This is a genomic window from Paenarthrobacter sp. NPDC018779 (assembly GCF_044391085.1).
Taxonomy (GTDB): Bacteria; Actinomycetota; Actinomycetes; order Actinomycetales; family Micrococcaceae; genus Arthrobacter.
The window spans coordinates 1-57,046 of sequence record NZ_JBIRZS010000021.1 but is presented as its reverse complement, the minus strand read 5'-3'; the positions used below and the strand labels follow the sequence as shown (position 1 = coordinate 57,046).

The 57,046-nt window shown below is 65.0% G+C and carries 54 protein-coding genes and 1 riboswitch (1 of these 55 cut by a window edge); of the genes, 41 read left to right on the top strand and 13 right to left on the bottom strand.

What is annotated here, in order from left to right:
- The 5 genes from leuD to ACH488_RS17990 all read left to right on the top strand — a co-directional run.
- Window positions 1–13, top strand: partial view of a 3-isopropylmalate dehydratase small subunit gene (leuD, locus tag ACH488_RS18010; RefSeq protein WP_397325914.1) — the final stretch only. The gene continues 587 nt to the left of window position 1, outside the view; the window shows 13 of its 600 coding nt (coding positions 588–600); its start codon lies beyond the left edge, outside the window; the stop codon is at window positions 11–13.
- 218 nt (window positions 14–231) lie between these two features.
- Window positions 232–1,557, top strand: a complete 1,326-nt coding sequence (murA, locus tag ACH488_RS18005) for a UDP-N-acetylglucosamine 1-carboxyvinyltransferase (RefSeq protein WP_397325913.1) — start codon at window positions 232–234, stop codon at window positions 1,555–1,557.
- Window positions 1,558–1,569: 12 nt separating this feature from the next.
- Window positions 1,570–2,355: a lysophospholipid acyltransferase family protein gene (locus ACH488_RS18000; protein WP_397325912.1), complete on the top strand. Its 786-nt coding sequence runs from the start codon at window positions 1,570–1,572 to the stop codon at window positions 2,353–2,355.
- Entirely contained in the window at window positions 2,352–3,404 is a 1,053-nt protein-coding gene (locus ACH488_RS17995; RefSeq protein WP_397325911.1) for an NAD(P)H-dependent glycerol-3-phosphate dehydrogenase, read from the top strand. Before ACH488_RS18000 ends, ACH488_RS17995 begins: the two co-directional genes overlap by 4 nt.
- Complete coding sequence (locus tag ACH488_RS17990; RefSeq protein ID WP_397325910.1) at window positions 3,404–4,543, top strand: D-alanine--D-alanine ligase family protein; 1,140 nt, start codon at window positions 3,404–3,406, stop codon at window positions 4,541–4,543. Before ACH488_RS17995 ends, ACH488_RS17990 begins: the two co-directional genes overlap by 1 nt.
- 103 nt (window positions 4,544–4,646) lie before the next feature.
- On the opposite strand, the gene ACH488_RS17985 is transcribed toward ACH488_RS17990, so the two are convergent.
- Window positions 4,647–5,141 (bottom strand): DUF3515 family protein, encoded by a 495-nt coding sequence (locus ACH488_RS17985; RefSeq protein WP_397325909.1) that lies wholly within the window; start codon window positions 5,139–5,141, stop codon window positions 4,647–4,649.
- Between the two features lie 83 nt (window positions 5,142–5,224).
- Here ACH488_RS17985 and thiL point away from each other — a divergent pair, with 83 nt between their 5' ends.
- From thiL to rsmD, 4 genes are read left to right on the top strand one after another with little or no spacing between them, the layout of a single operon-like run.
- Window positions 5,225–6,238: a thiamine-phosphate kinase gene (gene thiL / locus ACH488_RS17980; protein ID WP_397325908.1), complete on the top strand. Its 1,014-nt coding sequence runs from the start codon at window positions 5,225–5,227 to the stop codon at window positions 6,236–6,238.
- Window positions 6,239–6,260: 22 nt separating this feature from the next.
- Window positions 6,261–7,259, top strand: a complete 999-nt coding sequence (locus ACH488_RS17975) for a DAK2 domain-containing protein (protein WP_397325929.1) — start codon at window positions 6,261–6,263, stop codon at window positions 7,257–7,259.
- Entirely contained in the window at window positions 7,249–9,504 is a 2,256-nt protein-coding gene (locus tag ACH488_RS17970) for an ATP-dependent DNA helicase RecG (protein ID WP_397325907.1), read from the top strand. The genes ACH488_RS17975 and ACH488_RS17970 overlap by 11 nt, the downstream gene beginning before the upstream one ends.
- Before the next feature lie 36 nt (window positions 9,505–9,540).
- Window positions 9,541–10,107: a 16S rRNA (guanine(966)-N(2))-methyltransferase RsmD gene (rsmD, locus tag ACH488_RS17965; RefSeq protein ID WP_397325906.1), complete on the top strand. Its 567-nt coding sequence runs from the start codon at window positions 9,541–9,543 to the stop codon at window positions 10,105–10,107.
- A gap of 33 nt (window positions 10,108–10,140) precedes the next feature.
- Here rsmD and ACH488_RS17960 read toward each other — a convergent pair whose 3' ends face one another.
- Complete coding sequence (locus tag ACH488_RS17960; RefSeq protein WP_397325905.1) at window positions 10,141–10,824, bottom strand: spermidine synthase; 684 nt, start codon at window positions 10,822–10,824, stop codon at window positions 10,141–10,143.
- Between the two features lie 104 nt (window positions 10,825–10,928).
- Window positions 10,929–12,167: an aminotransferase class I/II-fold pyridoxal phosphate-dependent enzyme gene (locus ACH488_RS17955; protein WP_397325904.1), complete on the bottom strand. Its 1,239-nt coding sequence runs from the start codon at window positions 12,165–12,167 to the stop codon at window positions 10,929–10,931.
- Between the two features lie 35 nt (window positions 12,168–12,202).
- On the opposite strand from ACH488_RS17955, the gene coaD reads away from it, so the two are divergent.
- From coaD to ACH488_RS17910, 9 genes are all read left to right on the top strand, one after another.
- A complete protein-coding gene (coaD, locus tag ACH488_RS17950) occupies window positions 12,203–12,703 on the top strand; it encodes a pantetheine-phosphate adenylyltransferase (RefSeq protein WP_397325903.1) in 501 nt (166 codons plus the stop codon).
- Between the two features lie 168 nt (window positions 12,704–12,871).
- The gene (locus tag ACH488_RS17945) at window positions 12,872–13,399 is read left to right on the top strand and encodes a YceD family protein (protein ID WP_397325902.1); all 528 of its coding nucleotides are present in this window, start codon (window positions 12,872–12,874) and stop codon (window positions 13,397–13,399) included.
- Between the two features lie 33 nt (window positions 13,400–13,432).
- Entirely contained in the window at window positions 13,433–13,636 is a 204-nt protein-coding gene (gene rpmF, locus ACH488_RS17940) for a 50S ribosomal protein L32 (RefSeq protein ID WP_207614841.1), read from the top strand.
- A 23-nt stretch (window positions 13,637–13,659) separates the two neighbouring features.
- Window positions 13,660–14,388 (top strand): ribonuclease III, encoded by a 729-nt coding sequence (gene rnc, locus ACH488_RS17935; protein WP_397325901.1) that lies wholly within the window; start codon window positions 13,660–13,662, stop codon window positions 14,386–14,388.
- A gap of 3 nt (window positions 14,389–14,391) precedes the next feature.
- Window positions 14,392–15,339 carry a bifunctional DNA-formamidopyrimidine glycosylase/DNA-(apurinic or apyrimidinic site) lyase gene (mutM, locus tag ACH488_RS17930; protein ID WP_397325900.1) on the top strand — a complete coding sequence of 316 codons (948 nt, stop codon included), beginning with the start codon at window positions 14,392–14,394 and terminating at the stop codon, window positions 15,337–15,339.
- 60 nt (window positions 15,340–15,399) lie between these two features.
- A complete protein-coding gene (locus tag ACH488_RS17925; RefSeq protein WP_397325899.1) occupies window positions 15,400–15,834 on the top strand; it encodes a phage holin family protein in 435 nt (144 codons plus the stop codon).
- Window positions 15,831–16,529: a hypothetical protein gene (locus tag ACH488_RS17920; RefSeq protein WP_397325898.1), complete on the top strand. Its 699-nt coding sequence runs from the start codon at window positions 15,831–15,833 to the stop codon at window positions 16,527–16,529. Before ACH488_RS17925 ends, ACH488_RS17920 begins: the two co-directional genes overlap by 4 nt.
- 7 nt (window positions 16,530–16,536) lie before the next feature.
- Window positions 16,537–17,823: an MFS transporter gene (locus ACH488_RS17915; protein ID WP_397325897.1), complete on the top strand. Its 1,287-nt coding sequence runs from the start codon at window positions 16,537–16,539 to the stop codon at window positions 17,821–17,823.
- Window positions 17,820–18,848 carry a TolB family protein gene (locus ACH488_RS17910; RefSeq protein WP_397325896.1) on the top strand — a complete coding sequence of 343 codons (1,029 nt, stop codon included), beginning with the start codon at window positions 17,820–17,822 and terminating at the stop codon, window positions 18,846–18,848. Before ACH488_RS17915 ends, ACH488_RS17910 begins: the two co-directional genes overlap by 4 nt.
- Before the next feature lie 160 nt (window positions 18,849–19,008).
- Here the strand turns inward: ACH488_RS17910 and ACH488_RS17905 are convergent, their stop codons facing one another.
- Window positions 19,009–23,901: a DUF4082 domain-containing protein gene (locus ACH488_RS17905; RefSeq protein ID WP_397325895.1), complete on the bottom strand. Its 4,893-nt coding sequence runs from the start codon at window positions 23,899–23,901 to the stop codon at window positions 19,009–19,011.
- A gap of 346 nt (window positions 23,902–24,247) precedes the next feature.
- On the opposite strand from ACH488_RS17905, the gene smc reads away from it, so the two are divergent.
- Window positions 24,248–27,832, top strand: coding sequence for a chromosome segregation protein SMC (gene smc, locus ACH488_RS17900; protein ID WP_397325894.1), 3,585 nt, complete (start codon window positions 24,248–24,250; stop codon window positions 27,830–27,832).
- Between the two features lie 20 nt (window positions 27,833–27,852).
- On the top strand, window positions 27,853–29,058 hold the full coding sequence (ftsY, locus tag ACH488_RS17895; RefSeq protein ID WP_397325893.1) for a signal recognition particle-docking protein FtsY: 1,206 nt from the start codon (window positions 27,853–27,855) through the stop codon (window positions 29,056–29,058).
- On the opposite strand, the gene ACH488_RS17890 is transcribed toward ftsY, so the two are convergent.
- Window positions 29,055–30,290 carry an MFS transporter gene (locus ACH488_RS17890; RefSeq protein ID WP_397325892.1) on the bottom strand — a complete coding sequence of 412 codons (1,236 nt, stop codon included), beginning with the start codon at window positions 30,288–30,290 and terminating at the stop codon, window positions 29,055–29,057. The genes ftsY and ACH488_RS17890 overlap by 4 nt on opposite strands.
- Window positions 30,291–30,505: 215 nt before the next feature.
- Between ACH488_RS17890 and ACH488_RS17885 the strand changes: the two genes are divergently transcribed.
- Both ACH488_RS17885 and ACH488_RS17880 read left to right on the top strand, forming a co-directional pair.
- Window positions 30,506–31,840: an ammonium transporter gene (locus ACH488_RS17885; RefSeq protein WP_397325891.1), complete on the top strand. Its 1,335-nt coding sequence runs from the start codon at window positions 30,506–30,508 to the stop codon at window positions 31,838–31,840.
- Entirely contained in the window at window positions 31,837–32,175 is a 339-nt protein-coding gene (locus ACH488_RS17880; protein WP_017199639.1) for a P-II family nitrogen regulator, read from the top strand. Before ACH488_RS17885 ends, ACH488_RS17880 begins: the two co-directional genes overlap by 4 nt.
- Window positions 32,176–32,317: 142 nt before the next feature.
- Here the strand turns inward: ACH488_RS17880 and ACH488_RS17875 are convergent, their stop codons facing one another.
- Window positions 32,318–33,718, bottom strand: a complete 1,401-nt coding sequence (locus ACH488_RS17875; RefSeq protein ID WP_397325890.1) for a glucose-6-phosphate dehydrogenase — start codon at window positions 33,716–33,718, stop codon at window positions 32,318–32,320.
- Window positions 33,719–33,829: 111 nt separating this feature from the next.
- Here ACH488_RS17875 and ffh point away from each other — a divergent pair, with 111 nt between their 5' ends.
- A complete protein-coding gene (gene ffh, locus ACH488_RS17870; RefSeq protein WP_397325889.1) occupies window positions 33,830–35,407 on the top strand; it encodes a signal recognition particle protein in 1,578 nt (525 codons plus the stop codon).
- A 58-nt stretch (window positions 35,408–35,465) separates the two neighbouring features.
- Window positions 35,466–36,188, top strand: coding sequence for an alpha/beta fold hydrolase (locus tag ACH488_RS17865; RefSeq protein WP_397325888.1), 723 nt, complete (start codon window positions 35,466–35,468; stop codon window positions 36,186–36,188).
- Here ACH488_RS17865 and thiC read toward each other — a convergent pair.
- Window positions 36,171–37,994 carry a phosphomethylpyrimidine synthase ThiC gene (thiC, locus tag ACH488_RS17860; RefSeq protein ID WP_397325887.1) on the bottom strand — a complete coding sequence of 608 codons (1,824 nt, stop codon included), beginning with the start codon at window positions 37,992–37,994 and terminating at the stop codon, window positions 36,171–36,173. The two genes, ACH488_RS17865 and thiC, sit on opposite strands and share 18 nt — an antisense overlap.
- Window positions 37,989–38,096: riboswitch (TPP riboswitch) on the bottom strand. Its footprint overlaps the gene before it by 6 nt.
- A gap of 85 nt (window positions 38,097–38,181) precedes the next feature.
- On the opposite strand from thiC, the gene ACH488_RS17855 reads away from it, so the two are divergent.
- The 17 genes from ACH488_RS17855 (at window position 38,182) to ACH488_RS17775 (ending at window position 51,537) form a co-directional block, all read left to right on the top strand.
- The gene (locus ACH488_RS17855) at window positions 38,182–39,264 is read left to right on the top strand and encodes an amidohydrolase family protein (protein WP_397325886.1); all 1,083 of its coding nucleotides are present in this window, start codon (window positions 38,182–38,184) and stop codon (window positions 39,262–39,264) included.
- A 78-nt stretch (window positions 39,265–39,342) separates the two neighbouring features.
- On the top strand, window positions 39,343–40,215 hold the full coding sequence (locus ACH488_RS17850) for a VOC family protein (RefSeq protein ID WP_397325885.1): 873 nt from the start codon (window positions 39,343–39,345) through the stop codon (window positions 40,213–40,215).
- Between the two features lie 112 nt (window positions 40,216–40,327).
- The gene (locus ACH488_RS17845; protein ID WP_397325884.1) at window positions 40,328–40,768 is read left to right on the top strand and encodes a hypothetical protein; all 441 of its coding nucleotides are present in this window, start codon (window positions 40,328–40,330) and stop codon (window positions 40,766–40,768) included.
- A gap of 227 nt (window positions 40,769–40,995) precedes the next feature.
- Window positions 40,996–41,415, top strand: coding sequence for a 30S ribosomal protein S16 (rpsP, locus tag ACH488_RS17840; RefSeq protein WP_397325883.1), 420 nt, complete (start codon window positions 40,996–40,998; stop codon window positions 41,413–41,415).
- Between the two features lies 1 nt (window position 41,416).
- A complete protein-coding gene (locus ACH488_RS17835; protein ID WP_347107714.1) occupies window positions 41,417–41,659 on the top strand; it encodes an RNA-binding protein in 243 nt (80 codons plus the stop codon).
- A gap of 130 nt (window positions 41,660–41,789) precedes the next feature.
- Window positions 41,790–42,335 (top strand): ribosome maturation factor RimM, encoded by a 546-nt coding sequence (rimM, locus tag ACH488_RS17830; RefSeq protein WP_397325881.1) that lies wholly within the window; start codon window positions 41,790–41,792, stop codon window positions 42,333–42,335.
- On the top strand, window positions 42,332–43,132 hold the full coding sequence (gene trmD / locus ACH488_RS17825) for a tRNA (guanosine(37)-N1)-methyltransferase TrmD (protein WP_397325880.1): 801 nt from the start codon (window positions 42,332–42,334) through the stop codon (window positions 43,130–43,132). The genes rimM and trmD overlap by 4 nt, the downstream gene beginning before the upstream one ends.
- A gap of 249 nt (window positions 43,133–43,381) precedes the next feature.
- Window positions 43,382–43,735 carry a 50S ribosomal protein L19 gene (gene rplS, locus ACH488_RS17820; RefSeq protein WP_090818948.1) on the top strand — a complete coding sequence of 118 codons (354 nt, stop codon included), beginning with the start codon at window positions 43,382–43,384 and terminating at the stop codon, window positions 43,733–43,735.
- 80 nt (window positions 43,736–43,815) lie between these two features.
- Window positions 43,816–44,490, top strand: a complete 675-nt coding sequence (gene lepB / locus ACH488_RS17815; protein WP_397325879.1) for a signal peptidase I — start codon at window positions 43,816–43,818, stop codon at window positions 44,488–44,490.
- Window positions 44,491–45,330, top strand: coding sequence for a signal peptidase I (gene lepB, locus ACH488_RS17810; protein ID WP_397325878.1), 840 nt, complete (start codon window positions 44,491–44,493; stop codon window positions 45,328–45,330).
- Complete coding sequence (locus tag ACH488_RS17805; protein ID WP_397325877.1) at window positions 45,331–46,101, top strand: ribonuclease HII; 771 nt, start codon at window positions 45,331–45,333, stop codon at window positions 46,099–46,101.
- An 83-nt stretch (window positions 46,102–46,184) separates the two neighbouring features.
- Entirely contained in the window at window positions 46,185–46,520 is a 336-nt protein-coding gene (locus ACH488_RS17800; RefSeq protein WP_021470793.1) for a DUF2469 domain-containing protein, read from the top strand.
- A 110-nt stretch (window positions 46,521–46,630) separates the two neighbouring features.
- Window positions 46,631–46,996, top strand: coding sequence for a YraN family protein (locus ACH488_RS17795; protein ID WP_397325928.1), 366 nt, complete (start codon window positions 46,631–46,633; stop codon window positions 46,994–46,996).
- Window positions 46,996–48,537 carry a YifB family Mg chelatase-like AAA ATPase gene (locus ACH488_RS17790; protein ID WP_397325876.1) on the top strand — a complete coding sequence of 514 codons (1,542 nt, stop codon included), beginning with the start codon at window positions 46,996–46,998 and terminating at the stop codon, window positions 48,535–48,537. The genes ACH488_RS17795 and ACH488_RS17790 overlap by 1 nt, the downstream gene beginning before the upstream one ends.
- Window positions 48,538–48,586: 49 nt before the next feature.
- Window positions 48,587–49,768: a DNA-processing protein DprA gene (gene dprA / locus ACH488_RS17785; protein ID WP_397325927.1), complete on the top strand. Its 1,182-nt coding sequence runs from the start codon at window positions 48,587–48,589 to the stop codon at window positions 49,766–49,768.
- A gap of 63 nt (window positions 49,769–49,831) precedes the next feature.
- On the top strand, window positions 49,832–50,758 hold the full coding sequence (locus ACH488_RS17780; RefSeq protein WP_397325875.1) for a tyrosine recombinase XerC: 927 nt from the start codon (window positions 49,832–49,834) through the stop codon (window positions 50,756–50,758).
- A 275-nt stretch (window positions 50,759–51,033) separates the two neighbouring features.
- Window positions 51,034–51,537, top strand: coding sequence for a DUF3145 domain-containing protein (locus ACH488_RS17775; RefSeq protein ID WP_397325874.1), 504 nt, complete (start codon window positions 51,034–51,036; stop codon window positions 51,535–51,537).
- A gap of 77 nt (window positions 51,538–51,614) precedes the next feature.
- Here the strand turns inward: ACH488_RS17775 and ACH488_RS17770 are convergent, their stop codons facing one another.
- The 6 genes from ACH488_RS17770 to ACH488_RS17745 all read right to left on the bottom strand — a co-directional run.
- Window positions 51,615–52,850, bottom strand: a complete 1,236-nt coding sequence (locus ACH488_RS17770; RefSeq protein WP_397325873.1) for a beta-ketoacyl-[acyl-carrier-protein] synthase family protein — start codon at window positions 52,848–52,850, stop codon at window positions 51,615–51,617.
- 132 nt (window positions 52,851–52,982) lie between these two features.
- A complete protein-coding gene (locus ACH488_RS17765) occupies window positions 52,983–53,228 on the bottom strand; it encodes an acyl carrier protein (RefSeq protein WP_011692310.1) in 246 nt (81 codons plus the stop codon).
- Between the two features lie 116 nt (window positions 53,229–53,344).
- On the bottom strand, window positions 53,345–54,406 hold the full coding sequence (locus ACH488_RS17760) for a beta-ketoacyl-ACP synthase III (protein WP_397325872.1): 1,062 nt from the start codon (window positions 54,404–54,406) through the stop codon (window positions 53,345–53,347).
- Window positions 54,403–55,332, bottom strand: a complete 930-nt coding sequence (locus ACH488_RS17755; protein ID WP_397325871.1) for an ACP S-malonyltransferase — start codon at window positions 55,330–55,332, stop codon at window positions 54,403–54,405. Before ACH488_RS17755 ends, ACH488_RS17760 begins: the two co-directional genes overlap by 4 nt.
- 88 nt (window positions 55,333–55,420) lie before the next feature.
- Complete coding sequence (locus ACH488_RS17750; protein WP_397325870.1) at window positions 55,421–56,665, bottom strand: PucR family transcriptional regulator; 1,245 nt, start codon at window positions 56,663–56,665, stop codon at window positions 55,421–55,423.
- A 171-nt stretch (window positions 56,666–56,836) separates the two neighbouring features.
- On the bottom strand, window positions 56,837–57,046 hold a 210-nt coding region (locus tag ACH488_RS17745), incomplete at its 5' end, for a hypothetical protein (RefSeq protein WP_397325869.1).

Genomic DNA, 57,046 nt, shown 5'->3' with positions numbered 1-57,046 from the left:
CGCGAAAAGCTGAAGCCTGCGCGGCACGCGCCAGGGGGTGGAATACACCCTGAAAGAAGACCGGACAGCCCTTTCCGAAGGGCCTGCCGGTCTTTTTTCATGGACCCACGCAAGGCCGGGGATATCCCCGCCGCGCTGCCGTTGCATTTCGGTTCGGTAACGCGAGCTTCTATGCTTAGCTGGAGCCTTTGAAAGTATGGGGGGCGAGTAGTCGTGAGGAAACCGGTATAGATGAGTAGTGTTCTGACAATCCGCGGTGGGGTCCCTTTGACTGGACGAGTGACCGTGCGCGGGGCCAAGAACCTTGTACCCAAGGCCATGGTTGCGGCGCTGCTGGGCAGCGAACCGTCGGTGCTGCGGAACGTGCCGGAGATCAAGGACGTGGAGGTTGTCACCAGCCTCCTGCAGCTCCACGGCGTCACCGTGGCCAAGGACCCCGCGACGGGCGACTTGACGCTGGACCCCAAGGACGCCAAGACGGCGTCCAGCACGGCCATCGATGCGCACGCCGGGGATTCCCGGATCCCGATCCTGCTGTGCGGGCCACTGATCCACGCGATCGGTGAGGCGTTCATTCCGGACCTCGGCGGTTGCAAGATCGGCGACCGTCCCATCGATTACCACCTGAACGTGTTGCGGCAGTTCGGCGCAGTGGTGGAAAAGCGCCCCGGTGGCATCCACATCTCCGCCCCGCACGGCCTCCATGGCGCGAAGATTTCCCTGCCGTATCCCTCGGTTGGCGCCACGGAACAGGTGCTCCTCAGCGCCACCCGCGCGGAAGGCATCACCGAACTCTCCGGTGCGGCCACCGAACCGGAGGTCATCGACCTCATTGCCGTGCTGCAGAAGATGGGCGCCATCATCAGTGTCCAGACAGACCGCACCATCCGCATTGAGGGCGTCAAGGACCTCCGCGGCTACAACCACCGCGCCCTCGCGGACCGCAACGAATCGGCGTCGTGGGCTTCAGCCGCGCTCGTCACCCGTGGCGACATCTTCGTCGAAGGCGCCTCGCAGCGGGACATGATGACGTTCCTGAACACCTACCGCAAGGTGGGCGGCGGAATGGACATCGGCGACGACGGCATCCGCTTCTACCACCCCGGTGGAAAGCTCACGCCCTTGGTGCTGGAAACGGACGTCCACCCGGGCTTCATGACCGACTGGCAGCAGCCTCTCGTGGTGGCGCTGACGCAGGCCGAAGGCGTGTCCATCGTGCACGAGACCGTCTACGAGAACCGCTTTGGCTTCACCGACGCCCTGGCGCGCATGGGTGCCAACATCCAGGTGCACCGCGAGTGCCTGGGCAGCGTTCCCTGCCGCTTCGGCCAGCGCAACTTCCTCCATTCAGCCGTGATCTCCGGACCCACGCCGCTGCGCGGAACCGAGATCGACATCCCCGACCTCCGCGGCGGCTTCAGCCACCTCATTGCCGCGTTGGCAGCCACGGGAACCTCCCGGGTCACAGGCATTGACATCATCAACCGCGGCTACGAGCGCTTCACCGAAAAGCTCGCCGGCCTGGGCGCCGATTTCGACATCACCACCACCAAGTAGCAGGGGACCCCTTTGAAGGAATCGGCCAAGAGCCGTGCCACGTTCGTGTTGCTGGCAAGCATCGCGCGTCCATTGATGAATATCCTGATGGCCAAGAAGTGGGAGGGCACGGAGAAGCTTCCCGCGGGTGGCTTCATCGCAGCCCCGAACCACTGCACCGAGATCGACCCCATCGTGATCGGCCACATGCTCTACAACCAGAAACGTCCACCGCACTTCCTGGCGAAGTCCGGGCTGTTCAAGGCGCCCGTGGTGGGTGCCCTCTTGAAGGCCACCCGCCAGATCCCCGTGGAACGCTCGACGGCGGGTGCCAACCGTTCGCTGCAGGTCGCCAAAGAGGTAGTGGACGCCGGTGGCGCCATCATCATCTACCCGGAGGGCACCCTGACAAGGGACCCGGATCTGTGGCCCATGAAGGGCCACACCGGGGCGGCCCGCCTGGCCTTGCAAACAGGCGCTCCGGTGGTACCCATGGCCCACTGGGGTGCCCATGAAGTCTTTCCCCGGTACGCCAAGCGCTTCCACATCTTCCCGCGTAAAACGGTGCGGGTCCTGATCGGTGAACCTGTTGACTTGAGTGCGTTCGCGGACCGGCCCATGGACCGGACCACCCTGACCGAGGCAACCGACGTCATCATGGATGCGGTGACGGAACTCCTGGCGACGCTCCGCGGTGAGGAGCCGCCGGCCCAGCGCTGGGATCCGGCTGTCCACCAACAGAGCAAGCACGGACGCTTCGTTGAACGCGGAGCCGAGGCCAGCCAGGACAGGCCTGCTGAATCCGAGGGCGGCAAATGACCCTTCCTGAACCTGCCATCCCCGCCCCGGACAAGGTAGCTGTCCTGGGCGCAGGCTCATGGGGCACCACGTTTGCCAAGGTCCTCGCGGACGCGGCGGCCGCCACTGGCGCCGCCCGCACCGTCCAGGTGTGGGGCCGCCGCGGCGAAGTCGTGGCGGACATCAATGCATCGCACCGCAACGGACAGTACCTGAAGGACATTGAACTTCCGCACAGTGTTACTGCGTCCACCGATGTGGCAGAAGTCCTGCAGGGTGCGGGCCTGGTGGTCCTGGCCGTCCCGGCGCAGTCGCTCCGGCCCCAACTGGGGGAGTGGAAGCGGCTGCTGGAACCAAACGCCGTTGTGGTGTCCCTCATGAAGGGCCTGGAGCTTGGCAGTGATGCCCGCATGAGCGAGGTGATCGCCCAGGAACTGGGGATCCCCGCTTCCCGCGTGGCCGTCGTGTCCGGCCCCAACCTGGCCATGGAAATCGCCAGGGAACAGCCAACCGCGTCCGTGGTTGCCTGCAGCGACGCGGAAACGGCCGCAGCCATCGCGCTGTGCTGCACGGCTCCCTATTTCCGCCCTTATACCAGCACCGACGTTATTGGCGTGGAGATCGGCGGAATCGTCAAGAACGTGATCGCCTTGGCCGTGGGCATTTGTGAGGGCAAGCAGATGGGGGACAACACCAAGGCCTCCGTCATCACGCGTGGCCTGGCGGAGACCTCCCGGTTGGCCCTGGCGCTCGGCGGCGAGGCCCACACCATGGCCGGCCTTGCCGGGCTCGGCGATCTCGTGGCCACGTGCTCGTCAGCCTTGTCCAGGAACCACACCGCAGGTCGCCTCCTGGGCGAAGGATTGTCCCTTGAACAGGTTTCGGAGCACATGACCCAAACAGCCGAGGGCATCAAGTCCGGTCCTGCCGTGCACGAACTGGCCGGCAAATTGAATGTTGAGATGCCTATTACCGCGGCTGTTGTTGCGGTTCTTGAAGGCAAGATGTCCGTTGATGACCTGGGCCCACGACTGCTGGCCCGGGCACTGAAGTCCGAAGGCGACTACTGATGGCCACTGAAGAAACCACTCCCGCAGCAGGCCGGCGGCCCCGCGTTGCCATCCTTTTTGGCGGACGGTCCAGCGAACATGCGGTCAGCTGTGTCACCGCCGCCGGCGTCATGGGGGCCATCGACACCACCAAATACGACGTTGTGCCCATCGGCATCGCCAAGTCCGGGCAATGGGTCCTCGCTTCCGGGGACACCAGCCAGTGGTCCCTGAGCTCGGCAGCGCTGCCGGAGGTGGCCGCCTCGGACAAGACCGTCACCCTGGCCGAAATCGGCGGAGCGCACCAGCTTATTGTGACCGAGCCCAACGCGGTCCCCCAGGAGCTTGGTTCCGTGGACGTCGTCTTCCCCCTGCTGCATGGTCCGTGGGGCGAGGACGGGACCGTCCAGGGGCTCCTGGAACTTTCGGACACCCGTTACGTCGGCGCCGGAGTCCTGGCATCGGCCGTGGGCATGGACAAGCACTTCATGAAGGTGGTTTTCGAGGCCGCCGGACTGACGGTTGGCCCCTATGTCGCCGTGACGGACCGTGAATGGCTCACCGACGCCGAGGCCGTGCGCAAGCGCGTGGACAAGCTTGGCTACCCGGTCTTCGTCAAGCCCGCCCGCGCGGGATCGTCCATGGGCATTTCCAAGGTCGATTCCCTGGAAGGGCTGGACGCGGCCATCGAAGAGGCCCGCCGCCATGACCTGAAGCTGGTCATCGAAGCGGGCATTGTGGGCCGCGAAATCGAATGTGCTGTGTTGCAGGGCCGCGGCACGGATGCTCCCAGGACCTCCATGCCCGGCGAGATCGCCGTGGCCGCGGGAGAGCACCAGTTCTATGACTTCGCCGCGAAGTACGTGGAGGATGGCGCCGCAGCCCTGAGCTGCCCTGCCGACATGCCGGAGGAAGCCATTGCCCGGGTCCGGGAGCTGGCCGCCGTCGCGTTCGACGCCGTAGGAGCCGAAGGACTCAGCCGGGTGGACTTCTTCTACACGCCCTCGGGCGGGTTGATCATCAACGAGATCAACACCATGCCCGGGTTTACGCCCAAGAGCATGTACCCGCAGATGTGGGCCGCCTCCGGCCTCGCCTACGCTGACCTGATTGACGAACTGATCCAGTTGGCGCTGACCCGCAAGACCGGACTTCGCTGAGCCACACCGGACTCCGCTGAGCCACACCGGACTCCGCTGAGCCACACCGGACTCCGCTGAGCCACACCGGACTCCGCTAAACCAAGGGAACCTGCCGGCCGCCCTACTTGGTGGACGGCAGGTCCTGCAGGTCTTCCTGGCCCACGCACTGGCGGATCGCCTTGATTTTGCCCGCTGCGTTGGCAAGATCTGCCAGCACCGTGGCCGAACTGATCTTGTCCGGATCCATGAGGATTTCGGTGGCAGGCTCCCGGCCGTACGTGGTGAGGGTGTAGTAGGGATCGCCTTCCTTGATGACCCAATCAATGTCGTTGACGCTGACGCAACGGTCGGTAGTGGGGCCCGGAACGTTCACCCCGCACCTCAGGATGACCTGCGAAGGATCCCCCCACGCCGCCGTCGCCTGGCTGTTGGTCTTGCGCAATGCCGCATCGCCGATCCTGTCCGGAAGCGCCACCATCATGGGCGCGCACGCGGGATTGGCGGCGTCGGCGGCCGGAGAGACGTCCACGGCGGGAGAACAGGCAGACAAGGCAAGAGCGGCAATTCCGGACACGGCAAGGGCCGCCGCTGTCCGGCGAAGGGTCTTTCGGTGCATCAGTCCAGCCTATCCCGCATTATTCTGTCGGTTGCCCGCGATAGCGTAGGAGCGTGCCCGCAGAACAGTTGCCAGCTGAACCATTGACAGCTGAACCATTGACAGTCGCCCACGTGAGCGAGTCCCAGCTCCTTTCCCGGATTTTTCCGCGCTTGAACACCAGCGCCAGCATCCTCCTGGGGCCGGGGGACGACGCCGCCATGGTGGCCGCTCCGGATGGCCGCACCCTCATCTCCATCGATACGCAGACCCAGGACCAGGATTTCCGCCTTGCCTGGAACAGCGGTTACCGGACAACAGGTTTCGACGTCGGCTGGAAGGCCGCCGCGCAGAACTTGAGCGACATCAACGCGATGGGCGGCCAAGCTACGTCCTTGGTGGTCAGCCTCACCATGCCACCAGCCACGCCAGTGGCCTGGGTGGAGGATTTCGCCGACGGTCTCACCGCCGTCATCGTTGCCCTCGGAGCACCGGATTGTTCGGTGTCCGGTGGCGACCTCGGCCGTGGCCGGGAGATCGCGGTGACAGTCGCCGTCGTGGGTTCACTGGGTGGCCTGGAGCCCGTGCTGCGTTCGGGCGCCCGCGCCGGGGACGTCGTGGCGGTGGCCGGGACGCTGGGGCGCGCGGCTGCCGGTCTGGCACTGCTGGAGAGCCACGTTCCCGTCACCGAGTGGACCGCGGAGCAGCGGTCCCTGGCGGACAGCCAGTGCAGGCCCACCCCGCCCCTGGCTGCCGGACCGCTGGCTGCCCGTGCCGGTGCCACGGCCATGATGGACATTTCGGATGGGTTAATGCGCGACGCCGGCCGGCTCGCCGCTGCGAGCAACGCCGTCTTCGACTTTGATCCCGTGGCGTTGAAGGGCTATGCCGCTGCCTTGGAACCCGTCGCTGCGTTGCTTGGCCAGGATCCCATGCCGTGGGTGGTGGGTGGAGGAGAAGACCATGGTTTGCTGGCCACCTTCCCAGCAGATATCCAGTTACCTGACGGCTTCACTGCGATAGGCTCAGTTCAGGCGGTTGCCGGGTCACAAGGCGACGGCGTCCGGATTGCCGGGCAGGCTGCTGACACCGTGGGATGGGATCACTTTGCAGACTAAGATCGCAGCGAATGCGCACGCCATGAAGCGTTGGCTCGGCAAGGCTGAGGTGGTCCTCGGCAACCACAGCGACCGCCTCAATGCGATCAACATCTTCCCCGTCGCCGACGGCGATACCGGAACCAACTTGTATCTCACGGTCCGCGCCGCGGCTGGCGCGCTGGGTAACGGCCCGGAGGCCCCTGACACCGGAAACGACGTTGGCTCCGTGCTGGCCCGGGCCGGGCAGGCTGCCATGGAACAGGCAAGGGGCAATTCGGGAACACTCTTCGCCGTCTTCCTCTGTGCGGCGGCAGAGCCGCTGGCGGGCAAGTCCAGGCTGAGCGCCCCGTTGCTTGCCACGGCCCTGAACCGGGCGCAGATCCGGGCCTGGTCCGCGTTGAGCGAACCGGTATCCGGCACCATGCTGTCCGTCCTGGAAGCGGCCGCGCATGCGGCACAGGCCGTGGACGCAACCCAGAACGGCGACGACAGCAACCACGCACTCGGCCTGGCACTGGATGCCACTGTTGAGGCCGCATACCAGGCTGTGGTGCGTACCGAGGACGAGCTCGCTCCGCTCCATGAAGCACGGGTGGTGGATGCCGGTGGCGTTGGCATGCTCCTGGTGCTGGACTGCCTGCGTTCGGCCGTGCTCGGTGAAGAGTTGCAGGACGAACTCCTGGACGGCTTGCACGGCTACAAACTCCAGGATCCACATATCCACGAGCACATGCCTGCCGATGACGGGGTGGAGGTCATGTGCACCATTGAGCTTTCCCCTTTGAACGCTGCCATCCTGCGCCAGCGCCTGGACGAAATGGGCGACTCCGTCATCATGAGCCAGGTGGGCGGTGCCTCGCGGAACGAAGACGACGACGACGATTCCCCGGTGGATGCCAGCTACCGGTGGCGGGTCCACGTCCACGTTCCGGATCCTGAACCAGCCGTGGCACTGATCCGTTCTTTGGGCGAGCCCACGGACATAGCGGTCAGCCAGTTGGCCCTGCCACGCGACGCAATGGGCGGGCATGACGACTGAAGTGGAATTGCCGCTTGAACGCAGGATCGGAAAGCGCTCCGCGGCCGTCATTGAAAAGCACCTTGGACTGCGGACCACCGGCTCCCTGCTCAACTACTTTCCGCGGAGGTACCTCAACCGTGGGGAGCTGACGCCCATCAGCAACCTTCCCCTCGACGAGGAAGTGACGCTGATTGCCCGGGTGGTTTCCAACAGCACCCGGCAGATGCGCGCACGCCGTGGTTCCATCACGGACATCGTGGTGACGGACGAGGCCGGTGGGAGCCAGGTTCCCGGCACCTTGAAGGTCAGTTTCTTCAACGGATTCCGTGCCAAGGCCGAGCTCCTGCAGGGCCGCCGGGCCTTGTTCTCCGGGAAGGTCACGCGGTACGCCGGCGCCTTGGGCCTGACCAATCCGGATTTCCTCCTGCTGGATGAAGACCCCGACGCTGAGGGTTCAATCGATCCCGAGAAGCTTGCGGCCATGCCCATCCCGGTCTACCCGGCCACTGCCAAGCTCACCAGCTGGTCCATCCACAAGGTCATCACAGCACTGCTGGAAACCCTGGACCTCGATGCTCTGGCTGATCCGCTCCCCGAATCCGTCGTTGCCAGGGACGGCCTGCTGAGCGTGGCCGATGCCTACCGCTTGATCCATTCACCGGAGACTGCCAAGGACTGGCAGCGGGCCCAGGGCCGTTTCCGGTACCAAGAGGCGCTGGTCCTGCAAACGGCCCTGGCCCGGCGGCGGGCACAGTTGGCTGCCGAGGAAGCGACAGCCCGGCGCCCGGCTGCCGGGGGACTGCTGGCGGAGTTTGACCGGAACCTGCCCTTCACCCTGACTGCCGGCCAGGCCACGGTGGGCAAGACGCTGTCCGAAGAGCTCGCCCGCGACACCCCCATGAACCGGCTCCTGCAAGGCGAGGTGGGTTCCGGAAAGACGATCGTTGCCCTCCGGGCGATGCTCCAGGTAGTGGACGCCGGGGGCCAGGCCGCACTGCTGGCTCCCACGGAGGTGCTCGCTGCCCAGCACTTCGATTCCATTCGACGGACCCTGGGACCGCTGGCACGGGACCAACTGTTCGGCGGCGCCGGAATGCTCGGAGGGGACACCGGGCAGCAAGGGGTCCAGGTCACGCTCCTGACGGGTTCCATGCCAACCGCGGCACGGAAACAGGCCATGCTCGACGCCGCCTCCGGCAACGCCGGGATAGTCATCGGTACGCACGCACTCTTGAGCGACAAGACGAGCTTCCAGGACCTCGGCCTGATCGTGGTGGATGAACAGCACCGTTTTGGCGTGGAGCAGCGTGATGCCCTGCGGGCCAAGGCGCTGCGGCCACCCCATTTGTTGGTTATGACCGCCACGCCCATTCCCCGGACGGTCGCCATGACGGTCTTTGGTGATCTTGAGACGTCCATCCTGGATGAATTGCCCGCGGGCCGCGCTCCCATCTCCACGCATGTAGTGGGCCTGGCGGAAAACCCCGGATGGGTGGACCGGATTTGGAAGCGCTCACGGGAAGAAGTTGAAGCCGGGCACCAGGTCTACGTGGTCTGCCCCAAAATCGGTTCGGACGACGACGGCGACTTCAGCCCCGGAGAAAAGGAACCTACCGACGCCGAATTGTCAGAGGAAGGTCCGTCCCGCGAACTCGCCTCGGTGACCGCCGTCGTCGAGAGCCTCCTGGAGGAGCCGTCGCTGGCCGGCGTGCCCCTGGCGCCGCTGCATGGGCGGCAGGATCCGCAGCTGAAGTCGGAAACCATGGCGTCCTTCGCAGCCAATGAAACCAAGGTGCTGGTCTCCACCACCGTGATCGAGGTGGGCGTCGATGTCCACAACGCCACCCTCATGGTGATCCTCGACGCCGACCGCTTCGGCATCTCGCAGCTGCACCAGTTGCGTGGCCGCGTTGGCCGTGGCGGACTGCCCGGGACGTGCCTCCTGGTCACCACCCTGGAACCCGGGCACCCCAGCCGTCGCCGGTTGGATGCCGTCGCGTCCACCACCGACGGTTTTGAGTTGTCCCAGGAAGACCTGAAGCTGCGGCGCGAGGGGGACATCCTCGGGGCTTCGCAGTCGGGCGGCCGCTCCACCCTCAAATTGCTGCGCGTCCTGGAACACGAGGACCTGATTGCCCGTGCCCGTGCGGACGCACAGGCTTTGGTTTCCGGGGATCCGTCCCTGGATCGTCAGCCGGCACTGGCTGCAGCCATTGACGAGTACTTGAATCCCGAAAAGGAGGCGTTCCTTGAACGCGGTTAGCAACAGTGGAACCCGGCTGGTGCCCGGAGGCCTGGCATGAGCCGGGTCATCGCCGGCGTCGCCGGAGGAAACCCGCTCACCAGTGTGCCCGGTACCGCCACCAGGCCCACGACGGACCGGGTCAAGGAAGCGCTCTTTTCGCGGCTGGAGTCGCTGGCCGTGATTGACGACGCACGGGTGCTGGACCTCTACGCCGGCTCGGGCTCCCTGGGCATCGAAAGTGCCAGCCGGGGAGCGCGGAGCGTTGAACTGGTTGAATTCGATGGCCGAGCCAGCGACATCTGCCAGCGCAATGCGGATATGGTCAACCAGGTCCTGGGCGGCAAGAAGGTCTCCGTCCACCGTTCCAAGGTGGAGTCCTTCCTGGAACGCGCCGGCGAGGCTGTTTTGTGGGACCTCGTGTTCCTCGACCCGCCCTATCCCTTGGAGGAACCCGCGCTCAGTGCGGTCCTGGCCAAGCTGGCGCCCCACCTGGACGAAGGTGCCGTGGTGGTGGTGGAACGCTCATCCCGGAGCGCCGAACCCACGTGGCCGGAAGCCCTGGAATGCTTCGCGGACAAGAAGTACGGCGAGACAATGCTGTGGTTCGCCGAGCCTGCCTGAGGATCCGGCATTGCCCCATCCGGAAGAACCCGCCTAGCCGGAGATCTTGTCCAGGTCTACGCCAGTCAGGACGGTGGCCGGGTGGGGTCCACGGGCGAGGAGCTCGGACGTCCAATCCGGAGACCACCTCGTTTGCGTCCCCACCAGGATGATGTTGCCCGGATACCGGCCCTCGAACATTCCGGTTTCGGCGAAGGCTGCAACGTCAGCCATCGCTTCCCGCATGGCTTTCACCTGGCTGCGCACCAAGGTGAGTGCTGGTTCGTCGCCCACGTTCACTATCAGCACTCCGTGCGGATTGAGCCGCTGAGCCGCCTCTTCATAGAAGCCGGTGCAGGCAATGTGGGCCGGAGCGTCCGGGCCGGAGAAGATATCAAGGATGACGACGTCGAAACGCAGTTCGGCAGGAAGCTCCGCCAAGGCGGCCCGGGCGTCGGCGATATGCGTCGTGAGCCGTGTCCCCTCCGGCATGGGCAACTGGTGGAGGACGAAGTCCAGCAGCTCCCGTTCGAGTTCCACGGCGTGCTGCCTGGAGCCCGGACGCGTTGCCTGGATGTAGCGGGCCAGCGTCAAAGCTCCCGCACCGAGGTGGAGGGCGGAAACGGGCGCTCCAGGGGCCGCTGCAAGGTCCACCACGTGGCCGATCCGCCGCAGGTACTCGTAGAAGATCTCCGATGGGTTGGCCAGATTAACGTGGGATTGTTCGGCGCCGCCCATGCTGAGGATGTAGCTGCCGGGTACCAGGGTGTCAGCCTCGATGCTGGCGTGGACGCCGCTTGCACGGAGGAAGCGGGTGGCCCCGCGGCCGCCGTCGGGGCGGTTCAGAGCCGGTCCTTCAACGTTGCGAGTCGTGACGCCGCTTCCTGGAGAACCTCGGTTTTCTTGCAGAAGGCGAAGCGCAGGAGGCTCCGGGTGCGTTCGGCTCCTTCCTGATGGCAGAAGACCGGAACCGGAATGGCAGCGACGCCCACCAGGTCCGGGAGTCGTCGTGCCAGATCCACTGCATCGCTGATTCCCAACGGGGCCGTGTCCACGTTGATGAAGTAGGTTCCGCTGGGGATGTAGACCCCAAATCCTGCAGCCCGGAGGCCTTCGGCAAGAATATCGCGTTTGTGCTGCAGTGTGCCTGCGATTTCCGCGTAGAAGCTGTCCGGCAGCGCGAGCCCCACCGCCACTGCGCTCTGGAACGGTGTGCCGGAGCTGTAACTGAGGAACTGCTTGACCGTGCGGGCAGCCGCTACCAGCTCCGCAGGACCACTCAACCAGCCGATTTTCCATCCAGTGAAGGAGAAGGTCTTTCCGGCGGAGGAGATGGTGATGGTCCGTTCGGCGGCACCGGGCAGCGTGGCAACCGGAAGGTGGGCCACCCCGAAGGTCAGGTGTTCGTAGACTTCGTCGCTGACGATGATGGCGTCGTACTTCGTGGCGAGTTCCACTACTTTGGCCAGCGCCTCGCGGGTCAACACCGAGCCCATGGGATTGTGGGGGTTGTTCAGGAGGACCACCCTGGTGCGGTGGCTGAACGCGCGCTCCAAGGCTTCAAGGTCCGGCTGGAAGTCTGGGGCCAGCAGGGGAGCGGTCACATGCGTGGCACCTGCCAGGCCGATGATCGCGCCGTACGAGTCGTAGAACGGCTCGAACGTCAGGACTTCGTCGCCGGGCTGGACGAACGCCAGCAGGGACGCGGCGATGGCCTCGGTGGCGCCGGTGGTAATGACCACCTCGGTGAGCGGATCCGGGGCCAGGCCGTAGAAGCGCTCCTGGTGGTGGGCGACGGCTTCGCGCAATTGCGGGATGCCCTTCCCCGGCGCATATTGATTGGCGCCTTCGGCGATCGCGGCCTGCGCCGCCGCCTTCATTTCGGCGGGTCCGTCCTCATCGGGGAAGCCCTGGCCCAGGTTGATGGCGCCCGTGGACATGGCCAAGGTGGTCATCTCCTCGAAGATCGTCACGCCGAGCTTCCCATCGGGCGCCAGCAGGTTGGCGCCCGTCGCGGCCCGCTGCCAGGGAGTGCTTGTGTGGACTGGTGCGCTGCTTCCTGCCGGTGACATGTCAGCCATGGTATCCCGGTGAAGCTTTGGGGTAGGTTCGACTCATGAGACGCGCGGTATGCCCAGGATCCTTTGACCCGATACACAACGGCCATCTCGAAGTGATCGCCCGCGCCGCCGGGTTGTTCGACGAAGTCATCGTGGCCGTGTCCACCAACTACGCCAAGAAATACCGGTTCAGCCTTGAGGACCGGATGGAAATGGCCCGCGAAACCCTTGCGTCGTTGCGGGGAATCATCGTGGAGCCCATGGGCGAAGGGCTCCTGGCCGAATATTGCCGCCGACGTGGTGTCTCGGCCATCGTCAAGGGCCTGCGGTCGTCCTCGGACTTCGACTACGAGTTGCCCATGGCCACCATGAACCGGCAACTTTCCGGCGTCGAGACCGTGTTCCTTCCGGCAGAAGCCCATTACGTGCACTTGTCTTCCACCCTGATCAAGGAAATCAACGCCCTGGGCGGCGATATTTCCGATTTCGTTCCCAAATCCGTCCTCAGGCGGCTCCTTGCGGGCGAGCCTCCGGCAGAACTGCCGCGTAACGGGTAGTCTCTAACCCGTGCCTTCGCAGCCCCCTGCCGGAGGATTCCCCACCGATGTCCCGAGCCCTTTGGCGTGCGCGGCGCCGGTTTGAGTCCTCAAGCGTGATCAGGCTAAGATGGTACGTCGGTCATATGTTCTACAGGAGTTCTCATTAAACGAGATGCAAGTTCGCCCTTGGCGCTGGTAGTCAAGGACCTTGGACGCAGTCCCGGGACCATGCGAACGCTCAAGGAGCATGTACCTGCACCAAGTGATCTTGGTGTGGCACTCATTGGTGTGAAGGAAGGCTCGGATGTCGAGCTGGATCTTCGGCTTGAGGCCGTACACGAAGGAATCTTGGTATCTGGAACCGCAATCGTCGGCGTAACCGGTGAGTGCGGTCGATGCCTGGATCCCCTTGCGTATGACCTTGAGGTCAATGTGCAAGAACTTTTCTTCTACGAAGGCGAAGAGCTTTCAGCCGAAGAAGACGATGAAGAGCAACGTCGAGTCGAGCACGATCTGATCGATCTTGAGCCGGTGTTGCGGGACGCAGTAGTCACCATGCTGCCGTTCCAGCCGGTGTGCCGGGAAGACTGCCAGGGCCTTTGCTCCGAATGCGGAGTGCGCCTGGAAGACGAGCCGGGGCACCACCACGAGGTCCTGGACCCTCGCTGGGCTGCCCTAGCTGATCTGGCTAAGACTGACCGGCAAACTGATTAGTAACTGTTGGACTAAGAGAGAAATGAGATAGCCGTGGCTGTTCCCAAGCGGAAAATGTCTCGCGCAAACACACGCGCACGTCGTGCCCAGTGGAAGGCAACTGCCCCCGCCCTGGTCAAGACCATCGAAAACGGTCAGGTCGTTTACAGCCTGCCGCACCAGGCAAAGGTCGTTACCGACTCCGCCGGCACCGCGCTGTTCCTTGAATACAAGGGCCGCAAGGTCGCAGACGCCTGATCTGCCGCACAGGCTGACAAAGGATGTCTTCAACTGAAGAGCTTCTGAAGCGTCTCGGTGTCTTCATTGACACCGAGACGCTTCGTCTTGCTCTGACACACCGCTCTTACGCGTACGAGAATGGGGGTATCCCCACCAATGAGCGCCTTGAGTTCCTCGGCGACTCCATCCTGGGATTCTCCGTTACCGATTCCTTGTACCGCGAGCACCCCGAGCTCCCCGAAGGCGAACTCGCCAAGAGGCGCTCCGCCGTCGTCAGTACGCGCGCCCTGGCCGGCATCGGCCGGACACTTGGCGTTGGCGAGTTCATCTACCTCGGCCAAGGCGAAAAGCTGACCGACGGCAAGAACAAGGCGTCCATCCTCGCCGACACCATGGAAGCCCTGATCGGCGCCACGTATCTTTCCAATGACATGGAGACCGCCCGCCAGCTGGTCATGCGCTTGGTGGGTCCGCTGCTCAAGGACGCCGGAGCCCTCGGTGCAGGTACCGACTGGAAGACCAGCATCCAGGAACTGACGGCCAGCAGGCAGCTCGGCGCCATCCACTACGCCGTGGAAGGTTCCGGGCCGGACCACGCCCGCACCTTCGAAGCCGTCCTGATTATCGGCGGTACACCGTATGGCCGCGGATCCGGCCACTCCAAGAAGGAAGCCGAGCAGGAGGCCGCGGCGGATGCGTGGCGTGCCCTGAACGCGCCGGAACAGAGCCCGGCAGGCCAGGAAGCTGCGGCCGGGCCGGCCTCCGCCTGACCCATGCCTGAACTTCCCGAAGTAGAAGTGGTGCGTCGCGGGCTGGCCCGTTGGGTACGCGGCCGCCGCATCACCGGTGTGGACGTCATCGACCCCCGCTCCATCCGCCGGCATGCGCTGGGTGCGGAGGACTTCATTGGGAACCTGGAACATGCCACGGTGTTGGACGTGGTGCGCCGCGGCAAATTCCTGTGGATGCCGCTGGCCATGGACAGGGCAGACCTGACGCTTCCCAAGGTGGCGCTCATGGCGCACCTGGGCATGAGCGGGCAATTGCTCATGCAGGATCCCCACGTTCCGGACGAAAAACACCTCAAGGTCCGCATCAGGCTTAGCGCGGCCGACGATATGCCGGAACAGTTGCGGTTCGTTGACCAACGGATTTTCGGCGGCCTGTTCGTGACGTCCCTGATTCCCACCACGGATGGCGGCCCCGGTGGCTTGGGGGAGACGCCCTTGCCGGAGATCGCCGAGGAAGCCGCCCACATCGCCCGTGACCCACTGGACCCCCATTTCTCGTTCGATACCTTCTACCGGAAGCTGAAGGCGAAGAGGACCGGGCTCAAACGGGCACTCCTGGACCAGTCCCTCATCTCCGGTATTGGCAACATCTACGCCGATGAAGCCCTCTGGTTGGCGCAAATGCACTACGCCCGCCCAACGGACAAGTTGCGGCGCGGCGATGCGGAGCGCCTGGTGGACGCCGTCAGGGAGGTCATGAGTGCCGCACTCGATGCCGGCGGGACAAGTTTCGATTCCCTGTACGTCAACGTCAACGGTGACTCCGGCTACTTCGCGCGCTCCCTTAATGCGTACGGCCGGGAAGGCGAAAAGTGCCGCCGTTGCGAGTCAGTGGGCCTGCACACCATGATCAAGCGCGAACAGTTCATGAACCGTTCTTCCTACACGTGTCCGGTGTGCCAACCGCGTCCCCGGAACGGGCGCTGGTAACCGGAGTTTCACAGGGGCAAAACTGTTCCGGATTCCGGATGGCAATGGTTTACTGTCCCCATGAAAAGCTTGGCGGTCAAAATCGCCATCGCACTGGTTTTCAACGCCATCACCTTGTGGGTGGCGTCAGTTTTACCCGGGGTCCGATTGGGCGCCGGGTTCCTCTGGGCCGTCATCGTGTTCACTGCGGCCACCATCCTGGTCAAGCCCCTGGTCCTTGGGCTGTTCCGTCGGCGCACGCAAAGCACCAGCCGCCCCAGGACGCGGCTGGTGACCAAAGGTGCCACCGTCCTTGCGGGACTGGTGGCCACCGTGCTGATTCTCCTGGCGACCGGCATGTTTTCCCATGGATTCCTCATCAACGGCCCTGTTGGCTGGATATCTGCAACGGTGGTGATCTGGTTGGCATCGTTCATCTACGAATTCGTCGACGACGGCCTCGAAGCGCGGGCGCACCAGTTGCTGGGCGGCGCGGCAAGTCCGGGTAAGCCATGAACGCCCGGCGGTGGGTGATTGCCGGACTGGGCCTCGCCCTGGTGATTGCGGTGATCGCTGTGGTCCTTGACCAGATGGCGATGCGGCCTTCGGCCACCACAGCCCAGGGATCCTCCTCCGCCAGTCCGGCGGCATCGTCGTCCGCCACCCCGGGCCCGGGGAGCACCGCCGGCTCCGGTGCCGGTGAGCAGCCGTCCGGAAGTCCGACGTCGGGCAGTTCGGCAGGAGCGGAAGGTTCCGGGGCGCAGCCCAGCGCCAAACCGCTCGAGGTCCTTCCACCCGTGACCTCCACCCCCACGGGGCTCCCTGCGCCGTCGGCACCGGCTCCACTCCTCAAGGGAAGCCTGCCTCCTGCGGGCTCGGCGAGCGGCAAGGTAGTGGACGGCTGGCCCAGCGACATCCTGGCCCTCCCCGCAGGCACCACTGTGGGCTCAACCAGCATTTCGACGTCGGGTGACGTCATGCAGGTTTCTGCGGACGGGATCGTCGGCAAGACCCAGCAGGCAGTCCTGGACTCCTTCCGTGCCTCCTTGGTTCCCCACGGATTCTGGTCGGAGGACGCTCCTGCCGGCGATGGCGCCGTCGCAGCGAGGTTCGTGCGGGGAACCGATACGGTGACCGTGTCCGTGTCGACGACGGGCACCGGCAACTCGAGGTTCCAACTTTTGGGCAGCTTGCACTCGACGGCGGACTAGGGGCACCATGTACATTTCTCTCTCCGATCGCAGCGGCGGCAAAAAGGAAAAGCCGGAAGGCATGCAGACGGCACTTCCCCACGAGGTGCCGTTTCGTTTGTCGCCCATCATCATTTGGCTTGGCATTGTCAGCATGGTCACGGACGTCTCCTCGGAATCGGTCACGGCCATCCTCCCGCTGTATGTGACCGGCTTTTTGGGGCTGTCCACCATCGCCTTTGGCTTTATTGACGGCATCAACCAGGGCGCCAGCGCGATCGTCCGGATTGCCGCGGGGTGGGCCGCAGACCGGAGCGGCCACCCGAAACGGATCGCGTTGGCCGGCTACGGCTTGTCCATGCTGGCCAGGATCGGGTTCCTGTTCGCAGGCGGGTTCTGGGCCATCGCCGCCATTGTGACGGGCGACCGCATTGGCAAGGGAATCCGCACTGCTCCCCGCGATGCGCTGATCACGGTGTCCGCGCAACCCGAACACCTGGCACGCTCCTTCGGCATCCACCGGATGCTGGATAACATCGGTGCGGCGGCAGGCCCACTGATCGCCTTCCTGGTGCTGCTGGTCATTCCCAACGGCTTCAGCACCGTCTTTGTGGTGTCGCTGGCATTTGCCGTGATTGGCGTGACCGTCCTGGGCCTCGTGGTGCCGGACCTGCGGGCAGGAGGGCTGGACAAGGCGCTCCCCAAGGAGCAACGCCGGATCTTCGCTTTCTCCTGGAAGCACTTGAAAGAGCCGGGCCTCGGGCGGCTGTTGATCGCCGCCGGCCTGCTGGGCTTGGTGACCATCGGTGACGGGTTCATCTACCTGGTCCTCCAGGACCGGGACTCCTTCGCGGTGCAATGGTTCCCGCTCCTGTTCGTCGGCACCAACGTGGCCTTCCTGGCGCTGGCCGTTCCTTTGGGCCGTCTCGCTGACAGGTTCGGCAAAGTCCCGGTGTTCATCGCCGGACACCTCGCCCTGCTGGCGTGCTACCTGTTGGCGGCTGCACCCCTCGGCGGGCTCTGGGCCACCATCCTCTGCCTCGTCCTCCTCGGCGCCTTTTATGCCGCTACGGACGGCGTGCTGGCGGCACTGGCGGCCCAACTCACGCCACAGGGAAAACTGGCCACCGGCATCGCTTCGGCCCAGACCGTGGTGGCCCTGACCAGGATGACGGCGTCCGCTGGTTTCGGTGTGTTGTGGTACGCCGTGGGCGCTTCGACGGCTGTCCTCCTGGCGGGGATCCTGCTCGCCTGCGCCGTGGTGGCCGTCATGTTCATCCTTCCCGGAGCCCGTCCCCGTGTGGGCCGCGCATGAGCGCGCTGCTGACCGGCGGGAGGCTGCGCTGGGGCATTCTCCTGGCGGTGACAGCCCTCGTCCTGGCCGGGGCCGGGGTCTACGCAGTGAACGCCTACCAGCGCTTTGAGGAAAGCCGGACGGCAGCTCCATCAGTTGGCGTCACCGCAGGCCAGACGCTGCCTTCCGTTCCCTTCGTGCTGTTCAGGAATACGGCCGCCGGGCAGGGCTACGGCAACGCCGCAACGGTGCCGTTGTCAGCGCCGGGCGGTACCCGGGCCGTGAGTGAACAAGCGTGCGACCGCGTGTACGGCACGTCCTCCGAGGTGGTGTGCCTCAAGGCCAACCGCGGCCTGGTGACGGCCTTTGAAGCAGACGTCCTGAACCGGGACTGGCAGCAACAACGGTCCTGGCCCCTGACGGGCATCCCCAGCCGTACGCGGATCAGCCCGGATGGCTCACTGATTGCCACCACGGTGTTCGTCACCGGGCACTCCTATGCGACCGCGGGATTCTCCACCGCCACCGAAATCACGCAGGACTCCGGCAGCCTGGGCAACCTTGAGGACTTCGCGCTGATGGTCAACGGCGAGCGGCTCCTGGCGACCGACAGGAACCTGTGGGGAGTGACGTTCGTCCCGGGGCAGAGTGATACCTTCTACGCCACTGCAGCCTCGTCCGGGCGGATCTGGCTGGTCAAGGGAAGCCTCTCCGCGAGGACACTCACCGCCGTCCACGACAACGTGGAGTGTCCGTCCATCTCGCCGGACGGTACGCGCATCGCCTATAAGAAGAACGACGCCGGTCCGCTCACCGCCCACTGGCGGGTGGCCATCCTGGATCTTGCCTCGGGCAAGGAAACGGTCCTGTCGGAGAAGCGCAGTGTGGATGACCAGATCGAGTGGCTGGACAACAACACCGTCCTCTATGGGTTGGCTGACGAGGCCACCGAGGGGGACAGCAACATCTGGCAGCTGGGTACCGACCCGGCCGCGCAGCCGGGCCTGTTCATCGCCCATGCGTGGTCGCCCAGCGTGGTGAGGTAAAGGCCGCCGTCGGGTAGCCAAGTGGAAGCCTACGCCGCGGGGTGGTTGAACGTCTCGGCGGTGCCCGGCAAAATGCCCGTGCACGGCACATGCCGGCGCCCGGTCCTGGAGTTCAGGAAGGACCGGGCGCCGGCAGCTTACGAGGCCCGCTGGCCGGGTGTCAGCAAATCCCCAACAGGCCGCAGAACAGTCCACCGGACTGCGTCGGTGAGGGAGAAGGGCTGGGTGAAGGCGTTGCCGTAGCCGTAGCAGTCGCCGTGGGGGTCGGCGTCGGGGTTGGTGTTGCCGTCTGGGTCTGCGCCGGAGCCTGCAACTGCGTCTGGCCGCCGGTGGAATACACCACGTCTACAAAGTAGTTGGTGGCATTCCACGAGCTGTTCGGCATCACGCCGCCGGTCCCATAACGGTACAGGCCGTTGTTGGGCCCCGAAGCGGTGAACGGACCGCTGGTCCACGTGGTGTTGAAGAAGCCCTGCGTGTAGGAGTAGCGGCCGTTGGGCGCCCGGTAGGACACCACGTACGTCTGGCCTGTAGACAGGGCGACCGGAGTGGACAAGGTGGCTGTCTGCCAACCCGTGGCTGATTCATTCGTGAACGTCACCTGTGCCAGGCGCGTTCCCGCCGAGTTCCACAGCGACCCCACGTGGGTCCCGGTGTTGCCGGTGCCCTTGTAGAAACGGATACCTGTCACGTTGCCGGCCGTGGAGACGGTGAAGGCAGTGCCCAGCTCCACCGACTTGGTGTCGGTGGACGCCGCCACCTGCGGGGCCAGTGTCCCGAAGATGGTGCTTTGCTGGGCTGCCGCGCTCGCCGTCGTGAACTGCCAGGTGCTCGGTGGCAGGGTCTGTCCTTGCGGGCTGGCGATGTTGGACACGTTGGCCGTGATGACGGTGCTGGCCGGAAGGGCCGCTGCGGGGGTGAACGTTACCGTCCGTGAATCAGCGGACAACGCCGCAGTGCCGGCCACCGAAGATCCGTTCGCCGTCAGGGTGAACGTGACGCCCGGGTTGACCGCCGTGGAGAACGAGATTGATGGCTTCACGTCCGTGGGAATCGCCGTGGCCCCTGGTGCAGGTACCTGGGCGGTGACGCTCAGGGGTTGTGCCGGAAGGGCGAACACAAGGTCCACGAGGTAGCTTGCCGTGGAAGCGGTGTTCGGGAAGTCGCTGCTGTAGGAGTATGTCCCGGAATCAGAAACCACCCGCAACGGGCCACTGGTGAAGCCATCACCGAATCCGCCGCTTGAGTACGAATACTTGCCCGTTGGAGTCTTGTAGGCGGCGATGTATTCAGTATCTGCCTGGATGCTCACGGGTTGGCTGAACGTTGCCGTCTGCCAGCCCGTGCTCGATTCGTTCGTGAAGGTCACCGTGGCCAGTTGCTGTCCGGCCAGCGTGTACAGCGATCCTGTGTGCGTTCCGGTGTTTCCGGTCGACTTGTAGAAGCGGATACCCGTGACTTGGCCGGCAGTGTCGCTGCTGAACCGTACGCCCAAGGCGAGCGGCACGCCGTCGTTCACTTCGGCAGTGGTGGGCGTATAGGTGTCCTGGTAGAGCGTGCAGGGACACACGCCGGGAGTCCCTTGTGCAGGCACCGTGGTGAAGGTCCAACTGTTCCCCGAGATCGGCGTGCCGGACGTTGCCGTGGCAGTTACCGTTGCCGTGTAACTCGTCGCAGCCACCAGCGGGTTGGTGGGCGTGAACGTGACCTTGCGGGTTGCCGAGTCGTAGGCGGACGTACCCGCAACGGTTGTGCCGCTGGCCGTCTTCAGGGCCAAAGCCACATTCGAGGCTGCTTCCGAGAGGACACCGCTTACCGGTGTGTTCAGCGGGACGCTGGAGGCGCCCGCCGCTGGCGACTGGCTGCCTACGGTGAATGGCGGCGCCGAAACCATCACGACGACGTCAACGAGGTAGCTCGCCGTCGAACGGGAACTCGGGAAATCCTGGCTGTACGAGTAGGCGCCGGCGTCGGAGACCGTCCGCAGCGGACCCACGCTCATTCCTGAGCCGAAGCCGTTGCTCGTTGCCGAGTAGGTTCCCGTCAGCGACTTGTAGGCGGCGATGTATTCAGTGTTGGCCGCCATCTGGACAGGCTGGCTGAACATGGCCGTCTGCCAACCTGCGCTGCTTTCATTGGCGAACGTGACCGTGGCAAGCTGCGTTCCCGTGGCCGAGTACAGGGCGCCGGTGTGCGTGCCGGTGTTGCCGGCCGACTTGTAGAACCGGATGCCCGTCACCTGGCCGGCCGAGACACTGGTGAACCGTACTCCGAGCGTCAACGGCACACCGTCCTGGATCTGCGCAATGCCGGGAGTGACGCTGTCGTTGTAGAGGCTGCACGGGCACGAGCCCGGTGGCGGAACGGTCGCGGCAGTGGTGAACTGCCACGTCCCTCCGGACGTAACCGTGCCGCCGGTGGTGGCCGTCGCGGCGAGCGTCACGTTGTACTGCGTACTGAAGGCCAAAGCGGCCGACGGCGTGAACGTCGCCTTTCGGGCCACGGCGTCGTAGGCTGTGGTGCCCGCAACGGCCGTGCCTGCGGCAGTGCGGACGGTCAACTGGACCGTGCCGGCAGTGACGGGCTTCGAGAAGACACCGCTTACCGTGGTGGAGACGGAAACGCTCGAAGACGACGGGATGGGTGTTTGGCTTGAAACGGTCAACGGCGAGGTGTCCGTTGTGCTGAACACTGCGTCAACAAAGTAGTTGCCGCCGTTGAAGCTGGCCGTCGGATATTCCTGAGAGGTGCTGTACACGCCCGCGGGTTCGGCGCCGAAGCCCCCGGCAACCTTCATCGGGGCATCGTTGAACCCGGAGTAGGCCCATTGGAAGTCCTTGGTGGCGTAGTGGCCCCTCGGAGCCCAATACGAAGCCGTGTACTTCTGGCCGGCGGCCACAGGAACAGGCTGGCTGAACAACACGGTCTGCCAACCCGAGGCGGTCTCATTGGCGAACGTCGCAGTGGCCACGCGGGCACCGGCGGCATTCCACAGCGAACCGATGTGCGTGCCGGTGTTGGCTGTGCTCTTGTAGAACCGGACGCCGGTCACGAAGCCGTCCACGGACGGCGTGAACCGCATGCCCATTTCGTAGGCGCCGCCGTCACCGGAATCCACGGTGGCCGGAACAGTCTGGCCGAAGACCGTATACGGGCCGCTCAGGGTCAGGTTCCGCGTGGCTATCGCGCCAATGTTGGCGCTGTCGTCCACTGCCCGCACCTGTACCGTGGCTGTTGCGAGGCCCTTTTGGATGTAGGTGTAGCTCCACGAAGCCTTTCCTGTGGCAGGGTGCCAGGAGGCGCCGCCGTCGGTGGAGACTTCGACGCCGGCCACTACTCCGCCGCCGGCGTCCGTGGCCGTTCCCGTGACCGTTACGCTGGCGCCGTGGGCAATGGTGGCCCCGTTCGCCGGAGCGTTGATGGTTGCCGTGGGGCCGGTCTTATCGGCGCTCGCCGTCGCGGCGACGAGCCCGGATGCCAGGGTTGCCGGCAGGGCCCCCATGTCAGCGAACAGGTTCACCTGGGCCTGGCGCATGCGGGCATCGGCGGGGGCACCGTTGCCATCGTGTTCCTGGTCCAGGCCCCATGTCCACTGGACGCTGCCGGCGGAGAACACCAGTGCACCGCTCGCGGCCTTGTACAGGGTCACGTTGTGGGTTGTGGTGCCGGCCTTGACAGTGTTGCCGAAGTCCTGCAGGTATTCGGTCACGGGGCCGGTGGTGGTGGACAGCCTGACGAGTCCCGCCGGCCGGAAGCCGTTGTCCAGGTCCTCGTCCGACTCATAACCCACGGTGTGCGCGGCCAGGGCTGTCTTGGTGCCGGCGGCCATGGAAGTCAACGACGTATTGCGCCAAAGCCGCGTCTTGCCTTCCTCGGCCGAGACAGTCACGGGGAGGTCGGAGAAATTGGACATATACAGGGTGCCGGTCAGCCCGTTTTCGGGGAGCCCACCGCCATTGGCCTGGGACGCGAAGCGGGGGTCGCGCCACGTTCCTGTCCATTGGGTGCTGGGATCGATCTTGTCGTTGGACCAGGTTTCCTTGTAGGACGTCAAGGTACGCCCGGCGGTGCCGTCAACGCTGGAAGGCTCGAACCGGGTACGCCAGTACATTTCGTTGCCGGAAAGGAACTGGAGGTTCACCCCGGCATCGCGGGCTGCGGTGATGTTGGCCCGCTGGTTGCCGGACACATACTCATCGTGGCCCACCGAAAGGAATACCTTGTGGTTGAGCAGTTCGGCGCCCCGGGTGTCGGTATCGAGTCCACTGATGTAGCTGACGTCGTAGCCGTTTTGCTCCAGGAAGCGCACCATCGGGTATTCGTTGGCGAAGTAGAAGTCGCGGCCGTCGGGACCCTCGCGGGTAGCGATCGGCCGGTTGTAGCTGATCTTGTAGGCGCGTCCGTTGACGGCACCCTGGTAGAAGTCGGCGCCGCCATAAGTGTTATAGGCCTGCCAGGTGGTGTCCGAGGTCTGGAACACCACAGCCGAGCGGTTGCCGTCGTTGCGCACAATGAAGATGATGTGGCTTTGCCCGCCGGTATCAGGGCGGGTCAGCAAAGCGATGTAGACGCCGGAAACCGCCGTGGCGGGCACCTGCCAGGTCGCAGAAACGGCCCACGTCCCACAGTCGTACAGCTCGGTGGTCAGATCGCTTCGGCAGGCCGGCTGGTTTTGCCTGAAGGCCGACGGCGTCACGTCCGCAACCTTGCGTGCACCGTTGCCGCCGTACCAGCCCGTGCGGTAGATGGCGATGGTGTAATTGGAGGCGGAGGTGTCCACCTTGAACTGGATGGGCTGGCCCGCGTTGACGCTCATGGCCGTGGCGAAGCCCTGGAGGGTGTCGTCGCCCGCTCCGGTGATGTCCCATTCCGACGGCGGACTGCCGGGTTTCGAATTCTCGCACGCTATGGCATTCACCACGGGGTTACAAGGATCTGCCGCCACCGCCGCAGGGGCGGTGAACGGCAGCAATGACGCGAACATGGCGATCAACAAGGGCACGAAGAAGCCCTTGAAGAACCGCAGTGGCCGGGAAGCTGAAGGACCGGGCATCTGAACTCCTGGGGTACGCCTATTGCAACGACGGGACCGCGCATACAGCGCGTTCCCCGCTTGCCGCTCCCCAGCCAGGGTCAAACCATGATCTTCAGTTGGAAATACCTTGGGTGGTACCTGTGCCCGTGTTCCGAACCACAGACCGGAACCCGGTTGGACCGATTGGACCCTCAGACCAAACCGGATTACCGGAACGCGAACGCCAAGTAACCCTTGGCAGGAGTGTAGGGTTGCGACGGTCCGGCCGCAAGGCTTTCCGGCCCCGAATCCGCGGATTTCGACTAAACCGCAGTAGATTTGGGAGATACCGTCACCGGGGCAATTCCAGGAGAACCGAAACACCTTGCATCTGAAAAGTCTGACTGTCCGCGGATTCAAGTCGTTTGCGTCGGCTACGACGTTCGACTTTGAGCCAGGCGTCACTGCGGTGGTGGGACCCAATGGATCCGGTAAGTCCAATGTGGTGGATGCCCTGGCCTGGGTCATGGGGGAGCAGGGCGCCAAGACACTCCGCGGCGGAAAGATGGAGGACGTCATTTTCGCCGGCACCTCCGGCAGGCCGCCGCTGGGACGTGCCCACGTGTCACTGACCATCGACAACGCAGACAACGCGTTGCCCATCGAGTACAGCGAAGTCACCATCTCCCGAACGCTGTTCCGCGCCGGCGGGTCCGAGTATGCCATCAACGGCGCCCCCTGCCGGCTCCTGGACATCCAGGAACTTCTCTCCGATTCCGGCCTGGGCCGTGAAATGCACGTCATCGTCGGGCAAGGTCAACTGGACCGCGTCCTGCACGCCACTCCCGAAGACCGCCGGGGATTCATCGAGGAAGCGGCAGGCATCCTGAAGCACCGGCGACGCAAGGAAAAGACCGTCCGGAAGCTCGAGGCCATGCAGGCCAACCTGGCCCGGCTGGGCGACCTGACCGCTGAAATCCGACGCCAACTGACGCCCTTGGGCAAGCAGGCAGAGATAGCCAGGCGTGCACAGACAGTCCAGTTCGATGTCCGCGACGCCCGCGCCCGCCTGCTTGCCGATGACCTCGTGCAGTTGACCTCAAGCCTGGAGCAGGACGTCGCCGACGAGGCAGCGCTGAAGGAACGCCGCCTCATTGTCGAAACGGAACTGGAGCACGGCCGCCGAAGCCAGGCCGCGCTGGAACAACAAGCAGCCCAAGCGACCCCACGCCTCAATGCCGCGAGAGACCATTGGTACCAGTTGTCCGCAGCGCGGGAACGCCTGCGCTCGCTGGGTTCCCTGGCCGCGGAACGCCGCCGGCTCCTCGGTTCCTCGGAAGCCGCACCGGACAGCGGACGTGATCCCGGCCAACTCGACCGCCAGGCGGCCAGGGTCCGCGAAGAGCAAGCGGCGTTGGAACATGACATCCTGGCCAAGCAGGCCGCGTTGATGGAAGCCACGGTGGCCAAGGATGCCGCCGAGGCGCTCGCGGCCGCCGAGGACAAGCGGCTCACCGCCATGCTCAGGGCTGCGGCGGACCGTCGTGAGGGCCTGGCCCGGCTTGCCGGCCAGGTGGCGGCTGCACGTTCGCGGGCCGAGGCTGCCGAGGCTGAGCGGGGCAGGATCCGGGAGTCCCTCGGGGCCGGCGACGAGCGGCGCCGGCTGGCCCAGAGCGAGTTCACGGCCCTCGAATCCCAGGTTGCGGGCGTGGAAGACGGCGAAGAAAGCCTCGACGCCGAGTACGAGGCCGCCAGCGAAGCCCTCGAATCAGTCCTGGCCGAAATAGAGGAACTCAAGACGGCGGAACGCCAGGGACTCCGGGAACGGGACGCCTTGACGGCCCGACGCGATGCCCTGCAACTGGGACTCAACCGCAAGGATGGCTCGGAACGGCTCCTTGCCGGGGATGTCCCCGGTATTGTCGGCCCCCTCGCGGGCATGCTTGCCATCGAAGGCGGCTATGAGGCCGCGGTCTCGGCCGCACTGGGGCAAGCAGCGGACGCTGTGGTGGCCGGAGACGCCACGAGTGCCCTTGCCGCCCTTGAGCTCCTCAAGGAAGACGATGCCGGGAAGGCCGTCCTTCTCCTGGCGGACTCCTCGTCCCCGGACGGAGATGCCCCCGCCAGGAGTCAACTGCCCTCCGGCACCCGCTGGGCCGTGGACGTCGTCAAGGTCTCGGACTCCGCGGCGCAGGGTGCAGTGTCACTCCTGGCGGGCACGGTGGTCGTCGAGGACCTCACTGCGGCGGCCGCGGTTGTCGCGGAACGTCCCCGGCTCAGGGCCGTGACCAGGAGCGGCGATGTCCTCACGGCCGCTACCGCCCAGGGCGGGTCCGCGGCGGCGCCCTCACTGCTTGAGATCCAGGCGGCAGTGGACGACGCCGACACCCGGCTCCGGGAGGTCGTCTCGGCTTTGGAACGGGGGCGGTTCGCCCTGGCCGGCGCCGAGTCGAGGCGCGCCGAAATCCAGGACCGGGCGGATGCCGCGATGGAACGGCTGCATGAATCGGACGCCCGGCTCGCCGCCGTCGCGGAACGGCTGGGACACCTCAATTCGGTGCTGCGCAGTGCAGTTGGTGAGAGCGACAGGCTGGCTGCTTCCCTGGCCAAGGCCGAAGCGAACATTGCCGAGGCCCAGCTCGATCTGGAGGTGGCGGCCGAGCGGCTCGCAGCAGCCCAGGAGGCACCGGACGATGAGCCGTCCACGGACCAGCGCGATGAGCTTGCCTTGCAGGCCAGGAATGCGCGCGTCCTCGAAATGGAGGCGCGTCTGGCCCTGCGTACGGCCGAAGAACAGTTGGGAGCCGTCAGCAACCGGGCGGCTTCCCTGGAGCGCGCGGCGGCCACGGAACGCCGCGCCCGTGAAGAGGCGGCCCGTCGGGCGCAGCGTCGGCGCGCGCAGGCCCAAAGGGCCGCAGCGGTGGTGTTGGCTGTTGAGCACACCCAGCGGTTCATCGATTTGTCCGTAGAGCTCGCGGGGAGGGAACGGGACCTTGCGGAGCAGGTCCGGGAGCAGTTGGAGTCCGAACTCGTCCAGGTCCGGTCAGGAAACGAGGCCCTCGCCAAGGAACTGGCCGAGCTGACCGATTCCGTGCACAAGGACGAGCTTGCCCGGGCGCAGCAGCGCCTGCGGATCGAAGCGTTGGAGGCCCGCTCCATCGAGGAACTCGGCATGTCCGCCGGGCAACTCGTTGCAGACTATGGACCCGACCAGACAGTTCCAGTTCCGGCAGCGGCCAGCACCGACAAATGGGCTGCCCTCAGGGCACCTGTGGACGAGGACGGCGAGCCGATCGTTGAAGGGATTCCGTTTGTCCGGGAGGAGCAGGAGAAACGGCTCAAGAAAGCCGAACGGGAGCTTGCCGCCCTGGGCAAGGTCAACCCCCTGGCGCTTGAGGAATTCGCGGCCCTGGAAGAGCGGCACCAATTCCTGAACACCCAACTGGAGGACCTCAAGTCCAGCCGGAAGGACCTCCTGGACATCATCAAGGAAGTCGACGCACGCGTCCAGCAGGTGTTCACTGAAGCGTTCGCTGACACTTCGGCGCAATTCGACCACGTTTTCGCCAGGCTCTTTCCCGGCGGCGAGGGCAGGTTGGTGCTGACTGATCCGGACCACATGCTGACGACGGGCATCGAGGTGGAAGCCCGGCCTGCCGGCAAGAAGATCAAGCGCCTGTCCCTCCTCTCCGGTGGCGAACGCTCCCTGACAGCCGTTGCACTGCTGGTGGCGATCTTCAAGGCCCGGCCTTCGCCGTTCTATGTCATGGACGAGGTGGAAGCTGCCCTGGACGACACCAACCTGGGCAGGCTGATCACCATCTTCGAGGAACTCCGGGAGTCCAGCCAGCTGATCGTCATCACGCACCAGAAACGCACCATGGAAGTCGCCGATGCCCTCTACGGCGTCACCATGCGGGGGGATGGGGTGTCAACCGTCATCAGCCAGCGGCTCGGTGCCGGGGCATAGCTTTATGAGAAGGTAGGGGAGTGAACGATTTCCTACCCATTATTCTGTCCATTGTCGCTGCCCTCGTGGTGGTCGGCGGACTGGTGCCGGTGCTGCTGAAGGCCCGGAAGTCCGGGGCGAAATATCCCGGAACGCGGGACGCCAACGACCCCCTCCAGTCGCCGGCAGCAGGCGGCGGAACCCTGGTGGAGGACCGCCCCGACGCCGTCACGGCGCCGGCCCCCGAATTTGACGGCTCCATCGATGAGGCCGTGGCCCCGGATGACGCCGCCGGGCTGGAAACCATTGCCGTGGAAACCCCGGCTCCCGTCGAAGGCCGCCTGGCCCGCCTCCGCGCCCGCTTGGTGAAGTCCAACAACGTCCTGGGCAAGGGCCTCCTCGCCCTGCTCTCCGGAGACAAGATCGACGAGAACGTGTGGGACGAGGTGGAGGAGACCCTGCTCCTGGCAGACCTCGGTACCGAACCCACCATGGAACTGGTGGACGCGTTGCGCGAACGCGTCAAGGTACTGGGTACCCGCGACCCCGAGCACGTCAAGGCGATGCTGCGCGAGGAACTCATCAAGCTCGTCGACCCCGGCATGGATCGTTCGCTGAACGTCGCCCGCCAAGGCGACCGGCCCGCCGTCGTGCTTGTTGTTGGCGTGAACGGCGTCGGCAAGACCACCACGGTAGGCAAGTTGGCCCGTGTCCTGGTGGCCGAAGACAAAGACGTCCTGCTGGGCGCTGCCGATACCTTCCGGGCCGCGGCGGCCGAGCAGTTGGCAACGTGGGGCCAGCGCGTTGGCGTTCCCACGGTGAAGTCGGACATCGACGGCGCCGACCCCGCCTCTGTTGCGTACGAGGCCGTGAAGGCAGGCATCGACCAGGAAGTGGATGTGGTCATGGTGGACACCGCCGGCCGCCTGCAGAACAAGACCGGCCTCATGGACGAGCTCGGCAAGGTCAAGCGCGTCATCGAGAAGCTCGCCGAAGTGGACGAGGTCCTGCTGGTCCTCGACGCCACCACCGGACAGAACGGCCTGAACCAGGCACGTGTCTTTGCCGAAGTGGTGAACATCTCCGGCATCGTCCTCACCAAGCTGGACGGTACAGCCAAGGGTGGAATCGTGGTCGCGATCCAGAAAACCCTGGGCGTGCCGGTCAAGCTCATCGGCCTCGGCGAAGGCCCGGACGATCTCGCACCGTTCGAAGCCGAGGGCTTCGTCGACGCCCTGCTGAACTAGTCTTCGGCAACCACGGAGGAGTGCTTCGAGGGTTCACGCGCAGGCAGCCAGGCTGCAGCGGTGACCAGGAGCACTCCTCCTGTTATTCCAAAGGCCCAGCCGTAGCCCAGTTGGTCGGCCAGGAGGCCTGCAACGACCGGGCCAATGATCGCGCCGGTGTCCGCGGCCATCTGGAACACGGCAAGCACCTTGCCACCGGAGCGTCCACGGCCAATGACGTCGGCGACGGCGGCCTGCTGGGCGGGGCCCAGCAGGCCCGAGCCGAATCCGGCCACTGCCGAGGCTGCGAAGAATGCCGGGAGATCGGCCGTCAAGCCGATGACCCCGGAGGCCACGGCAGTGATGGCCAGTCCGGGTATGAGCAGGGGCTTGCGGCCCCAGGCGTCCGAAAGGCGCCCGGAAAAGGTCAGGGCCAGAGCGTTGCCCACGGCGAAAACAGCCAGGGCCCAGGCCGCAGTCTCCGGCCGGGACTGCAGCACGGCCGTGGCGAAGAGCGGGATGGTGGCCATGCGGACACCGAACGTCACCCACCCATTGCCGAAACTCGAAAAGACCGCCGCCCGGTAGGCCGAGTCGCGGAGGGCTTCCCGCAGGGGCATGGCCGGAGCGTGACCGGTCTCCTTGCTATCTGTCCCCGCGCCACTGAGCATGGTCCTGACCACGAGGGCGGCCACCAGCAAGGCCCCCGCATAAGCCAGGAACGGCACCCGCAGCCCGAACCCGGCCAGGAGTCCGCCCACCACGGGGCCCAGCACACTGCCGATCAGGAACGCCGACGCGTAGGCTCCCGAAACCCGGCCCCGGCGTTCGGGAGGCGCCAGCCTGATGAGCAACCCCATGGCGGCAACCGTGAACATGACCGAACCGGCGCCGCCCAGTCCGCGGAAGACCAGCAATTGCCAGTAGTTCTGGGCGAATGCGCAGGCCGCAGTTGACGCGGCAACAATCAGCAAGCCAGTGACGTAGACATTGCGTTCCCCGAAGCGGCCGATCAGCGCACCTCCGGCCGGCGCGAACACCAGCCGCATGAACGCGAAGATGCTGACGATCACCGCCGCAGCAGTCGCGCCGACGTCGAACGTGGTGGCGAATTGCGGCAGCACCGGGGCCACCAGGCCGAAGCCCAATGCTATGAGGAACGCCGCGGCGAGCATCACCTTGATGTCGCGGGGGAGCGGTTCCCTGTCAGGCCTGATCCTTGGCTTCTCTGCGGATCGGGGCGACTGAGGCATGTGGTGCTGGTCCTTCGTTTTCGGGGTGTGTGACGCATGAAACATATCCGTAACAGCGCGGTGATGCACCATTTACGTTGGGGAGGTTGTTGTAACCGGCCCGCAATCTAATTCCTGCGCAGGTGAAACACGGCGGCACAAAACTCTATTGCAGGACGCAAAAGGCGTCAGGACAGCGGTTGAACCGCAGAACTAGCAAGAGAGGAACGTGCACCATGGAACTTACCGCAGGTCACGTATGGGTCATGGTGGCGGCGGCGCTCGTGCTGTTCATGACACCTGGTTTGGCATTCTTCTACGGTGGCATGACGCGTGCCAAGGCAGCCCTGAACATGATGATGATGAGCTTCATCTCCATCGGCATCGTCGGCGTCGTATGGGTGCTGTGGGGGGCATCCATGAGCTCCGGCGAGGGCTTCCTGCAGATCGTCGGCAACCCGTTCGCCACCTTCGGCCTTGAGGGCGCCGGCTCGACGCCGGACGCGCTGATCAAGATCGGCTACGCAGCAACCTTCGCGATCATCACGGTGGCCCTCATCAGCGGTGCCATCGCAGACCGCGCCAAGTTCGGGGCCTGGACCCTCTTTGTCCCCGTGTGGGTCACCCTGGTGTACTGCCCGCTGGCCTACATGGTCTGGGGCGGCGGCCTCTTCGGCCCTGACGGCGCAATCGGCCAGGCCCTGGGCCACGCGATCGACTTCGCCGGTGGCACCGTGGTCCACATCAACGCCGGCGTGGCGGCCCTCATCCTGGTCCTGATCATCGGCAACCGCCGCGGCTTCGGCAAGGATCCCAACCACCGCCCGCACAACATCCCGTTCGTCATGCTGGGCGCTGCCATCCTGTGGTTCGGCTGGTTCGGCTTCAACGGCGGTGCAGCTGCCACGGCGGAACAGGGTGGCCTGATCTGGATCAACACCCTCGCAGCTCCCGCCGCAGCCATGATCGGGTGGCTCATCACTGAGCGTATCCGCGACGGACACCCCACCTCCCTCGGCGCAGCCTCCGGTGTCGTGGCCGGACTCGTAGCCATCACCCCGGCCTGTGCAGACGTGAGCCCCGTTGGCGCCCTTGGCCTCGGCGTGGTTGCCGGTGTGGCCTCGGCCCTGGCCGTCGGCCTCAAGTTCCGCTGGGGCTTCGATGACTCCCTCGATGTTGTTGGCGTCCACCTGGTTTCCGGCATCATCGGTACCGTGGCCCTGGGCTTCATCGCAGTTCCCAGCGAAGGTGTCACGGCCGGCGGCCTCTTCTACGGCGGCGGTTTCGCCCAGCTGTGGGCGCAGCTCGCAGTGGCTGGCATCGCCATTGTCTTCTCGGCCGTCATGACCCTCATCATCGCCCTCGCCATCCACAAGACCATGGGCTTCCGGGTCTCCACGGAGCAGGAGAACGTGGGCGTGGACCTCAGCCTGCACGCTGAAACCGCCTACGAGTTCGGCGTCAGCGGCCACGGTGGAAGCTTCCAGCCCCTGCATGACCTGGTGACAGGCAAGTCCGAGGCAGCCGCAGAAACCCAGACCCCCGCAGGCAAGGAGAGTGTCCAGGCATGAAACTCATCACCGCGATCGTCCGTCCGGAAAAGCTCGAAGCAGTCCGGGAAGGCCTGGAAGCCTACGGTGTCCAGGGACTGACGGTCAGCGCAGCAAGCGGCTACGGCCGGCAGCGCGGCTACACCGAGGTGTACCGCGGAGCCGAGTACAACGTGGACCTGCTGCCCAAGATCCGGATCGAGGTCCTTGCCACGGACGAGCAGGCAGATGACATCCTGGATGTCCTGATCGCCAGCTCCAACACCGGCCGTGCCGGTGACGGCAAGGTCTGGACCGTGGATGTCTATGAAGCAGTACGGGTCAGGACCGGTGAGCGCGGCGCCGCCGCCATCTAGGACCTGCGCAGCCGCCATCTAGGACCTGCGCAGCCGCCATCCAGGACCTGGCAACAAAAGGGGCCGGATACTTCAGGTATCCGGCCCCTTTTGCGTGCGGTGCCGCAGGCGGAGGACGACGACGGCGGGAAGCGGCGACTGCCTAAGCGTCGCCGTTGGTGGGCCAATCCGCCGGACCCGCGCTGCCGGCGTCGTACTCTTCCAGCGGAACCGTGCCACGGGACCAGGAGCGGAGGACAGGTTCCACAATGCGCCAGCAGTCCTCCGCGGTATCACCGCGGACGGACAAGAGCGGATCCCCGGTGAGGATTCCTTCCAGGACTTCGCCGTAGGGCAGCAGGTCCGGGGCGTTCAGCCCCGCCACGAGGGTGGCCCGGTCCAGGCTGAAGATGTCGCCGGGCCCGTTGACATCCACATCGAGTTCCAGGACATCGGGTCCAAAGCCGATCCGGAGCTGGTTGGGGGAATCGACACCGGAGAAGCCCGTGGGAAGGTGCGGAACGGGCCGGAAGGTGATCACGGCTTCCTTGCGCTTGCGGCCGATTGCCTTGCCGGAGCGGAGGATGAACGGGACTCCCTGCCACCGCCAGTTGTCCACGCTGACTTCCACCTCGGCCAGCGTTTCCGTGTTCCGTGCAGCGTCCACGCCTTCTTCGGCCGTGTAGTCCGGCACGTCCCGCCCACCGAGGGTTCCCGCACTGTACCGCGCGCGACGCGTGCTTTTCGCATACGGTGCCTTGACCGTGCTGGCGCGCAGCACGGTGGCGATGGCGTCGCGAAGGTCCCGCTCGTGGAGGGTGGCGGGGGCATCGAGGGCCAACAGGGCCAGGACCTGGAGCAAGTGGCTCTGGATCATGTCCCGCAGGGCACCGGCACCGTCGTAATAGCGCGCCCTGCCCTCGAGGGCAAGGTCCTCATCGAAGACGATTTCCACTTTCTCGATGTGGTTGCGGTTCCACACCGGCTCCAGGAACCGGTTGGCGAAGCGCAGGCCAAGGATGTTGAGCACGGTCGCCTTGCCCAGGAAGTGGTCCACGCGGTGGATGTGGTCCTCGGGAACCAGGGCGGCCAGGGTCTTGTTGAGTTCCCGGGCGGATTCCTCACCGGAACCGAAAGGCTTCTCCATCACCAGACGGGTCCCCGCGGGCAGTTGTTCGCGGCGGAGGACCTCGCAGGCTCTCTGGCTGATGTGCGGCGGCAGGGCGAAGTAGATGGCAACGGGCCCCTCCAACTGTCCCAGGAGGTCTGCCAGCGGTCCATCCGCGGTGACGTCCACCTGGTGGTAGCTGGTGGATCCGGCCACAGCGGAGAGGGATTTTTGCCCCGTGGCGTCGGCCTTGGCGGACGCCGCCGCGAAGGCGCCGTCCACCCGTTTCCGCCATTGGTCCGGAGTCCAGGGGTCCGATCCGGCGCCAACCAGCCGCAGACCGGCCGCGCGGCCCGTGGCGAGGAGCCCGGCGAGGCCCGGCAGGAGCAGGCGCCCGGTCAAGTCGCCGGAGGCTCCGAGGATGAGCAACGTTTTCACAGTTGTTTTGTCGGTCACCGTGCCAGCATGCCATCTTGGAAGCGTGACTTGATACCCTAGATAGTCGAGTCCCCTCCGGTGTGCCGCATTGGCCGCCATCCGTAGACCATCGAAAGAAGTGCGCGGCGCGTGTTCAATTCACTCTCTGACCGGTTGACAGCAACCTTCAAGAACCTCCGTGGCAAGGGGCGTCTCTCCGAAGCGGATGTCGACGCCACCGTCCGTGAGATCCGCCGCGCCCTGTTGGACGCGGATGTTGCCGTGGCCGTGGTCCGCGAGTTCACCGCACGGATCCGTGAGCGGGCGCTCGGTGCCGAAGTTTCGGCAGCGCTGAACCCGAGCCAGCAGATCGTGAAGATCGTCAACGAGGAACTCGTGGAGATCCTCGGTGGCGAAACACGCCGCATCCGACTGGCCAAGAACGGCCCCACCATCATCATGCTGGCCGGCCTCCAGGGCGCCGGTAAGACCACCCTTGCGGGCAAGCTGTCCAAGTGGCTCAAGGCCCAAGGCCACAGCCCCCTGCTGGTGGCCTGCGACCTGCAGCGCCCCAACGCCGTCACCCAGCTCCAGGTTGTGGGACAGCGCGCAGGTGTTCCGGTTTTCGCCCCGCATCCCGGCGCCACGTCCGAGCTTGAGCACCCCGCGGGGGATCCCGTGGCCGTTGCCCAGGCCGGTGTGGCCGAAGCCCGCCAGAAGCTCCACGACGTCGTGATCGTGGACACCGCCGGACGTCTCGGCGTCGACGCCGAAATGATGGACCAGGCAAAGCGGATCCGCCAGGCGATCATCCCCAACGAGGTCCTCTTCGTCATCGACGCCATGATCGGCCAGGATGCCGTCAACACGGCCATGGCGTTCGATGAGGGCGTCAACTTCACCGGCATCGTGCTGTCCAAGCTCGACGGCGACGCCCGCGGAGGTGCCGCGCTCTCCGTTGCGTCCGTGACGGGCAAGCCGGTCATGTTTGCCTCCACGGGTGAAGGCCTGGACGACTTCGAGCTCTTCCACCCGGACCGCATGGCCTCGCGCATCCTGGACATGGGCGACGTCCTGACCTTGATTGAGCAGGCGGAGAAGGCCTGGGACAAGGACGAAGCGGCCCGGATGGCGAAGAAGTTCGCCGACCAGGAAGACTTCACGCTGGACGACTTCCTGGCCCAGATGCAGCAGATCCGCAACATGGGCTCCATGAAGAAGATGCTCATGATGATGCCTGGCGCCCAGAACATCCGCCAGCAGTTGGAGAACTTCGACGAGCGTGAGATCGACCGCGTCGAGGCGATCGTCCGTTCCATGACTCCGCACGAGCGCGTTGCGCCCAAGATCATCAACGGTTCACGGCGTGCCCGTATTGCCCGGGGTTCCGGTGTCCACGTCTCCGAGGTCAACGGCCTGTTGGAGCGGTTCGGCCAGGCCCAGAAAATGATGAAGAAGCTTGCCCAGGGTGGAGGCATGCCGGGCATGCCCGGGATGCCGGGTCTGGGTGGCCCCGGTGGCGGCCGCAAGGGCGGCAAGAACGCGCCCAAGAAGAAGGCCCGCTCCGGCAACCCTGCCAAGGCAGCGCAGGAATTGCGCGATGCCGAGGCAAAGCGGGCCGCGGCGGCTTCTGCGCCGAAGGGCGCTGCTTTCGGCCAGGGTGCTGCGGACTTCGATCCTTCTTCGCTGAACCTGCCCAAGGGCTTCGACAAGTTCCTGGGCAAGTAGGCAGGTAGCACCAACCGCCGGTCGGTTGGATGTCGGTGCCGTGGAATAGGCTGATCCAATGCACAAGCAGCGCGTAGTTTTTGTCCATGGATTGGGCAGTTTCGGCGCTGCGGCGTGGCCGAAGCAACATGGCATGGCCTTGGATTATGACGCCCTGTTCCTGCGCCGCCACGGGTTCCACCCCGTGGCGGAACCCGTGGAATCGGATGTGCCGGCGGACGTCGCAATCCTGCTGGATGCGCTGGCCAGTTCCGGTGGTGGGCACGTGGTGGCACACGAGCAAGGTGCCATTTCCGCCATGCTTGCTGCCGTGGAGCGCCCGGACCTGGTGCATTCCCTGGTCCTCGTTGAACCTGCGTGTTTGTCCTTGACCGCGGAGTTGCCCGCAACGGCTTCCCACCGGGCCCTCATGGAGCCGCTTTTCGACGTGCGGAACCAACTGAACGACGCCGACTACGAACGCGAATACTTCCGGCGCGCTTTTTCTGCCGAGGCCGGCGGGCAGGAAACGCCCGAGGCCAGGCGTTCCGCCCGGAGGCTGCGGCTGCAGGCACCCCCGTGGGAAGCGCAACTGCACATCGTTCCGGGCGTGCCTACCTTGGTCCTCACCGGCGGGTGGGAACCACTCTATGAGGAGATCGCAGCCTATCTGCAGGAAACCGGTGCCCTCCGCTGTGTGGCGGCGGGAGGGCACCGGCCCCAGGACTCGGTGGATGGAGACCGGATCATCCGGCGGTTCATCGCCGAGGTTGGGCGGGCCAGCTCAGTTCGCGCGTCCTGACCCTGCAGGGACCTGCAGCTCGGGCAGGTAGACCTTGCCTCCTGCCGCGAGGAACTCCTGGCTCTTTTCCCGCATGCCGCTGTACATGTCCGCAATTGCGGCCTGGGCTTCGGCGGAACCGTATTCGTCCCGGATGTCCTGGCTGATGCGCATGGAGCAGAACTTGGGTCCGCACATGGAGCAGAAGTGTGCCGTCTTGGCCGGTTCGGCCGGAAGCGTCTCGTCGTGGAAGGATTCCGCGGTGACCGGGTCCAGGGACAGGGCGAACTGGTCCCGCCAACGGAATTCGAAGCGCGCTTTGGAGAGGGCGTCGTCGCGTTCGTTCGCACCGGGATGTCCCTTGGCGAGGTCTGCGGCATGGGCTGCGATCTTATACGTGATCACGCCTGTCTTGACGTCGTCCTTGTTGGGCAGGCCCAGGTGTTCCTTGGGGGTCACGTAGCACAGCATGGCCGTGCCGTAGCGGGCAATCTCCGTGGCTCCAATGGCCGAGGTGATGTGGTCGTAGCCGGGCGCGACGTCGGTCACGAGGGGTCCCAGGGTGTAGAAGGGGGCGCCCTTGCACAATTCCTGTTGCCGTTCCACGTTTTCCCGGACCAGGTGGAACGGGATGTGCCCCGGCCCTTCCACCATGACCTGGACGTCGTACTCCCATGCACGCTGTGTCAGTTCGGCCAAGGTGTCCAACTCGGCGAACTGCGCGGCATCGTTGGCGTCGGCGGTGGCGCCGGGACGCAGTCCGTCACCGAGCGAGAACGCGACATCGTACTTGGCGAAGATTTCGCACAGCTCATCGAAGTGGGTGTAGAGGAAGTTCTCCTCGTGGTGGGCCAGGCACCAGCCCGCCATGATGGAGCCGCCACGCGAAACGATTCCCGTCACCCGGTTGGCCGTCAGAGGAACGTAGCGAAGGAGGACCCCCGCGTGGATGGTCATGTAGTCCACCCCCTGCTCGCACTGCTCAATCACCGTGTCACGGAAGATCTCCCAGGTGAGTTTGTTGGCTTCGCCGTTGACTTTCTCCAGGGCCTGGTAAATGGGGACCGTGCCGATGGGCACGGGGGAGTTCCGGATGATCCACTCGCGCGTGGTGTGGATGTCGTCTCCCGTGGACAGGTCCATGACAGTGTCGGCACCCCACTGGGTGGCCCACTGCAGTTTGTCCACTTCCTCGGCAATGGAGCTGGTCACAGCCGAATTGCCGATGTTGGCGTTGATTTTCACCAGGAAAGCCTTGCCGATGATCATCGGCTCGGATTCGGGGTGGTTGATGTTGTTCGGGATGATAGCGCGGCCTGCGGCCACTTCGCTGCGGACCAACTCAACGTCGCAGTTTTCCCGCAGCGCCACAAAGCGCATTTCCGGGGTCACGATGCCCTGCTTGGCGTAGTGCATCTGCGTGACGGTCTTGCCTTCTTTGGCGCGGCGGGGCACCGGCTGGGCGCCCTTCCATTCCGCCGACGCCGCGCCTCGGCGCACAGCCGACTTGCCGTCGTCGAGCAGGTTCCGTTCACGGCCGCTGTAGCTTTCGGTGTCCCGGCGTTCCTCTATCCAGGGCTGCCGGAAAGGACGCAGGCCCACTACCGGATCGCTGCCCGGTCCGGCGGTGCGGTACACCTGCAGGGGATCGTTGGCCTGGCCGTTGGGCGATGGCTCCAGCGCAATTTCGGTCACCGGTACGCGGATGCCGTGGCGGGGATCTTCCAGCCACGCCAGCGAATGGGACTTCAGCGACTGCGTGACCGTCTCCTCTGTGGGAACAGACTGGTTTTGGGCAGGGCTGTGCTGTGTTTCTGTGGTGCTCAAGGATTACTCACTTCCTTCGCCGGCATTACCCGGACAGGTTCAACGGTCGCAGACTGCGTCAGTCCGATCTCAGCCCCTGCAGGGGCCCCCGTGTGGTCGTAGACGAAGCTACCACAGCTCTCCGGGTGGTCCCAGTCACAAGCCGCCCGGCAGGACGTGGCCGGCGGGGGAGCACTAGGCTTCTGCCATGGCCAACATCATTGAATTCAGCGGCCCCGTGCTGGTCGAGGCCCACCAAGAGCACCAGGGAATGTGGTCTGTGGACGGCCTGCTGACCTTTCAACGGCCGCAGGAAGCGCCGGACGTAGTGCTCGAAGGCTGGGTCCTTCCCGGCTTCGTGGACGCCCACTGCCACATTGGCCTCGGTCCGGGCGGAAGCGTGGACGAGAAAACCACCTTGGATCAGGCAGAAACAGACCGGAACGCCGGCACGCTGCTGATCAGGGACGCCGGCTCGCCCAGCAACACTCGCTGGGTCCAGCAGCGCGCGGACCTTCCACGGCTGATCCGGGCGGGGCGGCACATCGCGCGGAGCCGCCGCTACCTTCGAGGCCTGGGCCACGAGGTGGAGCCCGATGAGCTGGTGGAGACAGTGCGCAAGGAAGCCCGCGACGGTGACGGCTGGGTGAAACTGGTGGGCGACTGGATAGATCGTGGCGTCGGAGACCTCGCCCCGTCGTTTCCCGCCGCCGTGGTCAAGGACGCCATTGCCGCTGCCCACGACGAAGGCGCCCGCGTGACCGCGCACTGCTTCGCCGAAGACACAGTGGACCAGATGCTCGACGCCGGTATTGACTGCATCGAGCACGCCACCGGTCTCTTGCCGCGGCACATCCCCCGTTTGGTGGAGCAGCAGGTGCCCATCGTGCCCACGCTGATCAACATCGCAACGTTCCCGGACATCGCCGCCCAGGCCATGCCCAAGTTCCCGGACTATGCCCGGCACATGACTGCCCTGTGGGAGCGGCGCCGCGAACGCGTCCTTGAGGCTTTCGAAGCGGGAGTCGCCATCTATACGGGTACGGACGCCGGAAGCGTCATCAAACACGGCCGGATCGCGGACGAAATGCAGGAACTGCACGACGCCGGCCTGCCGCCTGCCGCTGTCCTCAACGCTGCCACTTGGGGTGCCCGGGCGTGGCTGGGAGCCGACGCCATCAGTGAAGGCGCGAGTGCCGACGTCGTGGTTTGCGGAGAAGACCCCCGGCACAACCTGGCGACCGTCAGCGAACTCAACCATGTTGTTCTGCGGGGTGCGGTCATCCGCTAGGAATAAATTGAAGCTTCAAGTAATTTAGACAGATAGAGCGAGCCGAAAAGCGGCCACCTTCATTACCAGGAGCATCACATGACCACCTCATCCACCCAGGACCTGCTGCCTGCCGAACTCACCATGGGCGCGGTGATGCTCAAGGTCGGCGACATGAAAGTCATGGGCGACTACTACCAGCGCGCCCTGGGCCTCCAGGTGGTGGCCGAGCAGGATGGCGGCCTGTACTTGGGCCGCCAAGGCAAGCCGGTGGTGCATTTGGCCCCGGCCGCCGGGCTCCAGGTCCCCGGTCGCGGCGAGGCGGGCCTGTTCCATACGGCCATCCTTTTCGATGACCAGCCGTCGCTTGCGGCAACCATCGCCACAGCTGCCCAGTACGAACCGCGGGCATTCGTTGGCAGCGCTGACCATTTGGTGAGCGAAGCGTTCTACTTCACCGACCCTGAGGGCAACGGCATTGAGCTCTACTATGACAAGCCGCGCGAGGTCTGGCAGTGGGACGGTAAGAACGTGGTGATGGACAACGTGGCGCTTCCGCCGCAGGCCTACCTCCAGCAGTACCTCAGTGAAGAGGCTGTGACGGGACAGGCCAAGGCCGGCGCGGGAATCGGGCATGTCCACTTGCAGGTGGGTGACGTGGCCACGGCGCAGAAGTTCTATGTGGATACCCTGGGCTTCGAGCGGACTGCCGGGTGGCATGGCCAGGCGCTGTTCGTTTCGGCGGGTGGGTACCACCACCACATGGCCATGAATGTGTGGAACAGCCGCGGCGCCGGGCCGCGCCGCGACACCCTGGGCCTCGGTGAAGTGCTGATCGAAGTCCCTGATGACGATGACGTGCGGGCGCTGGCTGACCGCCTCAAGGTCGCCGGGCTGCAGAGTCACCACACCGGGAAGGAACTGCGCTTCGAAGACCCTTGGCGGAACCAATTGCGGGTTGCCGTCCGCTAGGGGCGTGTCGCACCGGCCGGGTGTCTGCTGCACTAGGCTGGGCAGTGGCGGGGAACGGGCCTGCGGGTCCGTATCCGCGACTTGTCAGCACGACGGAATGAGAGTAGTTCCCATGGGCTTTGCCGAAATTTTTGTAGCCACCCACGACGAAGCACTGAAGCGGGCTGCGGCCCTTGAACGCGGCGCCGACGTTGCCGGGTCCGCCGTCCGGATCGATGGCATCACTGATTTCGAAGTTGAACAACTTGGCGATCTTGCCGGGCAGGCCGTGCATGCTGCCGGGGCCGATTACGAGCTGGCCCTGGTGGACGTCACCAGCGACGCGCTCCTGGGTGTTCCCGAGGCCATGGTGCGTGCGCTGGCTGAACTCCTCAGCTATGAAAGCGAGGGAGACGGCAATGTCCTGGACGATGTCGCAGCCGCCTGGGCGGAGCAGGATGACATGCCGTTCGGTGCAACTGCATCCCGTGGATACGTCCAGCAGCTCGCCTCGCTGGCCACGGATGTGGAGAATGCAGACCGGGCTGGACTCTACGTCTGGTCGGTTGCCTGATCCTTTCACCACCCTGGTGGCGGGTCGGCGTGTGGGCAACGGCACACCGGCTCGAAGCGGCCAAGTCGTAATTGCGCCGCCCATCTGGCACAATGGACAGGTACTCGATCGGTGCGGCCCCTCTCTCCGTGCACGTATCTTGTCCTTCGAACCCCTTAGTATGGCCCGCCCCACGGGTGCAGAACACCGGGTTCACCCTCGTTTCAGAAACAGGAGTGACCACAAAAGTGGCCGTAAAGATTCGCCTTAAGCGCTTCGGTAAGATGCGCGCACCGTACTACCGCATCGTCGTCATGGATGCCCGCGCCAAGCGCGATGGCCGTGCCATCGAAGAAATCGGCAAGTACCACCCCACCGAAGAGCCGTCGTACATCGAGGTCGCCTCCGAGCGTGCCCAGTACTGGCTTTCCGTTGGCGCCCAGCCCACCGAGCAGGTTGCTGCGATCCTCAAGATCACCGGTGACTGGCAGAAGTTCAAGGGCCTGCCTGGCCAGGAAGGCACCCTGAAGACCAAGGCTCCGAAGGAAGCTTTCGTGGCTCCGGAGAAGGGTTCCGTCATCATTCCGGAAGCCATCACCAAGAAGGCCAAGAAGGACGAAGCCGAGGCTCCGGCCGAGCCTGAAGCAGAGACCACCGAGGCTGAGTAACTTGCTGGCAGAAGCGCTCGAGCACTTGGTCCGTGGGATCGTTGACAGTCCTGAGGACGTCAAGGTCAGTGCCAAGAACAACCGCCGCGGGGAATCTCTCGAGGTTCGCGTTCACCAGGACGACCTCGGCCGGGTAATCGGCCGCCAGGGACGCACCGCCCGTGCCTTGCGCACCGTGGTTGCAGCTTTGGCTGGTGGCGATCAGGTCAGGGTCGACGTCGTCGACACCGACCGTCGCCGGTAACGCGCTCAGCATCATTTGCCTTAGGTCCGGCCCCTTCACCGAATATGGTGGAGGGGCCGGATTGCTTTATCGAACAATGTAGCTGCCGCAGCCATCCGGCCTGCGGTCAAACCAGAATTCAGAGGAACCCATGCAGCTCCAGGTGGCACGGATCGGCAAACCCCACGGCATCCGCGGCGAGGTCACAGTCCAGGTGCTGACCGATGCTCCGTCCGAACGCTTTGTGGCCGGCACGGAATTCCTGGTGGAGCCTGCCTCCTCAGGACCGCTCACCGTCCGCAGCGCGCGGTGGAACAAAGAGATCCTGCTCCTCGGCTTCGAAGAGATTGCGGACCGCAACGCAGCCGAACTCATCCGCGGCGCCAAGCTCTTCATCGAAACCGAAGACCTCGACGAGGACGGCGAAGAGGGCTGGTACGAGCACGAGCTCGTTGGCCTCCAGGCGCGGGTGGGAAACCACACCGTAGGCAAAGTGGCGGCGCTGAACACCATGCCAGCGCAGGACCTCCTGGTGGTGGAGGGCCAGGACGGCAAAGAAATCCTGATCCCCTTCGTGGACGAGATCGTTCCCGAGGTGAACATCGAGGAAGGCTACATCCTCATCACCCCTCCGGCCGGCCTGTTCGAGATCAACGACGAATCAGCAGGAGAAGCCAGCGCGGAGTCCCCTGAATGAGGATCGACGTCGTCAGCATTTTCCCGGAGTACCTTGCTCCACTTGAACTCTCCCTCATTGGGAAGGCCCGCCAGGACGGCATCCTGGAACTGAACGTGCACGATCTCCGCTCGTTCACCACTGACCGCCACCGCACCGTGGATGACACCCCGTACGGTGGCGGCGCGGGCATGGTCATGAAGCCCGAACCATGGGCGCAAGCTTTGGAATCCGTAGCGCAGGGCGGCGCCGCCAAGCCTGTCCTCATTGTGCCGTCGCCCGCAGGGGAACGCTTTACCCAGGCGTTGGCCTATGAGCTTGCCGAGGAAGAGCAGCTGGTCTTCGCCTGTGGGCGGTACGAAGGCATCGATGAACGGGTCATCGATTGGTCCCGCGACCATTTCACCGTCAGGCCCGTCAGTCTGGGCGACTACGTCCTCAACGGGGGCGAGGTGGCCGTGCTCGCCATGGTCGAAGCGATCGGACGGCTGCTGCCGGGAGTAGTGGGCAATCCGGAGTCGCTCGTTGAAGAGTCGCACTCCGACGGCCTCCTCGAATATCCGGTGTACACCAAGCCGTCCTCGTGGCGGGACCACGACGTTCCGGAAATTCTCCTGAGCGGCAACCACGGCAAGATCGCCCAGTGGCGGCGGCACGAGCAATACCGCCGTACCGCCGAACGCCGGCCGGACCTCCTGGCGGAGTTCGACGCGTCAGGCCTGCCCCGCGCCGATCGCGCCGCCTTCGCGGACCTGGGGTACGACGTCGTGGATGGCCGCCTCCGTGCCCGCGGTACTGACGACGACGAAAGCCGCTGACCGCCGTCGAGCTTTCACCCGGTGATTGGCCGGATGCTGCAGCATGTGGCAGAATTAACCCTTGTGTCTACTGGGCTGGCACCTGCCACAGGGGGAGCTTGGCCAACAGTCGGACAACCGGCGACGCCAATCAGTGGCGAAGCCGGCCACGATGAATCTTCGGCGGAAATTTCCGTGGGCCACCGTGCTCCGGGCTTGTCCGCCGTGACCCAAAGTGAATGACCTGTGGCGTTCACCAGGAGTGGATTAATGCATATCCTCGATAGCGTAGATGCAGCCTCGCTGCGTAGCGATGTTCCGGAGTTCCGCGCGGGTGACACCCTCAAGGTTCACGTCAACATCATCGAAGGCAAGAACTCCCGTGTCCAGGTATTTCAGGGCTTCGTCCTGGGCCGCCAGGGTGACGGCGTTCGCGAAACCTTCACCGTACGCAAGGTTTCCTTCGGTGTCGGTGTAGAGCGTACCTTCCCGGTACACTCCCCGATCATCGACAAGATCGAGGTCGTCACCAAGGGTGACGTCCGCCGCGCCAAGCTCTACTACATGCGTGCACTGCGTGGTAAGGCTGCGAAGATCAAGGAAAAGCGCGACTTCGCCAAGTAAGTCCACCAACTTACGCAACGGGTCCAGGATTCGTGCCCGGGGTTCCGGAGCAATCCGCAACGCACCAGGGATTACGAATCATGGACACAACAGAACGCCAGCCCCGGAAACAGGGCTGGCGTTTTGTCGTTCTGGCCCTGGTTCTCGCCGTCGCCATCAGCGGACTGGTCCGCTCGCTCTGGATCGATGTCTACTACATCCCCTCCGAGTCCATGGAGCCTTTGCTGGAGACCGGGGACCGGATACTGGTCTCGCGTACGGCGTTCAGCTCCGCGCCGATCGCCCGCGGAGACGTGGTGGTTTTCGACGGGCGCGGCTCATTTGCTCCGCTCAGCAGCGGCAAAGGCCCTTTGGTTGATGCCGTGGATGCCGCTGGCCAATGGTTTGGACTCACCGGCAGCGATACCACCTACGTCAAACGGGTCATTGGAGTGCCCGGGGACCATGTCCAGTGCTGCGACGCGTCGGGGGCGCTCACAGTGAACGGTCAGGTACTTGCGGAACCCTACGTTTACCCGGGGGACGAACCCAGCAAGCAAAAATTCGATGTGGTTGTTCCTGCGGGGCGCCTCTGGCTCATGGGAGACCACCGGTCACGCTCTGCGGATTCCCGCGGATTGCTCGGGGCTCCCGGCGGGGGAATGGTCCCCATGGACCGGGTGATCGGGCGTCCGGTCCAGATCATCTGGCCTCTTGATAGATTTGCAGAGATGCCTCGCCCCGCGCAGGCCGACCCATCGAAGAACGGACAGTAAATGCCGGACAGAGTTCCAGAGAATCCCGAGAGGCACGACGACGACGCGCGGCTCTTGGACGGAACGGCCAGTGCCGGTGCGGCTGGGCTTGCGGTGCCCGGTGACGGGGCGGAGCCCGAAGGCGATACTGCCACCACCGCGGAAGAGGAGTCCGGGCCGCGTCCCAACGTCTTCCTTGTCTGGCTCAAGGAAATCGTCACAGTAGTGGCCATCGCCCTGGTGCTGTCCTTCCTGTTGAAGACCTTCCTTTTCCGGGCCTTCTACATCCCCTCCGAATCAATGGAGAGCACCCTGGATGTGAATGACCGCATCTTCATCAACCTGTTGGTGCCCGGACCCTTCGACCTTCAGCACGGCGATGTAGTGGTCTTCAAGGACACCCAGGGTTGGTTGGCGCCAACTGAAAAGAAGCCGGCCGGGCCCATGGACTGGGTGGGGGACAGCCTGGAATTCGTGGGTTTGATGGCCGACGACAACGAACAGCACCTGGTGAAGCGCGTGATTGGCCTTCCCGGAGACCACGTGACGTGCTGCGACGCCGGGGGCAGGCTCAGCATCAACGGCGTGCCGTTGGACGAGACCTACATCAACCCCGCGGAGACACCCAGGCCCGAGCAGTTCGACATCGTGGTCCCCGAAGGCAAGGTCTGGGTGATGGGCGATAACCGCAACCACTCCGCCGATTCCCGGAGCCATCAGGAGATGAACGGCGGGTTCGTCAACATTGAGGACGTGGAAGGCAAGGCGACTGTGATCGCGTGGCCCGTCAACCGGTGGACCGTCCTGGACAACTATCCGGACGTCTTCAAGAACGTGCCGGCCGGGGCGTCAGGAAAGTAAATGGCAACCGCTCCAAGCCGGACCAAGGCCACGGCCAAGGCCGGTCAAGCAAAAACCGGTAAAGCAAAGGCCAAGCCCGTTAAGAAGGTCGGCCCGGTCTTCCCTACGCTCGACGTGGAGCGGTCCTTCCTGGCGTCGGGGGCACGCCTGTTGGCCGGAGTGGACGAGGTGGGCAGGGGTGCCCTGGCAGGACCTGTCAGTGTGGGGATCGCCGTGGTGAACCTGGAAGAGCATGGCCTGCTCGCTGACGTCCGGGACAGCAAACTCCTCAAGCCCGAGGACAGGTATCGTTTGGAGCCGCTGGTCCGGGAATGGGCCGTCGCAAGCGCTGTGGGGCATGCCTCATCAGAGGAAATCGACCAGATCGGCATCATCGCAGCACTCCGGCTGGCGGGCACGCGTGCCTGGTTTGAGATACTCGCCGGAGGCGTCACCCCGGATGTGGTTTTGCTCGACGGCAGCCACAACTGGCTGTCGCCGGCGGTCCAGGCATCGCTGTTCGATGCCGCTCCGGAAGGGCCTGCCTGTGACGCCCCGGTCCATACGCGCGTCAAGGCGGACATGAGCTGCCTCAGCGTGGCAGCCGCCAGCGTGTTGGCCAAGGTGGCACGTGACCGCATTATGGTGGACCTCCACGCCGAACTGCCGGCCTACGGCTGGAACGAAAACAAGGGCTACGCCACATCCGCCCACCGCGAGATCATCCGTTTGCAAGGACCCAGTCCGCACCACCGGACCAGTTGGCATCTGACAGGACCCGGCGAGCTCTGACGTTGTAGTCCGGCACGGACTTGCCCGCGTCACAGCTCCGCATGCTGGCACTTTGCGTCCGGCCAATGGTGCAAGATGGAACCATGAGCGCCGAAGACCTTGAGAACTACGAAACCGACATGGAGCTCCAGCTCTACCGCGAGTACCGGGACGTTGTTGGCTTGTTCAGCTACGTTGTCGAAACCGAGCGGCGCTTCTACCTGGCCAACCATGTGGATCTCCAGGCCCGGAGCGCGGACGGGGAAGTCTATTTCGACCTAACGCTGCAGGACGCTTGGGTGTGGGACGTTTACCGCTCGGCACGCTTCGTGAAGAACGTCCGGGTGATCACGTTCAAGGACGTCAACGTCGAGGAACTCCCGCGCAATGAGGATCTTGCCCTGCCCAAGGACGGCGACCTGGGAGACCTCGGCAACTAGGCTTTCACCGCTGCACTACTCCTCCACACCGCCTGTCCCGGCGGCGTTACCCACATAGCGTGGACTGTGGCTGCCTCCGCCGGAAACCAGCCGTGATGCTGGAAGCGGAGGTGGTGCCCATGCGGGCAAAAGACATTCTTGGCAGGGAAGGCGAGGCGCTGGCCGCCGCGTTCCTTGAGGGCCAGGGCATGCAGGTCCTGGATCGCAATTGGCGGTGCTCCGAGGGTGAAGTGGACATTGTTGCCCTGGACGGGAACACCCTCGTAGTCGCGGAGGTGAAGACGCGGCGCAGCCTGGCCTATGGCCATCCTTTCGAGGCGGTGGGTCCGGAGAAACTCGCGCGGCTGCACCGGCTCGCATCACGGTGGGTGCGCGAGCACGGGCACCCGTGGCTGGCACGCCGTATCGATGTTGTGGGCGTGGTCCACGATGGCACCGGCGAACCGCAGCTTGAGCATCTCCAAGGTGTTGGCTGATGGCCGTTGGACGCAGCTACGGTGTTGCCTTGGTGGGCCTGAACGGCTACATCGTCGAAGTCGAGGCGGACATCGGCCAGACGCTCCCGGCCTTTGTGATCCTCGGCCTGCCGGACGCCTCCCTCAACGAAGCCAAGGAACGGATACGTTCCGCCGCGCAGAATTCCGGAATTCCCCTCAGCAGGCGGAAGATCACGGCGAACCTTATCCCGGCCTCCTTGCCCAAGCGGGGATCGGGCTTCGACCTCGCCATCACCATGGCCGTCCTTCGGGCGGCTGAGGACATCCGGTCCATCAGTGGCACGGTTTTCATTGCGGAGTTGGGGCTGGACGGACGGCTGCGTCCTGTCCGGGGAATCCTCCCTGCCGTCATGGCTGCCGTTGACGCAGGATTTCCGGAGATCGTGGTGGCGGAAGCCAACGTCGCGGAGGCCAGGCTGGTGCCCGGTGCCAGCGTCAGGGGGTACAAGACCTTGGCACGGTTGGCCTACGACTTCGGTGCGGACCCCAAAAACCTGGCCCTGGACTACGATCCCGCCGGTGACGGCGCCGCGGAGGACGAGGGGTTCCTTGAAGATCCTGTACCGGACCTCTGCGACGTAGCGGGGCAGGCAGGTGCCCGCCGGGCACTGGAGGTTGCTGCGGCGGGCGGACACCACATGCTGCTGACGGGTCCACCGGGTGCGGGAAAGACCATGCTGGCGGAGCGGCTGCCCGGGCTGCTTCCGGACTTGTCTGACACGGCATCCATGGAGGTCACCGCGATCCATTCACTCGCTGCCATCCGGTCATCCGCGGTGCGGCTGATCCGCAGGCCTCCCTTTGAGAACCCGCACCACAGTGCCACACCAGCGGCCATCATTGGCGGAGGTTCCGGCCTTCCCCGGCCCGGAGCGGCTTCCCGTGCCCACCGCGGCGTCCTGTTCCTTGACGAGGCGCCGGAGTTTGAACGCCGTGTCCTGGACGCCCTGCGACAGCCGCTGGAGAGCGGGGAACTGGTCATCCATCGCTCGGCCGGCACGGCTGCCTATCCTGCCCGTTTCCAGCTCGTCCTGGCCGCCAACCCGTGTCCGTGCGGCAAGGCCTCAGGCAAGGGAATGGAGTGCAGTTGCACGGCGATGATGCGGCGACGCTACTTTGGCCGGCTCTCCGGACCGTTGCTGGACCGGGTGGATATCCAGTTGCAGGTGGAACGCGTATCGCTGGCCGATTTTGGACAAGCCGGGTGCGAGGAAACCACCGCCGTGGTGGCTCGACGCGTGACCGCGGCCAGGGAACGACAATCCGGCCGTCTCGGCCCCCTCGGTTTCGAAACCAACTCCCAGGTCCCGGGCCGCATCCTCCGGGGTGACCTGCGGCTGGGCCCAGGAACAACACGGGTCCTGGACACGGCCCTGGAACGTGGACTCCTCACAGCACGGGGATATGACCGGGTGCTTCGCCTGGCCTGGACCCTCGCGGACCTGGACCAAAGCGACGCGCCTTACCCAGACCACATCGGACAGGCCCTGGGCCTCCGACAAACGAATTCAACAAGCTGATCACGCGGCAACTCCTGAAAGGAAGCAAACCTTGGGCGTAGTGGGAAACATGGACAGGGAACGGATCGCCAGGGCCGCGTTGTCGCGCCTGATGGAGCCCCAGGATTCAGTAGGCCTGGCACTGGTTCATGCCGTAGGAGCCTTGGACGCGCTCGGCATCGCAACCGGTGAGTTGACGGCGGGCGCGGCTGTTGAACGTGAGCTCACGGCGCTGCTGTCACAGGACGGGAACCTGGCCTCGTGGCCGGGCCTGGGTGCGAGCCTGCGCCGATGGGCGCCCAGGGTCCAGGACCTTGCACCGGAGCGTGACCTGGAGACCATGAAGCGGCTCGGCGGGCGTGTGGTTGTTCCCGGAGACGAACTTTGGCCTGGTCAATTGGCGGACCTGGGTTTGCAGGAGCCGCTGTGCCTTTGGTGGCGGGGCCAGGAGGAGCCCGTGGCTCCAGCACGGCAGAGCATAGCGTTGGTGGGATCGCGGGACAGCACCAGCTATGGTGCATCGGTGACGGGAGACCTCGCCTATGGCTTGGCCCAGAGGGGCTTCACGGTGGTTTCGGGCGGTGCGTACGGGATCGACGCCCATGCGCACCGGGGGGCCTTGAATGGCGGGGCAGCGGCGATCCCCACCATCGCCGTCATGGCCGGGGGAGTGGACCGCTTCTACCCGGCAGGGAACGAGGACCTCCTAAGGGCTGTGGCCAGCCAAGGGGCCGTGATGGCCGAGGTACCCCCGGGCTCGGCCCCAACCCGCTACAGGTTCCTGCAACGCAACCGCATCATCGCGGCCTTGGCTTCTGTCACGGTGGTGGTGGAAGCCCGGTGGCGATCGGGAGCGCTGAATACCGCCCACCATGCCGAAACCCTTGGGAGGGTGGTGGCGGCAGTCCCGGGCTCCATTCACAGCGCCAATTCGGCAGGTTGCCATCGCCTGCTGCGCGACGGCGGCGCCGTTTGCGTGACGGATGTAGGCGAGATCGCCGAACTCTCAGGCCGGAGCGGCGAGGAATTGGCCGCGGACAAGGAAGCGCCGCACCAGCCACACGATGGCTTGTCGCTGGAGGACCTCATCCTCCTGGACGCCCTGCCGTTGCGTTCAGGCACGTCAGTGGAGAAGCTCGCCGTCGTTGCCGGGCTCAGTCCCGATGCGGTCAGGGCCGGCTTGGGACGTTTGGGACTCCTGGGCTTGGCGGGTTCCGAGCGAGGCGCCTGGAAACGGACGCGGGGCGCATGACCTGCTGCGGCGGAGGGCATCGTCCTGCGCCGCAAACACGGCGCTGTCTGGCACAGTTGGAGGGTGGACCGAGAAACCTTGCCAGAAGCATTGACGCAGGCCGCCGAAGGATTCGAACGGTACTTGCGGGCGGAGCGGGCGCGCTCCGGGCACACCGTCCGCGCGTACCTGTCGGACATTGACAGCCTGCTGGGGTTCGCGGCCTCGGAAGGGGTGGCGGAACTGCCCCAGCTGGAGCTGGGGACTCTCAGGCGGTGGCTTGGTGCCCAAAGCGAGTCCGGAATGGCCCGGTCCACCTTGGCGCGCCGGGCCGCCACGGCACGGTCCTTCACCAAGTGGGCCCTCCGGGAGGAACTTATCACCAAGGACCCGGCCCTGCGGCTCCAGGCCCCGAAACGCGCCAAGACACTGCCCGGAGTCCTGCAAGAGCAGCAAGTCACCAGGATCGTCGGTGACCTCGGCGAGGCAGCCGTCCAGGGAGGACCCATGGCGGTCCGCAACCGTGCCATGGTGGAACTCCTCTACGCAACAGGCGTACGAGTCGGCGAGCTGGTGGGATTGGACATCGATGATGTCGATCCTGACCGGCGCACGCTCAGGGTCCTGGGCAAGGGAAACAAGGAAAGAACGGTTCCCTTCGGCGTCCCGGCCGCTGTGGCACTCGATGACTGGCTGCGCAGGGGCAGGCCTGAAGTGGCGACGTCAGGCAGTGGTCCCGCGCTTTTCCTTGGCGTCAGGGGAAACCGGGTGGATCCCCGCCAGGTCAGGAGCGTGGTGGGCGCGCTCCTGCAGGCTCTGGGCGATACCTCGGCCACCGGACCCCACGCACTGCGCCATAGTGCTGCCACACATCTGCTCGACGGTGGCGCGGACCTCCGGGCGGTCCAGGAAATCCTTGGCCACAGCAGCCTGGCCACCACGCAGATCTACACCCACGTCTCCGTGGACAGGCTGCGGAAGAGTTACCAACAGGCGCATCCGCGGGCTTGAATGACGGCAAAATGCCGGCACGGGCGCAGGCGCATTACCTGCACTGGCGGAAAAGGAACGTGTACGGCAAAATGAAAGCACCACGGGGGAACCTTCAATTTATGGTTGAGGGTTGAATCTGTGCCAGAATCGAGCAAATGCGTTCATCAGTTTGGGGAATGGCTGCGGATAAGTAAATAGCTAGCACAAAGGGTCTTGAGGGTTCATCGCAAGGTCAACAGCAACATCCGGCAGAGGTCGTTGGGGAAGACGTACCTACAGCTATGGAGGATGGAATGTCTGTTGCAACAACCCGCGGTGTCCTGTTCGTGCACTCGGCGCCTACGGCGCTGTGCCCGCACGTCGAGTGGGCCATTGGATCGGTCGTTGATAAACGAACCGATCTTGAGTGGACCCCGCAACCTGCTGCGCCCGGAATGTTTCGTGCAGAGTTGTCCTGGACCGGCAAGCCCGGCACCGGGGCACAGTTGGCGTCCGCTCTTCGAGGCTGGGCGCACCTGCGCTATGAAGTGACCGAAGAGCCGAGCCAGGGTGTGGATGGCGCCCGGTGGTCTCACACCCCTGAACTTGGGATCTTCCACGCAGTCACGGATGTCCACGGAAACGTCATGGTCACGGAGGACCGTATCCGCTACGCCTATGAGTCCGGCGCGGGTGACCCCTCAGCGGTGTACCATGAGCTCTCGCTTGCCCTCGGCGAAGCCTGGGATGAAGAACTGGAACCGTTCCGCCATGCGGCTGAGGGTGCTCCGGTGCGTTGGTTGCACCAAGTGGGCTAGGCAGCCTCCACCCAACCCCATAGCAAAAAGCAGGGCCCCACCGGAAATGGTGGGGCCCTGCTTTGCGTCGGAAGCTGCTAGGCGTTCCGGACGGCGATGACCGCGTTGTGGCCACCGAAGCCGAACGAGTTGCTGAGGGCGACGATGTCGCCGGCGGGAAGGTCACGCACGGACGTCACGACGTCGAGCGGGATTTCCGGGTCCTGGTTCTCCAGGTTGATGGTTACCGGTGCCTTACGCTCGTAGACGGCCAGGACCGTGAGGACCGCTTCCACGGCACCAGAGGCGCCCAGGAGGTGGCCCATCTGGGACTTCGTAGCCGAGACGGCCACGTTGTCCACGTGTGTTCCAAGGGCAGCCCGCAGCGCCGTGTACTCCGGCTTGTCGCCTACAGGAGTGGACGTTGCGTGCGCGTTGACGTGGACCACGTCTTCAGCCTGGATGCGGCCGTCAAACATGGCGGCTTTCAGGGCGCGTGTGGCCCCCAGGCCTTCGGGGTCGGGAGCGGTGATGTGGTACGCGTCAGCCGTGACGGAGGTTCCGGCAAGCTCGGCATAGATGCGTGCGCCACGGGCGACCGCGTGCTCTTCGGCTTCCAGCACCAAAGCGCCGGCGCCTTCGCCCATGACGAAGCCATCGCGGTCGATGTCGTAGGGGCGGGAAGCCCGCTCGGGTTCGTCGTTCCGGCGGGAGAGCGCCTGCATTGAGGAGAAAGCAGCCAGCGGCATCGGGTGGATGGCCGCTTCCGCGCCACCGCACATGACCACATCTGCCTTGCCTGAGCGGATCAGGTCCAGGCCGAGGTGGAGGGCTTCGGTTCCGGAAGCACACGCCGAAACCGGGGTGTGGGCACCAGCTCGCGCGCCAAGGTCAAGGCTCACAGCAGCGGCTACGCCGTTGGGCATCAACATGGGAACAGTCATGGGCAGCACCCGGCGGGGACCCTTTTCCTTCAAGGTGTCCCAGGCATCCAGGAGGGTCCACACGCCACCGATTCCGGTGGCGAAAGCGACGGCGAGGCGGTCGTGGTCGATGTCGTCGATTCCTGCGTCAGCCCAGGCTTCGCGGGCGGCGATGACGCCGAACTGCGTGGAGGGGTCCATGCGCTTGGCTTCGACGCGGCTGAGGACTTCCAGGGCCGGCGTCGAGCACCTGGCAGCAAAGTGGACCGGGAGGTCGTACTTGGAAACCCACTCGTCCCCGAGCGTGTGGGCACCGGAGACCCCTTTCAGCGCGTTCTGCCACATTGTGGGAACGTCGCCGCCGATGGGAGTGGTGGCCCCCAGACCGGTTATGACTACTTTGCGTGCCATGCGATCACTCTCTGTCGGATGAGCCGACCCGGCTGCAGCTTGGTGCGGGGCGGCAAAAAAATCTTTGGGCGGTAGTGCGGCTGTGCCGGGCGCAGGATCACGGACCCTGGCCCGGCACAGCTGGTATCAGGACTAGGCCTGTGCGTTGGCGATGAAGCTCACGGCGTCGCCGACGGTCTTGAGGTTCTTGACCTCTTCGTCGGGGATGCGGACGCCGAACTTTTCTTCGGCGTTGACCACGATGGTCATCATGGAGATGGAGTCGATGTCCAGGTCCTCGGTGAAGGACTTGTCCAGTTCGACGGCTTCGGTAGCGAGGCCGGTCTCTTCGTTGACGATTTCAGCCAGGCCGGCCAGGATTTCTTCGTTGCTAGCCATGATCGGCTCCTTTTCTTGTTTTGCCGGCTGCTGCCGGAAAGGGGATCAAACCGCGGTTACGGTTTGGGTTTGTAAGTCATATTCAATTGGCTGGAGGGCATGGGGCCGGTCCAGGATTACGGCAGAACGACCACCTGGGCGCCAAAGACCAGGCCGGCGCCGAATCCGATCTGCAAAGCCAGGCCGCCGCTGAGTCCAGGGTTTTCCTGGAGCAGGCGGTGGGTGGCCAAGGGGATCGACGCGGCGGACGTGTTGCCTGCCTGGGCAATATCGCGCCCGATCATGACGGTCTCCGGAAGCTTGAGCTTCTTGACCATCTCGTCGATGATGCGCATGTTGGCCTGGTGCGGAATGAAGGCGGCGAGATCGTCCGCCTTAATGCCCGCAGCATCCAGTGCCTGCTGCGCAACTTTGGCCATTTCCCACACGGCCCAGCGGAAGACCGTTTGGCCGTCCTGGCGGAGTGTCGGCCAAACATCCTGGGTGGCCGAAAGGATGGCCGGGTCATCGATCTCGTCGGAGTGACGTGCGGATTCGCCCAGCTTCTTGACGTCTTCCAGCGAGTGGGTCATGCCGATGGCGTCCCACTTGCTTCCATCGGAGCCCCACACGGAGGGTCCAATGCCGGGGGTGTCGGACGGGCCCACCACGACGGCGCCGGCGCCGTCACCCAGGAGGAACGAGATGGTGCGTTCGTGGTTGTCGATCACGTCCGAGAGCTTCTCGGCACCAACCACCAGCACATACTTGGCGGCACCCGAGCGGACCAAGGCGTCCGCCTGGGCCACGCCATAGCAGTACCCCGCGCAGGCGGCGGAGATGTCGAAGGCGGGTGCCGGCGTCGCGCCCAAACGGTCGGTGAGCGCAGCGGCAGCCGACGGCGTGGCGTAGGGGTGGGTGACGGTGGAGACGATGACCGCACCAAGCTGGGACGGTTCGATGCCGGCCTGGGCGAGTGCTTCGCGGGCAGCGCCTTCAGCCATGTCGATGACACTGACGCCTTCGGCGGCCCGGTGGCGCGTAATGATGCCGGTGCGCTGGCGGATCCATTCGTCGGAGGAATCGATCCACTGGCAGACGTCGTCGTTGGTGACAATGACATCGGGCCGGTAGGCGCCGATTCCCAGGATCCGGGTGTTCTCCTGGACCGGAGCCTGCTTCAGTACGGGCGTGCTCATGCCTCTCCCTCCAATTCAGCGAACAGTGCCAATGCCGCGGACAGGTCTTCGGGGGTCTTGACGGCCACGGTCTTGACGCCCGGCATGCCGCGTTTGGCGAGGCCTGCAAGGGTACCGGCCGGAGCCAGTTCGATGACGCCCGTGACGCCCCGTTCAACCAGGTTCTCCATGCAGAGGTCCCACCGGACCGGCCGCGATACCTGGGCAATAAGGCTTTCGACGGCCGCCGAACCTGCCGTTACTTCCTTGCCGTCGTAGTTGGACAGCAGGGGAACGGTGGGGTCCTGCGGAGACAGTGACGGCTTGAGGGCTTCCAGCGCACTGACTGCGGGAGCCATGTGGGAGGTGTGGAAGGCGCCGGCGACCTTCAGGGGAATGATGCGGGCCTTCGCGGGCGGATTTTCCGCGAGGGACTTGAGCTGTTCAAAGGTACCCGCGGCGACGGTCTGGCCTGCGCCGTTGACGTTGGCAGGGGTTGCGCCGGAGGCTTCGATGGCGGCGAGGACCTCCGCGGGGTCACCGCCCACCACGGCGCTCATGCCGGTGGGGGTGACGGCCGCCGCGGCGGCCATGCTGTTGGCACGTTCGCGGACGAATGTCATGGCTTCCTCTTCGGTGAGGACGCCGGCGAGGGCTGAGGCGGTGATTTCGCCTACGGAGTGGCCGGCGAGCACGACGGGAAGGGTGTTGAGTTCAACATCGAACAGTGACTTCGCCGCTACGAGGCCAGCAGCGACGATCAGCGGCTGGGCAACCGCGGTGTCCTTGATGGTCTCTTCATCGGAGGTGGTTCCGTGGGCCTTGAGGTCGATGCCTGCGATCTCGCTCAGGGCGGCCAACTGGCCTTCAACGGAGGGGAGTTCCAGCCAAGGGGCCAGGAATCCTGGGGTCTGGGAGCCCTGTCCAGGGCAGACGATTGCAAGCACGTATCCAGCTTTCCAAATTGCCACGTGATCCACTGGTGTTTCGGTACACCAAGCTCACTGGGTCAGTTTGTAGGAAGTCTACAACGGTTCAGCTCTGTGAACGCGATGCGTGACGCTCGGGTGCAGCCTTCGGTTGGGCCGAAAGCCGGCCAACCACCAGGGCTGTTTGTAGTACGAATGCCTCCCTGGGAAGCAGTGGATCCCAGCCCGTCACGTCGCAGACACGCTTCAAACGGTAGCGCACGGTGTTGGCATGGACGAACAATTCGCGGGCGGTGGCTTCCAGTGAATGGCCCAGCTCCAAGTACGTGCCGAGGGTCTCCACCAGGCCGTTGGAAGCGGCCAGGAGGGGGCGGTAGATGTTCTTGATCAATGAGCGCCTAGCAGCGTCGTCACCGGAAACAACCCGCTCCGGGAGGAGATCGTCAGCCGCCACTGGCCTCGGTGCCGAAGGCCATGCCCGGGCAGCGGTCAGGCCCGCGAAAGCCGCCTGGGCAGAGCTGCTGGCCTCCAGCAGCGATCCCGCTTCCGGGCCATAGACCACTGCACCGGGGGCGAAAAGCTCACTGAGTTTAACGTAGGCGGTGTCGCGGTCCTGGACCCCGCCGAGGATCAGGATCAGTCGGTCGCCTTGGATGCCTACCAACGCGTCTTCCGCGAAGCGCCCGGCCGTGCGGCGGAGCTCGCTGACGTAGCTGGCGCTGGGTTCCGACGGCGAGTTCCCCACCATCACGGTGAAGCGCTCCTGCGCTTTCCAGCCGAGGGCGGCGATCCGGGAACGCAGGGCGTCGGTGTTCTCGCCGCGGAGGATGGCGTCCACAATCAGGGCTTCCAGGCGGGTGTCCCAGGACCCGCGGGATTCCGCGGCACGGGCGTAGACGTCGGCGGCGGCGAACGCGACTTCGCGCGAGTAGCGCAGCACTGCTTCGCGAAGGGAGGGCTGGTCCGGTTCCGGTGCGATGACCGGTACCTGGTCCTCCACGACTTCCACCACGATGCGGATCAACTGCAGGGCTTTTTGAAGGCTGATGGATCGCGTCAGTTCGGTGGGTGCGTTGCCAAAAACGTCGGTGAGGATCCAGGACGGCGAACTGGGCCGCTCGTACCAGGTCACGAACGCGGCGATGCCGTTCTGGGCGACGAGGCCCAGAGCTGAACGCTCATCCGAGCTCAAGCGGCTGTACCACGGGAGCGATTTCTCGAGCTGCCGCATGGTGGTGGTGGACAATTGCCCCACGTTGGCGCGGAGTTGCCGCAGCGTTTCGGCCTTTTCCGGCGACACTGCCGCTGCTGCCGCCTTGCGCTTGGTTGTGGTCTTGGTGGGCTCTGCCATGGAATGAGCATACGGCGCATCCCGGGCAAGCTCCATTTGTGCGAAGGCTACAACTCAGGCTGGTCCACGGGCCGGTGTGGCACTGCTGTGTTAAAGCCCGACGGCGGCCCCCACCTTTCGGTGAAAGCCGCCGTGCGGTTGGTGCTTGGTGACCTGTGGCCCAGCTTGTGGCTAGGCGTCGCCGCCTGCCCCGCCGGTGGTGCCGGCGTTGACATCCAGGAGCCGGTACTTCCCGATGGCCGTTTCCACCGCGTCAGCTGCGACTTCGCCCTTTGCGGCGAGGAGTTGCAGGGTTTTGGTGACGATGGAGTGGGTGTCGTTTTTGAAGTAGCGGCGTGCGGCTTGGCGGGTGTCGGAGAAGCCGAAGCCGTCTGCTCCGAG

Bases quoted from the DNA above. Each gene is read 5' to 3' on its own strand.
- ACH488_RS17890 (WP_397325892.1), bottom strand. From the start codon at position 30,290: ATGCCTCAGTCGCCCCGATCCGCAGAGAAGCCAAGGATCAGGCCTGAC.
- ACH488_RS17885 (WP_397325891.1), top strand. From the start codon at position 30,506: ATGGAACTTACCGCAGGTCACGTATGGGTCATGGTGGCGGCGGCGCTC.
- ACH488_RS17775 (WP_397325874.1), top strand. From the start codon at position 51,034: ATGTCTGTTGCAACAACCCGCGGTGTCCTGTTCGTGCACTCGGCGCCT.
- ACH488_RS17865 (WP_397325888.1), top strand. From the start codon at position 35,466: ATGCACAAGCAGCGCGTAGTTTTTGTCCATGGATTGGGCAGTTTCGGC.
- ACH488_RS17970 (WP_397325907.1), top strand. From the start codon at position 7,249: ATGACGACTGAAGTGGAATTGCCGCTTGAACGCAGGATCGGAAAGCGC.
- ACH488_RS17910 (WP_397325896.1), top strand. From the start codon at position 17,820: ATGAGCGCGCTGCTGACCGGCGGGAGGCTGCGCTGGGGCATTCTCCTG.
- ACH488_RS17915 (WP_397325897.1), top strand. From the start codon at position 16,537: ATGTACATTTCTCTCTCCGATCGCAGCGGCGGCAAAAAGGAAAAGCCG.
- ACH488_RS17975 (WP_397325929.1), top strand. From the start codon at position 6,261: ATGAAGCGTTGGCTCGGCAAGGCTGAGGTGGTCCTCGGCAACCACAGC.
- mutM (WP_397325900.1), top strand. From the start codon at position 14,392: ATGCCTGAACTTCCCGAAGTAGAAGTGGTGCGTCGCGGGCTGGCCCGT.
- ACH488_RS17800 (WP_021470793.1), top strand. From the start codon at position 46,185: ATGAGCGCCGAAGACCTTGAGAACTACGAAACCGACATGGAGCTCCAG.
- ACH488_RS17805 (WP_397325877.1), top strand. From the start codon at position 45,331: ATGGCAACCGCTCCAAGCCGGACCAAGGCCACGGCCAAGGCCGGTCAA.
- ACH488_RS17880 (WP_017199639.1), top strand. From the start codon at position 31,837: ATGAAACTCATCACCGCGATCGTCCGTCCGGAAAAGCTCGAAGCAGTC.
- ACH488_RS17990 (WP_397325910.1), top strand. From the start codon at position 3,404: ATGGCCACTGAAGAAACCACTCCCGCAGCAGGCCGGCGGCCCCGCGTT.
- ACH488_RS17955 (WP_397325904.1), bottom strand. From the start codon at position 12,167: ATGGCTGACATGTCACCGGCAGGAAGCAGCGCACCAGTCCACACAAGC.
- ACH488_RS17845 (WP_397325884.1), top strand. From the start codon at position 40,328: ATGGGCTTTGCCGAAATTTTTGTAGCCACCCACGACGAAGCACTGAAG.
- ACH488_RS17960 (WP_397325905.1), bottom strand. From the start codon at position 10,824: ATGGGCGGCGCCGAACAATCCCACGTTAATCTGGCCAACCCATCGGAG.
- ACH488_RS17985 (WP_397325909.1), bottom strand. From the start codon at position 5,141: ATGCACCGAAAGACCCTTCGCCGGACAGCGGCGGCCCTTGCCGTGTCC.
- ACH488_RS17855 (WP_397325886.1), top strand. From the start codon at position 38,182: ATGGCCAACATCATTGAATTCAGCGGCCCCGTGCTGGTCGAGGCCCAC.
- coaD (WP_397325903.1), top strand. From the start codon at position 12,203: ATGAGACGCGCGGTATGCCCAGGATCCTTTGACCCGATACACAACGGC.
- murA (WP_397325913.1), top strand. From the start codon at position 232: ATGAGTAGTGTTCTGACAATCCGCGGTGGGGTCCCTTTGACTGGACGA.
- rimM (WP_397325881.1), top strand. From the start codon at position 41,790: ATGCAGCTCCAGGTGGCACGGATCGGCAAACCCCACGGCATCCGCGGC.
- rplS (WP_090818948.1), top strand. From the start codon at position 43,382: ATGCATATCCTCGATAGCGTAGATGCAGCCTCGCTGCGTAGCGATGTT.
- ACH488_RS17920 (WP_397325898.1), top strand. From the start codon at position 15,831: ATGAACGCCCGGCGGTGGGTGATTGCCGGACTGGGCCTCGCCCTGGTG.
- ACH488_RS17790 (WP_397325876.1), top strand. From the start codon at position 46,996: ATGGCCGTTGGACGCAGCTACGGTGTTGCCTTGGTGGGCCTGAACGGC.
- ACH488_RS17750 (WP_397325870.1), bottom strand. From the start codon at position 56,665: ATGGCAGAGCCCACCAAGACCACAACCAAGCGCAAGGCGGCAGCAGCG.
- ACH488_RS17760 (WP_397325872.1), bottom strand. From the start codon at position 54,406: ATGAGCACGCCCGTACTGAAGCAGGCTCCGGTCCAGGAGAACACCCGG.
- ACH488_RS17905 (WP_397325895.1), bottom strand. From the start codon at position 23,901: ATGCCCGGTCCTTCAGCTTCCCGGCCACTGCGGTTCTTCAAGGGCTTC.
- ACH488_RS17765 (WP_011692310.1), bottom strand. From the start codon at position 53,228: ATGGCTAGCAACGAAGAAATCCTGGCCGGCCTGGCTGAAATCGTCAAC.
- rnc (WP_397325901.1), top strand. From the start codon at position 13,660: ATGTCTTCAACTGAAGAGCTTCTGAAGCGTCTCGGTGTCTTCATTGAC.
- lepB (WP_397325879.1), top strand. From the start codon at position 43,816: ATGGACACAACAGAACGCCAGCCCCGGAAACAGGGCTGGCGTTTTGTC.
- ACH488_RS17925 (WP_397325899.1), top strand. From the start codon at position 15,400: ATGAAAAGCTTGGCGGTCAAAATCGCCATCGCACTGGTTTTCAACGCC.
- rsmD (WP_397325906.1), top strand. From the start codon at position 9,541: ATGAGCCGGGTCATCGCCGGCGTCGCCGGAGGAAACCCGCTCACCAGT.
- ACH488_RS17850 (WP_397325885.1), top strand. From the start codon at position 39,343: ATGACCACCTCATCCACCCAGGACCTGCTGCCTGCCGAACTCACCATG.
- dprA (WP_397325927.1), top strand. From the start codon at position 48,587: ATGGACAGGGAACGGATCGCCAGGGCCGCGTTGTCGCGCCTGATGGAG.
- trmD (WP_397325880.1), top strand. From the start codon at position 42,332: ATGAGGATCGACGTCGTCAGCATTTTCCCGGAGTACCTTGCTCCACTT.
- ACH488_RS17770 (WP_397325873.1), bottom strand. From the start codon at position 52,850: ATGGCACGCAAAGTAGTCATAACCGGTCTGGGGGCCACCACTCCCATC.
- ACH488_RS17995 (WP_397325911.1), top strand. From the start codon at position 2,352: ATGACCCTTCCTGAACCTGCCATCCCCGCCCCGGACAAGGTAGCTGTC.
- lepB (WP_397325878.1), top strand. From the start codon at position 44,491: ATGCCGGACAGAGTTCCAGAGAATCCCGAGAGGCACGACGACGACGCG.